Source organism: Fictibacillus aquaticus (assembly GCF_002245695.1).
Lineage (GTDB): Bacteria > Bacillota > Bacilli > Bacillales > Fictibacillaceae > Fictibacillus > Fictibacillus aquaticus.
Map to the genome: position 1 here is coordinate 1 of NZ_NOII01000011.1, position 55,749 is coordinate 55,749.

At 44.3% G+C, this 55,749-nt stretch carries 64 protein-coding genes (1 of these 64 only partly in view); 20 read left to right on the forward strand and 44 right to left on the reverse strand.

The annotated features are described in order from the left end of the window. Positions 1-324: 324 nt before the first annotated feature. Positions 325-1,191: a nucleotidyltransferase-like protein gene (locus CGZ90_RS15525; protein WP_094253436.1), complete on the reverse strand. Its 867-nt coding sequence runs from the start codon at positions 1,189-1,191 to the stop codon at positions 325-327. 122 nt (positions 1,192-1,313) lie between these two features. Between CGZ90_RS15525 and CGZ90_RS15530 the strand changes: the two genes are divergently transcribed. Beyond that, positions 1,314-1,673 (forward strand): YgzB family protein, encoded by a 360-nt coding sequence (locus CGZ90_RS15530; RefSeq protein ID WP_094253437.1) that lies wholly within the window; start codon positions 1,314-1,316, stop codon positions 1,671-1,673. 108 nt (positions 1,674-1,781) lie between these two features. Here the strand turns inward: CGZ90_RS15530 and CGZ90_RS15535 are convergent, their stop codons facing one another. From CGZ90_RS15535 to CGZ90_RS15555, 5 genes are all read right to left on the reverse strand, one after another. Further along, positions 1,782-2,309, reverse strand: a complete 528-nt coding sequence (locus CGZ90_RS15535; protein ID WP_094253438.1) for a hypothetical protein — start codon at positions 2,307-2,309, stop codon at positions 1,782-1,784. A gap of 179 nt (positions 2,310-2,488) precedes the next feature. Further along, entirely contained in the window at positions 2,489-2,926 is a 438-nt protein-coding gene (gene perR, locus CGZ90_RS15540) for a peroxide-responsive transcriptional repressor PerR (RefSeq protein ID WP_094253439.1), read from the reverse strand. A gap of 105 nt (positions 2,927-3,031) precedes the next feature. Further along, complete coding sequence (locus CGZ90_RS15545; protein ID WP_094253440.1) at positions 3,032-3,580, reverse strand: cob(I)yrinic acid a,c-diamide adenosyltransferase; 549 nt, start codon at positions 3,578-3,580, stop codon at positions 3,032-3,034. Positions 3,581-3,582: 2 nt separating this feature from the next. Next, a complete protein-coding gene (locus CGZ90_RS15550) occupies positions 3,583-4,536 on the reverse strand; it encodes a D-2-hydroxyacid dehydrogenase (RefSeq protein ID WP_094253441.1) in 954 nt (317 codons plus the stop codon). Positions 4,537-5,118: 582 nt separating this feature from the next. Continuing rightward, the gene (locus CGZ90_RS15555) at positions 5,119-6,231 is read right to left on the reverse strand and encodes an aminopeptidase (protein ID WP_094253442.1); all 1,113 of its coding nucleotides are present in this window, start codon (positions 6,229-6,231) and stop codon (positions 5,119-5,121) included. Positions 6,232-6,353: 122 nt separating this feature from the next. On the opposite strand from CGZ90_RS15555, the gene CGZ90_RS15560 reads away from it, so the two are divergent. Next, complete coding sequence (locus tag CGZ90_RS15560; protein ID WP_094253443.1) at positions 6,354-6,533, forward strand: H-type small acid-soluble spore protein; 180 nt, start codon at positions 6,354-6,356, stop codon at positions 6,531-6,533. A 43-nt stretch (positions 6,534-6,576) separates the two neighbouring features. Here CGZ90_RS15560 and bcp read toward each other — a convergent pair whose 3' ends face one another. The 5 genes from bcp to CGZ90_RS15585 all read right to left on the reverse strand — a co-directional run bounded on the left by bcp (position 6,577) and on the right by CGZ90_RS15585 (position 10,244). Beyond that, positions 6,577-7,047, reverse strand: a complete 471-nt coding sequence (gene bcp, locus CGZ90_RS15565) for a thioredoxin-dependent thiol peroxidase (protein ID WP_094253444.1) — start codon at positions 7,045-7,047, stop codon at positions 6,577-6,579. A gap of 60 nt (positions 7,048-7,107) precedes the next feature. Beyond that, positions 7,108-7,530, reverse strand: a complete 423-nt coding sequence (locus CGZ90_RS15570; RefSeq protein WP_094253445.1) for an ion channel — start codon at positions 7,528-7,530, stop codon at positions 7,108-7,110. Between the two features lie 124 nt (positions 7,531-7,654). Beyond that, complete coding sequence (locus tag CGZ90_RS15575; protein ID WP_094253446.1) at positions 7,655-8,440, reverse strand: ABC transporter permease; 786 nt, start codon at positions 8,438-8,440, stop codon at positions 7,655-7,657. Positions 8,441-8,443: 3 nt separating this feature from the next. Then, positions 8,444-9,235, reverse strand: coding sequence for an ABC transporter permease (locus tag CGZ90_RS15580; protein WP_094253447.1), 792 nt, complete (start codon positions 9,233-9,235; stop codon positions 8,444-8,446). Next, positions 9,228-10,244 (reverse strand): ABC transporter ATP-binding protein, encoded by a 1,017-nt coding sequence (locus CGZ90_RS15585; protein ID WP_094253448.1) that lies wholly within the window; start codon positions 10,242-10,244, stop codon positions 9,228-9,230. Before CGZ90_RS15585 ends, CGZ90_RS15580 begins: the two co-directional genes overlap by 8 nt. A gap of 149 nt (positions 10,245-10,393) precedes the next feature. On the opposite strand from CGZ90_RS15585, the gene CGZ90_RS15590 reads away from it, so the two are divergent. Then, positions 10,394-11,686 (forward strand): glutamate-1-semialdehyde 2,1-aminomutase, encoded by a 1,293-nt coding sequence (locus CGZ90_RS15590; protein ID WP_094253449.1) that lies wholly within the window; start codon positions 10,394-10,396, stop codon positions 11,684-11,686. A gap of 214 nt (positions 11,687-11,900) precedes the next feature. Further along, the gene (locus CGZ90_RS15595) at positions 11,901-12,977 is read left to right on the forward strand and encodes an FUSC family protein (protein WP_094253450.1); all 1,077 of its coding nucleotides are present in this window, start codon (positions 11,901-11,903) and stop codon (positions 12,975-12,977) included. 83 nt (positions 12,978-13,060) lie between these two features. On the opposite strand, the gene CGZ90_RS15600 is transcribed toward CGZ90_RS15595, so the two are convergent. The 8 genes from CGZ90_RS15600 to CGZ90_RS15635 all read right to left on the reverse strand — a co-directional run bounded on the left by CGZ90_RS15600 (position 13,061) and on the right by CGZ90_RS15635 (position 22,580). Next, positions 13,061-13,972 (reverse strand): ABC transporter permease, encoded by a 912-nt coding sequence (locus CGZ90_RS15600; RefSeq protein WP_094253451.1) that lies wholly within the window; start codon positions 13,970-13,972, stop codon positions 13,061-13,063. A gap of 12 nt (positions 13,973-13,984) precedes the next feature. Continuing rightward, entirely contained in the window at positions 13,985-14,989 is a 1,005-nt protein-coding gene (locus tag CGZ90_RS15605; protein ID WP_094253452.1) for an ABC transporter permease, read from the reverse strand. 89 nt (positions 14,990-15,078) lie between these two features. Continuing rightward, complete coding sequence (locus CGZ90_RS15610) at positions 15,079-16,659, reverse strand: ABC transporter substrate-binding protein (protein ID WP_094253453.1); 1,581 nt, start codon at positions 16,657-16,659, stop codon at positions 15,079-15,081. A gap of 61 nt (positions 16,660-16,720) precedes the next feature. Then, positions 16,721-17,689 (reverse strand): ABC transporter ATP-binding protein, encoded by a 969-nt coding sequence (locus tag CGZ90_RS15615; RefSeq protein ID WP_094253454.1) that lies wholly within the window; start codon positions 17,687-17,689, stop codon positions 16,721-16,723. Further along, on the reverse strand, positions 17,670-18,674 hold the full coding sequence (locus CGZ90_RS15620; RefSeq protein ID WP_094253455.1) for an ABC transporter ATP-binding protein: 1,005 nt from the start codon (positions 18,672-18,674) through the stop codon (positions 17,670-17,672). The genes CGZ90_RS15615 and CGZ90_RS15620 overlap by 20 nt, the downstream gene beginning before the upstream one ends. A 375-nt stretch (positions 18,675-19,049) precedes the next feature. Beyond that, complete coding sequence (locus tag CGZ90_RS15625; protein WP_094253456.1) at positions 19,050-20,792, reverse strand: ABC transporter ATP-binding protein; 1,743 nt, start codon at positions 20,790-20,792, stop codon at positions 19,050-19,052. A 503-nt stretch (positions 20,793-21,295) separates the two neighbouring features. Beyond that, the gene (ntdP, locus tag CGZ90_RS15630; RefSeq protein WP_094253457.1) at positions 21,296-21,823 is read right to left on the reverse strand and encodes a nucleoside tri-diphosphate phosphatase; all 528 of its coding nucleotides are present in this window, start codon (positions 21,821-21,823) and stop codon (positions 21,296-21,298) included. A 580-nt stretch (positions 21,824-22,403) separates the two neighbouring features. After that, complete coding sequence (locus CGZ90_RS15635) at positions 22,404-22,580, reverse strand: gamma-type small acid-soluble spore protein (protein WP_094253458.1); 177 nt, start codon at positions 22,578-22,580, stop codon at positions 22,404-22,406. Positions 22,581-22,776: 196 nt separating this feature from the next. Between CGZ90_RS15635 and CGZ90_RS15640 the strand changes: the two genes are divergently transcribed. Next, positions 22,777-23,001: a hypothetical protein gene (locus CGZ90_RS15640; RefSeq protein ID WP_094253459.1), complete on the forward strand. Its 225-nt coding sequence runs from the start codon at positions 22,777-22,779 to the stop codon at positions 22,999-23,001. Positions 23,002-23,142: 141 nt separating this feature from the next. Here CGZ90_RS15640 and CGZ90_RS15645 read toward each other — a convergent pair whose 3' ends face one another. The 3 genes from CGZ90_RS15645 to CGZ90_RS15655 are packed head-to-tail and all read right to left on the reverse strand — an operon-like array spanning position 23,143 to position 25,318. Then, on the reverse strand, positions 23,143-23,895 hold the full coding sequence (locus tag CGZ90_RS15645; protein WP_094253460.1) for an SDR family NAD(P)-dependent oxidoreductase: 753 nt from the start codon (positions 23,893-23,895) through the stop codon (positions 23,143-23,145). Continuing rightward, a complete protein-coding gene (mutY, locus tag CGZ90_RS15650) occupies positions 23,892-24,998 on the reverse strand; it encodes an A/G-specific adenine glycosylase (RefSeq protein WP_094253461.1) in 1,107 nt (368 codons plus the stop codon). Before mutY ends, CGZ90_RS15645 begins: the two co-directional genes overlap by 4 nt. After that, on the reverse strand, positions 24,995-25,318 hold the full coding sequence (locus tag CGZ90_RS15655; RefSeq protein WP_094253462.1) for an MFS transporter: 324 nt from the start codon (positions 25,316-25,318) through the stop codon (positions 24,995-24,997). Before CGZ90_RS15655 ends, mutY begins: the two co-directional genes overlap by 4 nt. 40 nt (positions 25,319-25,358) lie before the next feature. On the opposite strand from CGZ90_RS15655, the gene CGZ90_RS15660 reads away from it, so the two are divergent. Next, on the forward strand, positions 25,359-26,357 hold the full coding sequence (locus CGZ90_RS15660; protein WP_094253463.1) for a metal-dependent hydrolase: 999 nt from the start codon (positions 25,359-25,361) through the stop codon (positions 26,355-26,357). A gap of 20 nt (positions 26,358-26,377) precedes the next feature. Here the strand turns inward: CGZ90_RS15660 and CGZ90_RS15665 are convergent, their stop codons facing one another. Continuing rightward, the gene (locus CGZ90_RS15665; RefSeq protein WP_094253464.1) at positions 26,378-26,629 is read right to left on the reverse strand and encodes a YfhJ family protein; all 252 of its coding nucleotides are present in this window, start codon (positions 26,627-26,629) and stop codon (positions 26,378-26,380) included. A 100-nt stretch (positions 26,630-26,729) separates the two neighbouring features. Between CGZ90_RS15665 and sspK the strand changes: the two genes are divergently transcribed. Beyond that, the gene (gene sspK / locus CGZ90_RS15670; RefSeq protein ID WP_094253465.1) at positions 26,730-26,885 is read left to right on the forward strand and encodes a small, acid-soluble spore protein K; all 156 of its coding nucleotides are present in this window, start codon (positions 26,730-26,732) and stop codon (positions 26,883-26,885) included. Between the two features lie 38 nt (positions 26,886-26,923). Further along, positions 26,924-27,091 (forward strand): YpzG family protein, encoded by a 168-nt coding sequence (locus CGZ90_RS15675; RefSeq protein WP_094253466.1) that lies wholly within the window; start codon positions 26,924-26,926, stop codon positions 27,089-27,091. Between the two features lie 32 nt (positions 27,092-27,123). On the opposite strand, the gene CGZ90_RS15680 is transcribed toward CGZ90_RS15675, so the two are convergent. Continuing rightward, positions 27,124-27,435 carry a YfhH family protein gene (locus CGZ90_RS15680; RefSeq protein WP_094253467.1) on the reverse strand — a complete coding sequence of 104 codons (312 nt, stop codon included), beginning with the start codon at positions 27,433-27,435 and terminating at the stop codon, positions 27,124-27,126. 62 nt (positions 27,436-27,497) lie between these two features. On the opposite strand from CGZ90_RS15680, the gene CGZ90_RS15685 reads away from it, so the two are divergent. Beyond that, a complete protein-coding gene (locus CGZ90_RS15685; RefSeq protein WP_094253468.1) occupies positions 27,498-28,175 on the forward strand; it encodes an SDR family NAD(P)-dependent oxidoreductase in 678 nt (225 codons plus the stop codon). Here CGZ90_RS15685 and recX read toward each other — a convergent pair. The 3 genes from recX to CGZ90_RS15700 all read right to left on the reverse strand — a co-directional run bounded on the left by recX (position 28,172) and on the right by CGZ90_RS15700 (position 31,615). Next, positions 28,172-28,981, reverse strand: a complete 810-nt coding sequence (gene recX / locus CGZ90_RS15690; protein WP_165766881.1) for a recombination regulator RecX — start codon at positions 28,979-28,981, stop codon at positions 28,172-28,174. The genes CGZ90_RS15685 and recX overlap by 4 nt on opposite strands. A 336-nt stretch (positions 28,982-29,317) precedes the next feature. Continuing rightward, complete coding sequence (locus tag CGZ90_RS15695) at positions 29,318-29,515, reverse strand: YbdD/YjiX family protein (protein ID WP_094253470.1); 198 nt, start codon at positions 29,513-29,515, stop codon at positions 29,318-29,320. Beyond that, positions 29,516-31,615, reverse strand: coding sequence for a carbon starvation CstA family protein (locus CGZ90_RS15700; protein ID WP_379675195.1), 2,100 nt, complete (start codon positions 31,613-31,615; stop codon positions 29,516-29,518). A gap of 114 nt (positions 31,616-31,729) precedes the next feature. Here CGZ90_RS15700 and CGZ90_RS15705 point away from each other — a divergent pair, with 114 nt between their 5' ends. From CGZ90_RS15705 to CGZ90_RS15725, 5 genes are all read left to right on the forward strand, one after another. After that, positions 31,730-32,635: a TIGR01777 family oxidoreductase gene (locus tag CGZ90_RS15705; protein WP_094253471.1), complete on the forward strand. Its 906-nt coding sequence runs from the start codon at positions 31,730-31,732 to the stop codon at positions 32,633-32,635. 30 nt (positions 32,636-32,665) lie between these two features. Further along, positions 32,666-33,793, forward strand: a complete 1,128-nt coding sequence (locus CGZ90_RS15710; RefSeq protein WP_094253472.1) for an amidohydrolase — start codon at positions 32,666-32,668, stop codon at positions 33,791-33,793. A gap of 191 nt (positions 33,794-33,984) precedes the next feature. Then, complete coding sequence (locus tag CGZ90_RS15715) at positions 33,985-34,566, forward strand: GNAT family N-acetyltransferase (RefSeq protein ID WP_094253473.1); 582 nt, start codon at positions 33,985-33,987, stop codon at positions 34,564-34,566. A 550-nt stretch (positions 34,567-35,116) separates the two neighbouring features. Beyond that, positions 35,117-35,236 (forward strand): YfhE family protein, encoded by a 120-nt coding sequence (locus CGZ90_RS20510; protein ID WP_133063604.1) that lies wholly within the window; start codon positions 35,117-35,119, stop codon positions 35,234-35,236. Positions 35,237-35,356: 120 nt separating this feature from the next. Then, positions 35,357-35,530 carry a YfhD family protein gene (locus CGZ90_RS15725; RefSeq protein WP_379675194.1) on the forward strand — a complete coding sequence of 58 codons (174 nt, stop codon included), beginning with the start codon at positions 35,357-35,359 and terminating at the stop codon, positions 35,528-35,530. Positions 35,531-35,753: 223 nt separating this feature from the next. Here CGZ90_RS15725 and rlmD read toward each other — a convergent pair whose 3' ends face one another. The 4 genes from rlmD to CGZ90_RS15745 form a co-directional block, all read right to left on the reverse strand. Further along, complete coding sequence (gene rlmD / locus CGZ90_RS15730; RefSeq protein ID WP_094253476.1) at positions 35,754-37,172, reverse strand: 23S rRNA (uracil(1939)-C(5))-methyltransferase RlmD; 1,419 nt, start codon at positions 37,170-37,172, stop codon at positions 35,754-35,756. Positions 37,173-37,273: 101 nt separating this feature from the next. Further along, entirely contained in the window at positions 37,274-38,074 is an 801-nt protein-coding gene (pdaA, locus tag CGZ90_RS15735) for a delta-lactam-biosynthetic de-N-acetylase (RefSeq protein ID WP_094253477.1), read from the reverse strand. Between the two features lie 113 nt (positions 38,075-38,187). After that, a complete protein-coding gene (locus CGZ90_RS15740) occupies positions 38,188-39,732 on the reverse strand; it encodes a fumarate hydratase (protein ID WP_094253478.1) in 1,545 nt (514 codons plus the stop codon). A gap of 518 nt (positions 39,733-40,250) precedes the next feature. Continuing rightward, positions 40,251-40,439, reverse strand: a complete 189-nt coding sequence (locus tag CGZ90_RS15745) for an SE1561 family protein (protein ID WP_094253479.1) — start codon at positions 40,437-40,439, stop codon at positions 40,251-40,253. Positions 40,440-40,575: 136 nt separating this feature from the next. Between CGZ90_RS15745 and yfkAB the strand changes: the two genes are divergently transcribed. Continuing rightward, positions 40,576-41,688 (forward strand): radical SAM/CxCxxxxC motif protein YfkAB, encoded by a 1,113-nt coding sequence (gene yfkAB, locus CGZ90_RS15750; protein ID WP_094253480.1) that lies wholly within the window; start codon positions 40,576-40,578, stop codon positions 41,686-41,688. 93 nt (positions 41,689-41,781) lie between these two features. Further along, positions 41,782-42,108, forward strand: a complete 327-nt coding sequence (locus CGZ90_RS15755; protein WP_094253481.1) for a winged helix-turn-helix transcriptional regulator — start codon at positions 41,782-41,784, stop codon at positions 42,106-42,108. A 46-nt stretch (positions 42,109-42,154) separates the two neighbouring features. Here the strand turns inward: CGZ90_RS15755 and CGZ90_RS15760 are convergent, their stop codons facing one another. Beyond that, on the reverse strand, positions 42,155-42,967 hold the full coding sequence (locus tag CGZ90_RS15760) for a YfkD family protein (RefSeq protein ID WP_379675199.1): 813 nt from the start codon (positions 42,965-42,967) through the stop codon (positions 42,155-42,157). Positions 42,968-43,044: 77 nt separating this feature from the next. Continuing rightward, a complete protein-coding gene (locus CGZ90_RS15765; protein WP_094253819.1) occupies positions 43,045-43,428 on the reverse strand; it encodes an OsmC family protein in 384 nt (127 codons plus the stop codon). An 84-nt stretch (positions 43,429-43,512) separates the two neighbouring features. On the opposite strand from CGZ90_RS15765, the gene CGZ90_RS15770 reads away from it, so the two are divergent. Then, the gene (locus CGZ90_RS15770; protein ID WP_094253483.1) at positions 43,513-44,694 is read left to right on the forward strand and encodes an MFS transporter; all 1,182 of its coding nucleotides are present in this window, start codon (positions 43,513-43,515) and stop codon (positions 44,692-44,694) included. An 80-nt stretch (positions 44,695-44,774) separates the two neighbouring features. Beyond that, positions 44,775-45,224: a TlpA family protein disulfide reductase gene (locus tag CGZ90_RS15775; RefSeq protein WP_094253484.1), complete on the forward strand. Its 450-nt coding sequence runs from the start codon at positions 44,775-44,777 to the stop codon at positions 45,222-45,224. Between the two features lie 103 nt (positions 45,225-45,327). Here the strand turns inward: CGZ90_RS15775 and CGZ90_RS15780 are convergent, their stop codons facing one another. The 4 genes from CGZ90_RS15780 to CGZ90_RS15795 form a co-directional block, all read right to left on the reverse strand. Further along, on the reverse strand, positions 45,328-45,807 hold the full coding sequence (locus CGZ90_RS15780; RefSeq protein WP_094253485.1) for a VanZ family protein: 480 nt from the start codon (positions 45,805-45,807) through the stop codon (positions 45,328-45,330). 81 nt (positions 45,808-45,888) lie between these two features. Next, positions 45,889-46,491, reverse strand: a complete 603-nt coding sequence (locus tag CGZ90_RS15785) for a DedA family protein (protein WP_094253486.1) — start codon at positions 46,489-46,491, stop codon at positions 45,889-45,891. A gap of 291 nt (positions 46,492-46,782) precedes the next feature. Continuing rightward, positions 46,783-47,667: a YihY/virulence factor BrkB family protein gene (locus tag CGZ90_RS15790; protein ID WP_094253487.1), complete on the reverse strand. Its 885-nt coding sequence runs from the start codon at positions 47,665-47,667 to the stop codon at positions 46,783-46,785. Between the two features lie 3 nt (positions 47,668-47,670). After that, positions 47,671-48,159, reverse strand: coding sequence for a hypothetical protein (locus CGZ90_RS15795; RefSeq protein ID WP_094253488.1), 489 nt, complete (start codon positions 48,157-48,159; stop codon positions 47,671-47,673). A 167-nt stretch (positions 48,160-48,326) separates the two neighbouring features. On the opposite strand from CGZ90_RS15795, the gene CGZ90_RS15800 reads away from it, so the two are divergent. Further along, on the forward strand, positions 48,327-48,581 hold the full coding sequence (locus tag CGZ90_RS15800; protein ID WP_094253489.1) for a GlsB/YeaQ/YmgE family stress response membrane protein: 255 nt from the start codon (positions 48,327-48,329) through the stop codon (positions 48,579-48,581). Between the two features lie 40 nt (positions 48,582-48,621). Here the strand turns inward: CGZ90_RS15800 and CGZ90_RS15805 are convergent, their stop codons facing one another. Together CGZ90_RS15805 and CGZ90_RS15810 are read right to left on the reverse strand one after the other, a co-directional pair. Next, positions 48,622-49,050: a GNAT family N-acetyltransferase gene (locus tag CGZ90_RS15805; RefSeq protein WP_338032251.1), complete on the reverse strand. Its 429-nt coding sequence runs from the start codon at positions 49,048-49,050 to the stop codon at positions 48,622-48,624. A gap of 6 nt (positions 49,051-49,056) precedes the next feature. Next, positions 49,057-49,527, reverse strand: coding sequence for a low molecular weight protein-tyrosine-phosphatase (locus CGZ90_RS15810; RefSeq protein ID WP_094253491.1), 471 nt, complete (start codon positions 49,525-49,527; stop codon positions 49,057-49,059). Between the two features lie 89 nt (positions 49,528-49,616). Between CGZ90_RS15810 and CGZ90_RS15815 the strand changes: the two genes are divergently transcribed. Then, positions 49,617-50,381: an SIR2 family NAD-dependent protein deacylase gene (locus CGZ90_RS15815; protein WP_338032252.1), complete on the forward strand. Its 765-nt coding sequence runs from the start codon at positions 49,617-49,619 to the stop codon at positions 50,379-50,381. 486 nt (positions 50,382-50,867) lie between these two features. Here CGZ90_RS15815 and CGZ90_RS15820 read toward each other — a convergent pair whose 3' ends face one another. The 5 genes from CGZ90_RS15820 to CGZ90_RS15840 all read right to left on the reverse strand — a co-directional run. Next, a complete protein-coding gene (locus tag CGZ90_RS15820) occupies positions 50,868-51,575 on the reverse strand; it encodes an ABC transporter ATP-binding protein (protein ID WP_094253492.1) in 708 nt (235 codons plus the stop codon). Between the two features lie 15 nt (positions 51,576-51,590). Further along, positions 51,591-52,367 carry an ABC transporter ATP-binding protein gene (locus CGZ90_RS15825; protein ID WP_094253493.1) on the reverse strand — a complete coding sequence of 259 codons (777 nt, stop codon included), beginning with the start codon at positions 52,365-52,367 and terminating at the stop codon, positions 51,591-51,593. A 15-nt stretch (positions 52,368-52,382) separates the two neighbouring features. Then, positions 52,383-53,672 carry a branched-chain amino acid ABC transporter permease gene (locus CGZ90_RS15830; RefSeq protein ID WP_094253494.1) on the reverse strand — a complete coding sequence of 430 codons (1,290 nt, stop codon included), beginning with the start codon at positions 53,670-53,672 and terminating at the stop codon, positions 52,383-52,385. 9 nt (positions 53,673-53,681) lie between these two features. Beyond that, positions 53,682-54,668: a branched-chain amino acid ABC transporter permease gene (locus CGZ90_RS15835; RefSeq protein ID WP_094253495.1), complete on the reverse strand. Its 987-nt coding sequence runs from the start codon at positions 54,666-54,668 to the stop codon at positions 53,682-53,684. A 111-nt stretch (positions 54,669-54,779) separates the two neighbouring features. After that, a protein-coding gene (locus CGZ90_RS15840) for a branched-chain amino acid ABC transporter substrate-binding protein (RefSeq protein ID WP_094253496.1) crosses the window boundary here: on the reverse strand, positions 54,780-55,749 show its 3' portion. It continues 212 nt past the right edge of the window; only the last 970 of its 1,182 coding nucleotides appear in the window; its start codon lies beyond the right edge, outside the window — the gene reads right to left on this strand; the stop codon is at positions 54,780-54,782.

Genomic DNA, 55,749 nt, shown 5'->3' on the forward strand with positions numbered 1-55,749 from the left:
AGCGTTCATCCTGAGCCAGGATCAAACTCTCCAATAAAGTGTTTAATCTGTCTCTTGCTTGTTTAAAACTGACGGAATTAATTTAATTCCTTACCTATGCTTTTGTTCAGTTTTCTAAGAACTTTTTCGTGCGTCGCTCGTTTTGGCGACTTTATTAGGATAGCATCTGGTGTTTTAGATGTCAACCTGTTTTTTGTTTTTCTTGCCGGCGACACTGGCTTGCTGTTTGCTTGCTAAGTCGGTGTGTCGCAGCGACAAGAAATAATATATCACGGATGATCAAAACAGGTCAACACCTTTTTTTGAACTTTTTCTATTGTTTTTTTACCCTTGTAAAGAATAGTAACGGTGATAAAGATTCTTGCCCTTCGTTTCTTTCCGGATGGTCTTTAAAAACCCTCTGTCGATCAAGTGCTCGAGAAGAACTGTCAAGTCGATAGCATAAGCAGACGTTTCAGGATGATCCATTAACTCCTGATAAGTCCATTCTTCCTTTTCACCCATTACATTCAGCAGATGGCTTGCTCCAAGCTTTGTCTTAGAAGTAAGAGAGAACTCGGAAGCTAACAGCAGAAGTTCAATTCGCTTATCAAGGGTCTCGTTCCCTGTAACAAGTTCTTCGTACAGCTTATATATTTCAGGTTCAATCATTTTAACCTGATTCCAAACGGTTACTTCAGGATAGAACCCATGCTCCACTACGGCAAGGCGGGCCATGTGATGCAGAGCATGCATGATGTTATTGAAGGCATCAAGGTATTGGCCGGAGTGGGACAGTTCTTTGCCGTCGTAATAACGGCGCAGCAGTTTAGCAAATTCGAGTCCGATTTTTTTCGTGCGCTCCTGAATCGGGAACTCGTGCAGTCTGTCGCGGAGTCTTGTTACATACTCATTGCGGTTAAACAGCACTTTTCCGTTCAATACCCATTCTACCGCTCTGCGGTTGGAACCGAGCAGGAGCCAGTTGTTCAGCTGGTCTTCTGTAACGATGTGAAGAGCTGCTTTTTTATTGTCAAACTCATAATGTTTAATGCTCCAAGGCTTTTCTGCTTGCTGAACGATAATAAACAGCACACAGTCGAGGTTGTCGGTAGCTGGAAAAAACGGTTTTGTCTTTTCGATGAGCAGCACACCAAGTGTCCCTTCGTTGCTTGCTCTTTCCTGATATAACGGACGTAACAAATCTTCCAATGAAGTCATCTCCTATATATAGATTGCAACACTAAACCATTCAACGCGTTTTTTAAATATCCTCTTTGTTTTTCTTCTGCCTCCCTATGATATACTGTTAGTTGAAAATGGGAGGGACACGCATGATCAAATATACGAGTAAAATTAATAAAATCCGGACGTTTGCATTAAGCCTTGTTTTTATCGGAATCATCATTATGTATGCTGGGCTCTTTTTCAAGAGCAGCTTCCTGCTCATGTCTCTTTTTATGATTGTTGGTTTTCTGGCTGTGATCGGAAGCTCAGGTGTTTATTTTTGGATTGGAATGATCTCAACTCAGGCTGTGCAGGTTGTCTGCCCGAACTGTGGGATTGTCACCAAGGTTCTTGGCCGAGCAGATGCATGTATGTCTTGCAATCAGCCGCTCACGCTGGATAAGGATCTTGAAGGACTTGAGTTTGATGAAAAATACAACTCCAAAAAATATCAAAAAAAGAAATAATAAAAAACCTGTTTTATAAAGATAACAAAGTATGACTGTTCAGAACAGAGTAAATATGACACATAAAAGAGGATGACCCAGCTAAATGGGTTCATCCTCTTTTTCCTATTAATCATATTTTCGCTGTATGGAATAAACTCGCAATGGTTCTTTGCTGTTCTTTTTCTTGATCATCTTAACAGTATAAACATGGTTTCCAGACAATTCGTTGTACTGATATTGTGTAATGGTTACGAAAAGATCGCTTCCTTTTGTTATATATTTGACGGACGGGTATTTTTGTTTTCCTTTTAAGCATTTTTTGTTCCAGCAAAATCCGGTTTGAGTGAAAGACATATCGTCGTAGGCTGGCACTGCGTATAGCTGTTCACCTTTAGAATTAAGTCCTGCCTTTTTAAAATGGTACCTGAAAAACAAATGCGTAAATCCGGTTGTAAATCCTTTCTCCATCGTTGCATAAATTTGTGCTTTCGTAGATTTGCGCCCGTTGAAGAGGCTCCACTGAAGGTCGTGCGCTCTGTCAAGATAGATCTGCTCTTTCGTTTTGGCTGCCGCGTATGAATCAGCTGCTCCGAACGCTCCCCAAATGGAAAATGCCATAACCATGCTTAGGAAAAACAATAACCCTTTTTTCATTAAAATTGCCTCCGCCTTTTAGATGATTCCCGCTGTCAGCATCCCAGACATGCTGCATTGGGTTATTTACTTATTAGACGTTTAGCAATCCATTTAGGAAACAAAATTGTTTGCTCTTTTTCACATCAAAAAACGACACGTAACAGCAAATAAAAAAAGCCTCTCCAAAAGGAGATGGCTTAATGTTTTGTTTGGCAGTCTGGGCAGACGCCGTAAATTTCCATGCGATGACGTGCGATTTTAAAGCCTGTTACGGATTCAGCCAGACTTTCTACTTCATCAAGGCCTGGGTAGTGGAAATCGACGATCTTTCCGCAAAGGTCACAGATCACATGGTAGTGCTCAGTTGTGACACAGTCGAATCGGCTGGAGGCGTCTCCGTACGTCAGCTCTTTGACAAGACCGACTTCCTTAAACATGCGCAGGTTATTATATACTGTAGCCACGCTCATATTCGGGAACTTCCCTTCAAGCGCTTTATAAATCTCATCGGCTGTGGGATGAGACATGGATTGGATTAAATGTTCAAGAATCGCATGACGCTGAGGTGTGATTCGAACACCAGCGTGTTTCAGGGTATGAATCGCTTCACTAATTTTTTGTTCAGACACCGTCATGCACCTCACTTTTTTATACGAAATAATTATTACTTTATAATCGTTACAATTAGTTTAAGACTGTTATATCAGGTTTGTCAATAGAACGGTCATGCGAAACATGCTTTATTCCGTTTTTTCATGAAGAACGGGTTCGCTGATTCCCATTTTATGATTTACATATCGTGCTGCAACAAAAAGGAAATCGGAAAGCCTGTTTAAATATGATAATACAGCTGGATTGACAGATTCGACTCCTACGGCAATTCGCTCTGCTCTTCTTGCGATTGTTCTTGCAGTGTGAAGCGCACTGGCAGGTGCTGCACCTCCAGGCAAGATAAATTGCTTCAGCGGCTTTAATGAAGATTGCCACTCATCGATTGTATTCTCAAGAAATACGATATCTTTGTCTTCAAGCATCCATGAAACCTTTTTCCCTTGTGGTGTGGCAAGTTCAGCGCCGACATGGAAGAGGACAGTCTGTACTTTTTGCATAACTTCTGTAAAATCCCTGGCCCATTCCTCTTGAGGAAGAGTACTGAGTCCAAGTCCGATCATACTATTCGCCTCATCACATGTTCCGTATGCTTCTACCCGAAGGTCATTCTTCGCTACTCTTTCCCCATAAATCAGTGACGTTGTACCTTTATCTCCGGTTTTTGTATAGATCTTCATTATTAATACCCCCGTTCAAGTGGAATGATGTTAGTCAGCTTTGTACTTCCTTTTGCATATTGTTTAAGGTTATCTTCAAATAGCGCGATTGCTCTTTCTTGATATTGTGGTGTGATGCTAGATATATGAGGCGTTACTGTTACATTGTCCATCTCCCACAACGGATTATTCTCCGGCAGCGGTTCTTGTTCGAACACATCTAGAATCGCATGAGCAAACGTTTTGTTTTCCAAAGCCTGAATTAGGTCTTCTTCCACAACTGTACTACCGCGGCCGATGTTCATAAAAATAGCATCTTTATTCATTGTGATGAACAGCTCTTTTCCAATCAGCCTGAAGGTTTCAGGCGTTTTTGGCAGAACGTTTATGATAAAATCACAGCTCGCGAACAATTCAGGAAGTTCATTTGGGCTGCTGTAAATCTCGTCAAAGTAAGATCCTTTTTCACCTGAGCGGTTGTATCCGATTGTTTTCATGCTGAACGCCTTGGCCAGTCTGGCGATTTCTGTCCCGATTGCTCCTGCACCTAAGATGCCAATTGTTTTTCCGCTGATCTCAGTCATACCAACTTGGCGGTTCCAGACTTTATCCTGTTCGTTTCGGATAAGAGTCTTCGCCTGCTTTGCCGTTTGCAACAGCATATAAATCGTATACTCAGCCATTGGAACCGCATGGATACCTCTTGCGTTCGTAACAAGGATGTTCTTTTTCTTGATTGCCTCAAATGGCATTTTCTCTAAACCAGCTGAAATGACCATAATCCACTTAAGCTTCTCAGCCTTTTCAATCAGTTCATCCGTTAAGTCCTCACCATATGTAATAAGAATGTCAGCCTGATGAATGTAATTCTTTCCTTCATCCATCAGATTGGCGAAATAAAACTCCATCTCCGGAAATGTATCAACAAGCTGTTCTTTAATCGGAGTACGAAGCCGGGCTGAAGATAAAATATACACAAGAATCCGCTCCTTTCTTACAGAGAATTAACAAGGCTTTTTCTACTTGATTATTACTATTGAACTTTATTAGAAAGTTCAGCGTTACGACAGAATGGCTTCAACGCCTAATACAAAAGATTTGTTAGGAACCAATTGCTATGGCTGGCGTTCCGCTTGATCCTCTTGAATTCATCTTTGATTAAGTTGATCGGAGTGTAAGGTGCCGACTCCAGCGGGATCAGCGGGACAGGTGAGACCATTTAGGGGCGCGTAGCGGCAAATGGGCTCACTTGTCCAGCAGAAAACGGCTAGCCCCTCGAGGTCAAAAGGGCAAGTGTCCAATAAGTCAAAGACCGACTTACCGGCCCCTTTCCCTTTTGCTTGTCGGGGCTGAACGAGCGTTTCTGCTTTTCGCCACGCCCCGCGGAAAGCGTGCGCCTGAAACGCAGATCAACCTCTTCTCTGACCTCTTCAATAGCAACGAAATAAACAGCTAAAATAAAAAAAGCAGGAAGCTCTGAGCATCCCGCCAAAATTAAAAGAGTAGGTTAACCTCAGTCTATGCGGAAGAGGTCTTAGCGTGTGGTCATACGCCTATTTTCATTTTAAATTATCAGGGTTGAGGCCTTTGAGCACAGGCAGGACGAACAATCCGTCTTTTCGGATTAGCACATCATCAAAATAGAGCTCTCCGCCGCCGTATTCTGGACGCTGGATCAATACCATATCCCAGTGGACAGCTGATTTATTGCCGTTGTCTGCGTCTTCATATGCTTCACCAGGTGTGAAGTGGATGCTGCCGCAAATTTTTTCGTCGAATAGAATGTCACCCATCGGATGCATGATCATAGGATTGACACCAATGGCGAATTCCCCAACGTAACGTGACCCTTCATCAGTGTCAAAGATTGCATTCAGGCGGTCCACATCATTATCGGCTGTAGCTTCCACGATCTTTCCGTCCTTAAATGTAAGGCTAACATTATTGAATGTCGTTCCATGGTAAGGACAAGGTGTGTTATAGGTGATCTTTCCGTTTACACTGTCTTTTACCGGTGCAGTAAACACTTCTCCATCAGGGATGTTGTTCTCCCCTGCGCACGGAATGGCAGGAATTCCTTTAATCGAGAACGACAAATCAGTTCCTGGAGATACAATGCGTACCTTATCTGTTCTTTCCATTAGTTCTTTAAGCGGCTGCTGTGCTTCGGACATCGCTTTGTAATCTACGTTGCACACATCAAGAAGGAAGTCTGTGAACTTTTCGAAGCTCATTTTTGCCATCTGGGCAAATCCGCGAGTTGGATAATTAAGCAGCACCCACTGACGCTCACCGATGATGACACGCTGATACGGCTTGAATGTTTCGCCTCTCAGCTTATGCTTTTCTGATGGCACTTCAGAAAACTCAGCGTCATTTTCCTGACCGACGATTGAGATGTAGGCGTCAATATCCTTAATGCGGTATAGATCCCACTTTGTCTGTGCTTCGAGCTGCTCTCTTTCATAGCCAAGCATCAGCTCACGCGTAACTTCTTCATCAGTAAGGTTAACGTAAGGAAACGCACCTAGAGCATAAGTTTCTTTTACAAGCTCTTTAACAAGCGGCTTGGCAGCGATGCCAGCGTTGATCAGCACCTTTTGTCCTTTTTTCAGCTGAAGTGAATGGTTAAGCAATGTTTTCGCCAGAGTATTAATTCGTTGATCACGCATTATGTAAGTCCCCCTGTGATTCTTTTTCTAAAATTCCAATAATTTTATTTTAGCATGATGTTACTTATACCGCCTAATCTATTCGTCCATACTAACGAAAGAAAATGGAAAGGATGATGAACATGAACGCATCCCGCGCACAGCAAATCATTGAATCGACGAAGGAAATTGAAGTGCTCTATAACGGAACTCCTGTGTGGCTGCAGTCAGTTGATGAAACAAAGCAAACTGTTCGCGCATACACGGCAGATCAGCCCGATCAGGAGATGGATATTCCGGTCGGTGAATTGAGAGAAAGCTGATTAATGAAAAAGAATCCAGCATCATTTGCTGGATTCTTTTTCATTAGGAAAGGTTTTCTTCTATATACTGCTTCACTTCAGCTGCGTGTTCTTTCACTTTTACTTTTCGGTACTCTTTTATGAGTTTCCCTTTTTTATCGATGATAAATGTCGATCGCTCGATTCCCATATACTCTTTTCCGAAGTTTTTCTTCAGCTTCCACACCTCATATTTACTGGCCGCTTCTTGATTTTCATCAGACAGCAGCAAAAACGGCAGATCATGTTTTGCAATGAATTTATCATGCCTCGCTAAAGGATCCGGGCTGATTCCAAGAACAACTGTATCAAGGCCGCTGAAATCTTCATGCAGATCTCTGAAATCGCAGGCTTGCGTCGTGCACCCTGGCGTCATATCTTTCGGATAAAAATAAAGAACGATATTTTTCCCTTCAAACTCCGATAGTGAGAAAGTTGTTCCGTTGCTCGCCGGCAATGTGAAATCCGGGGCAGTTGTACCAATTGCTACAGTCATCTCTTTCCCTCCAGCTTTTATTATCTCTATAAGGTTAGCCAAAAGCTGAAGCAACTACAACTAATCTGCTGAAGTATTATGCTGGATGACAGACGTTAACACGAAAGCAATGGGCAGCAGATAGCCGATCAATGCTTCTACTATTGCTATAAAACGACCGATGCCAATCGGCAATATATCTCCATATCCGAGCGAAAACAATGTCGATGCACTGAAATAGACCGTTTCATGAAGTACAACCCAAAGCGATCCTTCTGAAAACCCTGCAGCACCTTCAAGAACTGGAAGTCCGAGCAGACCGGTGACTGTGAAAAGAAGACCAAAACCGATAATCACAGTCAAATAGATGACAAAGAGGACCGCAACGTAGCCGAACGGCATCAGGTGCTCTTTTAGTCCAGGATGCTTGAACAAAATAGCGATGCTGCTGCAAATGATATAAAAAGAAAGAAATCCGATGATGACCAGCAAAACCTGCCCCATCACAAATACCACCTCATTACAGCCTATGAAACTCGTCCAAAAAAAGACCGGGGTCCGGTACCATTCATCCAAACTCGCTTTATAGCGCCGCTGAATATGAATGGTACCGGACCCCGGCTAGATATTAGTTCCCTGCACCTCTGTATTTTGTTACACCTACGTTCCAGAGCCATACCGCGACTCCGAAGAAGACTGCACCGATAACAGGTGTTAGAAAGGCGTAGCCATACCACTCCGTCCTGCCTAGAAAATATGAGGACGGATAGACGCCGACAAAGGCGAACGGCAGGATCCATGTGAGGATATACTTGATCACTTTATTATAAATATCAACCGGATACCGGCCGTAGTTGCCGATGTTATACATCATAGGCATAATATCAGTCCGGCTGTCTGACCAGAACCCGATACTCGCCAAGCTGATAAAGATCCCGGCGTACACGAGAACACCCCCGAGCACGAGTACAATAAAAATGAAAGGATCATACCAGTGCAGTTCAAGCCCGAGCCGGCTTCCCGCATAAAACATGACAATCAGGCCAGTGACCGCGCCAAAAAGGGACTCCAGTTCAAGCCTTTCAAGAACGATCTGGAACAAGCTGTGAATCGGTCTTGTGAGGATACGGTCCATCTCCCCTTTTACAATATACCGGTCGGTGAAGTCCCATATATTGAAGAAAGCGCCGAATACAGCGAACGGTACAAGGAAGAAGCCATAAATGAAAATCATCTCCTCCCTGCTCCAGCCGCCAAGAAGGTTCGTATGACCAAACACGACTAGTATAAACACAAGGTTTACTGCCTGAAAGAGGAAATCCGAGAATATTTCCACCAGCATATCGGCACGGTATGAGAGTCTCGTTTTCACATATTGTCCTGCGTATTGAAAGAAAATCGATAAATATGACATCTCTTAACCTCCCTGCACGATGAGCTGGCGTTTTGCCAGGCTCCACATAAAATAGATCGGCACGAGCAGGACAAGCGACCAGGCAGCCTGTGTAATTAAGGCTTCTACCACTGCTCCGCCCTTAAAGCCTTCCGTGAAAATCATGCTCGGAATGTAGCTGATCCCTTGGAAAGGCAGATAGCCCATAATCTCCTGAGCCCATCCCGGATAAAAGCTGATTGGCAGGATCAGTCCAGAAAACAAATCAATAACCACACGCTTAGCGCGGATGAGCCCGTCATTGTTAAATAGAAAGAATGTCGCGATTCCAGCAAGCAAGTTGATTTGTGTATTGATAATAAAACTGAACACAAGAGACAGGAAGAAATAGCCCCATGTTGCGGCGCCTGCCGAAAGATCGACGGGGAACGCCAGATAAACGATGACCATCCCAGGAACCGAGAAGAACAGCAGGCGGAAGATGCCCTCGCCTAGCCCCTGCATCATTTTCATATTTAAATAGTTATAAGGCCGGATCATCTCGATCGCCACTTTGCCATCTTTGATCTCAAGAGCTATCTCGCGGTCGATATTGTTAAAGTAAAAAGCGCGAGCCATCCAGGCGACAGCAATGTACGTTGTCATCTGTGTGATGGACAAGCCCTGCACAGACTCTTTTCCGCCGTATATCGCGCTCCACAAAAAGTAATACGCTCCGATATTGATGCTGTAGATGAGGATTCCGCTGTAATAGTTCGTCCGGTAAGCCAGCATCATAAGAAACCGGATTCGGATCATCTCCAAATACTTACCCATGACGGACAGCACCTTCTTCATAAATGTTACGGATGATTTCTTCTGTCGTAATCTCAACAACCTTCATATCGATGATCTTTTTGCTCGAAGCAACTTTCCCGATCACTTCAGAAATCATATTTTCATCGTTGTCTACTCCAGCAAGCCAAATCGCTTCATTGTCTCCCTGCTCCCAGACGACGAGTGTACCCTCTGTCAGCTGCTGCAGCTCTTCCAGTTTCGCTCCTTCTGTGAAAGTAAACTGAATCTGTTTGCCTTCTCCCCAGTTCTCGCGAAGTTCTCTTAGAGCACCGTCATAGATGATTTTGCCCTCGTCGAGCATGATGACACGCTCGCACAGCGCCTCGATATCAGAAAGGTCATGTGTTGTCAGCAAGATGGTCGTGCCATACTTTTCATTGATTTTCTTTAAAAAATCTCGGATCTTGAGCTTTACAAGCACATCAAGACCGATAGTCGGCTCATCTAAAAACAGAAGCGGCGGGTTGTGGATCAGTGCGGCTGCCAGTTCGCAGCGCATTCGCTGCCCTAAAGAAAGTTTTCGGACTGGCTGATCGAGAAGATGCCTGATATCCAGTGTGTCGATGACATCCTTCATATGAGATTCGTAAAATTCATCAGGAACGTTGTACACCTTTTTCAGCAGACGGAAGGATTCCTGCACGGCAATGTCCCACCAAAGCTGTGACCGCTGGCCGAAGACTACACCGATCGAGCGCACGAATTTTTCCCGTTCTTTGTGAGGATTCATATTATTTACACGTACAGTACCTGCTGTCGGTGTGAGAATTCCGGTCAGCATTTTGATTGTTGTTGATTTCCCTGCTCCGTTTTCACCGATATAGCCAACCATCTCCCCTTTATGGATGGAAAACTCAATATCGTTTACCGCTGTTTTCAGCGTATAGTTTCTTGTAAATAAGTCACGAAATGCTCCTTTTAATCCAGATCGGCTCGAATGCGACTTAAATTCTTTCCGCAAATTCTTTACATATATAATAGGTTCCATTGTTATCCCTCCAATAATTCCACACCATAGTTTATCCCATACCTTGAGCTAAACTCAAACAACTGAGCTTGCCCGGCTGTTTCAGTCCCTCATTCCCCGCTGTTTCTGCTACAATGGGACGAGAATGAATTTGAAGGAGGACGTACAGCATGAATCGTACATCATCAGAAGCGCTTTATGAAGAAGCGCTGAAACATATAGTCGGCGGCGTGAACAGCCCTTCCCGCTCTTATAAAGCTGTTGGCGGCGGAGCACCAACATTTATGAAAAAAGCAAAAGGCGCTTATTTCTGGGACGAGGACGGCAACCAGTACATCGATTATCTGGCAGCTTATGGGCCAATAATCACCGGCCACGCACACCCGCACATTACAAAAGCGATCACCGAAGCTGCTGAAAACGGTCTTTTATACGGAACGCCGACCGCACTTGAGGTAAAGTTTGCTAAGATGCTTAAAGAAGCGATGCCAGCAATGGATAAAGTTCGTTTCGTCAACTCAGGGACAGAGGCTGTAATGACCACGATCCGTGTGGCACGCGCATATACAGGCCGCGATAAAATCATCAAGTTTGCAGGATGCTATCATGGCCACTCTGACCTTGTTCTCGTTGCCGCCGGTTCTGGACCATCAACTCTTGGGACTCCTGACTCTGCAGGCGTGCCAAAAAGCATCGCGCAGGAAGTGATCACCGTTCCTTTCAACGATATAGAAGCGTACCGATCCGCTATGGAAAAATGGGGCAGCGAGATCGCGGCTGTTCTTGTTGAGCCGATCGTTGGCAACTTCGGCATAGTTGAACCGGCAGAAGGTTTCCTTCAAGCCGTTAACGAGATCACACACTCGCATGGGGCTCTTGTTATTTATGATGAAGTGATCACTGCTTTCCGATTTATGTATGGCGGTGCTCAGGATTATTTAGATATAAAGCCTGATATGACGGCTTTGGGAAAAATTATTGGCGGCGGCTTGCCGATCGGCGCTTACGGCGGACGCATTGAAATCATGGAAAAAGTAGCTCCCCTCGGTCCTGCTTATCAGGCTGGAACGATGGCGGGCAACCCGGCTTCCATTTCTGCAGGCATCGCCTGTCTTGAAGTGCTGCAGCAAGAAGGTGTATATGAAGAGATGGACCGTCTTGGAGCGATGCTCGAAGCTGGCTTACTTGAGCAGGCTGAAAAGCACAACGCCACAGTCAGCATCAACCGCTTAAAAGGAGCGCTGACACTTTATTTCACTGACGAAAAGGTCGTCAATTACGAGCAGGCTGAGAATACGGACGGCGAAGTTTTCGGCCGCTATTTTATGGCGATGCTCGAAGAAGGCATTAACCTTGCACCTTCTAAATATGAAGCGATGTTCCTCACGACTGAACACACAGAGGAAGACGTGAAGAAAACGATTGAAGCCGCAGGACGTGCTTTTAAGAAAATTACAAACTAACAGCGTAAAGAAAGAGCGGACTCCCTGTTTAGTGGAGCCCGCTCTTTTTACTTGTATAGAAAATGGGAATACTATCTTTGAAACTAATGTGCTGCCAGTGCGTAAGATGTACTTGATAATTACTCAGAAACATTGTATAGTGTTTCAGTTATAAAATGCTTTAAGCACAATATAGCTTAAAGTAATAACTAATAGAAGGGGTTTAGTAAATCTAATGAAACTTGGCGCCCGCATGATAAAAACGGGCTTAGCGATTACTTTAGCGATTTATTTAGCACTTTTTCTTGATTTGAGCGGTCCGGTTTACGCTGCCATCGCAGCCACTTTTGCGATTCAGCCATCCATCTACCGTTCGTTCCAGACCATTCTTGAGCAAATCCAAGGTAACTTGGTAGGAGCAGCTTTTGCTATTATTTTCGTGCTTTTATTTGGCACAAATCCTTTTGTTGTCGGCTTTGTTGTTATATTGGTCATTGCCGCTAACTTAAAGTTGAAAATTGAATCTACTATTCCGCTTGCCATCGTAACGGTTATCGTTATTATGGAGAGCCAGTCAGCGAACTTCATTACATTTGCATTCGAACGCTTTATGCTTGTCATGCTCGGTGTCATATCTGCATTCATCGTCAATCTTGTCTTTATGCCGCCAAAGTACGAAGCAAAGCTATTTTATAAAATCTCTACCCATACCGATGAAATTATCAAGTGGATGCGTATGCTGACGCGCCACGCTTCAGAGCATACTGTCTTGAAAGAGGAAGTCGAGCGGCTGAAAGAAAGCAGCATTAAGATGAATCAGTTCTATCTCTTCTATAAAGAAGAGCGCACGTACTTTAAACGAAATCACTATACAAAGGGACGCAAGCTCGTTCTATACCGGCAGATGATTTCGACGACTAATAAAGCGCGTGAGCTGTTAAAGAGTTTGCACCGCCACGAGAACGAGCTTTATCTGATGCCTGAAGATCTTCAAGAGCTTGTGCAGGTGCAGCTGGACTGCCTGACAAACTATCACGAACAGATTTTGTTAAAATATACAGATAAAATCCGAGCCGATCACTGTGTAGGAATGGTCGATGAGATTTGCGAAAGCAAGCAGTCTGTCATGAATTCGTTTCTTGGCTATTACAAGCCTGATGGCGAATTGAACGACCAATGGCTCCATCTGTTCCCAGTTTTCGCTCTCATTATCGATTACAGCGACCACTTAAGCCACTTGAACCGGCTTATTGAAAGCTACAAAAATCATCATACGGATGATGAAAATATAGAACTTCTGCAAAATCAATAAAAAATTTGACTGACGCCTTTTCAAACTTTACTATCCTATAAAAAAGGGACAACTGACCGCTACAGGCCAGTTGTCCTTTTTCTTTAGTTCTTCATTCTTGGATCGAGTGCATCACGCAGCCCGTCGCCCATAAGGTTAAAGCCGAGAACGGTCAGCATGATGGCGAGGCCCGGGAACAGTACCGTCCATGGCGCATCAATAATATAGTTTCGTGAATCAGCAAGCATCTTGCCCCATTCCGGAGTTGGAGCCTGTGCCCCTAATCCTAAGAAACCTAATGCCGCCGCTTCAATGATCGCTGTTGCGACAGCAAGTGTTCCTGAAACGATGATCGGTGCAAGACTGTTTGGAAGAATATGATGCAGCAAGATACGAGAGTCTTTCATACCAATCGCTTTCGCTGCTGTAATGTATTCTTCCTCTTTTACCGAAAGCACTCGTGATCTCAGAAGACGTCCGAACGTTGGAACGTTAATGATCGCAATCGCGATAAGAGCGTTTCTCAGCGACGGTCCAAGTACAGATACAACCGCGATCGCGAGCAGGATGCTCGGGAAAGCGAGCAGGATATCAAAGATACGGGAAATGACAGCATCCACCCATCTACCGTAATAGCCGGCAATGATTCCCAGGGCAGAACCGACGATAATAGAGCCTGCCACTGATAAAGTTCCAACCCATAAGGAAATTCTTGCTCCATAGATGATACGGGTCAAAATATCACGCCCGAATTCATCAGTGCCAAACCAGTGCTCAGCTGAAGGTGCAAGGTTCTTATTTCTCAGGTTGGTAGCATCATATTCATATGGTGCTATGAGGTCAGCAAAGATGGCGAGCAAGATAAAAAACGAGACGATGGAAAGACCAACGATGGCCAGTTTGTTTTTGCGGAAGCTCCTCCATGCCTCTTTCCAGGGAGAGACCGCTTTTTCCTCTGCCGGACGCGCCATTTCTGGCGGCAAAACCGGCGGGGTGTTGTGCAATGCTTCTGCCATGTTACATCCCTCCTACTTATACTTGATTCTTGGATCAATCGCTGCATACAGCAAATCGACCAATAAGTTAATGAGTACGAAAATAAACGCAACAATTAAGATACCTGATTGAATGACCGGATAATCTCGTGATGAAATCGCTTCGTAAATGTACGTTCCAATACCCGGCCAGCCAAAGATCGTTTCGGTCAGGATCGCTCCTCCAAGGAGCAAACCGATTTGAAGACCGATTACCGTTACTACTGGAATGAGTGCGTTTTTCAAAGAATGCTTGTAAACGACCCAGAACATTTTCATCCCTTTAGCTCGCGCTGTACGGATGTAATCGGAACGCATCACTTCCAGCATAGAAGAACGGGTCATACGTGCGATGATGGCCATCGGAATCGTTCCTAGAGCAAACCCCGGAAGGATTAAATGCTTGATCACTTCGATGAATTGATCAATTCGGCCATGCATTAATGTATCGATCAAGTACAGATGCGTGATCGGATCCACAGCATCCCGGATATTATCGCGTCCGGTCGTCGGCAATAGATCCCACTGAATGGCAACGATATATTGTTCCATCAAGCCAAGCCAGAAGATCGGCATCGAAACACCGATTAGGGCAAGGACCATCGCACAATAGTCGAACCATGAATTTTGGAACCAGGCTGAGATGATTCCAGCGTTTATCCCGATCACTACGGCAATGAGCATTGCGGCAAGCGACAATTCAATCGTTGCTGCGAGATAAGGCCAGATTTCTTCAGAGATCGGAGTATTTGTTTTTAATGAAACACCGAGATCCCCTTTAAACAATCCAGAAAAATAGGACCAGAACTGTGTGTACCATGGCTGGTCGAGACCCAGCTCTTTCGTCAAAGCTGCTACTGCCCTCTCTGTCGCCTGCTGGCCAAGAATGAGCTGCGCAGGGTTCCCTGGGATCGCGCGGATCATCATAAATACGATAAAGATCATTCCAAGAAGGACGGGAACTAATGATGTTAATCTTCTAATGGTATACGCAAACATTCTCTTCACCTCTCTTAAGGCATATCGGCTTCTTCAGCCATAAAAAGAGGGAGTATGCGGAAATCCCCATACTCCCGATTGTACTGCGATTAGTCGATGGAAACGTCTACAAATGACTGAGATCCAGTCGGATGCGGTACGAATCCTTTAACTGAGCTAGCACCAACTAGCTGTGGCTTAGAGTGTACAAGAGGAACCCATGGTGCATCTTCGTGAATGATTTCCTGTGCTTTTTTGTAAAGCTCGTTACGCTCATCTTCGTTAGAAAGCTGCTGTGCTTCAATTAGAAGCTTGTGAACTTCTTCGTTCTTGTAGCGTGAATAGTTGTTTGAACCGATTGTGTCCTTGTCAAGAAGAGTGTAAAGGAAGTTGTCAGCATCTCCGTTGTCGCCCGTCCATCCAAGCATGAACGTAGGTGCTTCACCAGCCTGAACCTTCTCCAAGTATGCGCCCCACTCAAACGTTACGATTTTCGCTTCGATTCCAACTTGCTTTAGAGACGCCTGAATAGCTTCTCCGACTTTCTGGCCGTCAGGCATGTATGGACGTGCTACAGGCATAGCCCATAGATCCATCTTGAATCCTTTTTCGTAGCCAGCTGCTTTTAATAGTTCTTTTGCTTTGTCTACATTGTACTCATAGTCTTGAACTGAATCGTTGTATCCGCTGATTGAAGGAGGCATCGGGTTCTTTGCAGGCTCTGCTGTGCCAGCATAGAAGTTGTCGATGATTTCCTGCTTGTTGATCAAGTGGCTGATTGCCTGACGCACTTCTTTCTTGTCGAAAGGAGCTTTTTCTGTATTAAATCCGAAGTATCCAACGTTCATTGAAGGACGCTCGAATACTTGAAGCTTGTTGTTTTCTTTTACTTTTGCTAGATCACTAGGGTTCAATCCGTCCATAAGGTCGATCTCACCCTTTGTTACTGCGTTAAGACGAGCTGCATTATCCTTGATTACTTTGAACTTCACGCCGCCAAGCTTCGGAAGTCCTTTTTTCCAGTAGTCTTCATTCGCAACTACTTCAATCGTGTCGTTTGGCTTCCAAGATTTGAACTTGAAAGGTCCAGTTCCTACTGGCTGCTTCGCGAACTTTTCGCCATCTTTAAACGCTTTCGGGCTACCGATCGCAAATGGGCTCATCGCGATGTTCTTAAGGAATGGTGCTTGCGGGCGAGTCAATGTGAACTCAACTGTATTCTTATCAACTGCTTTAACTTCTTTAATTACGTGTCCTTCGTCACCTTCGAAACCGCCGAACATGGAAGGATAGTAAGCGTATTTCGCTTCATCCTTGCTTGAAGACCAGCGCTTGAAATTTTCAACAACTGCATCAGCATTAAAGTCTGTGCCGTCATGGAACTTAACGTCTTCTTCAAGGTAGAACGTGTACTTTAAGCCGTCATCAGAAATATCCCATTTCTTTGCAAGACCTGCTTCGATTTCTGTATTATCCTTGCCGTATTGTACAAGGTTTTCAAAGATTTGTTCTGTTACGATGAAAGATTCTCCATCAGTTACAACAGCCGGATCAAGGGCTACAGAGTCCCCGCCGCGTCCGTAAATCATTGTTTTGCCTTTCTTGCTGTCTCCGCCTTCAGATGAACATCCAGCTAGTCCAACAGAAAGAGCAAGCAAGCAAGCGAAAATCAATAATAGACTTTTCTTCATCTTCTTTCCCCCTGTTTCTCGTTTTTTGTGTGAATCGCCTTTTTGTATATGTACGAGCTCGTCACTCATATAAGTGACAGGCAACGTAGTGGCCTGGCTTAGCTTCCTGCAGTACAGGTTTTACAGTTGCGCACGTATCAAACGCCTGCGGGCACCTCGTATGGAACGGGCAGCCTTTCGGAGGATTGGACGGGCTCGGCACATCACCCTGAAGGATGACGCGATCTTTTTTATGCTCAACATCAGGAATCGGAACTGCTGATAATAGCGCCTGAGTGTAAGGGTGCATCGGCTCATCATAAAGCTCTTCACTGTCAGCGAGTTCTACAATATTGCCCAGATACATAACCCCGACACGGTCGCTGATATGGCGAACCACCCCAAGATCGTGTGCGATAAAGAGATAGGTTAAGTCAAACTCTTTCTGCAGATCCTGCAGCAGGTTCAGCACCTGAGACTGAATGGATACATCCAGTGCAGATACAGGCTCGTCCGCTATAATCAGCTTCGGATTCACCGCAAGTGCACGGGCGATGCCGATACGCTGGCGCTGGCCTCCGCTAAACTGGTGCGGATAGCGTTTAGCATGCCAGCTGTTTAGTCCCACCACTTCGAGCAGCTCTTTCACGCGACGCTTGCGCTCTGCCTTATCCTTTACGCCATGTACGATCAAAGGCTCTTCAAGAATTTTCTCGACTGTATGACGAGGGTTCAGCGAGGCAAAAGGATCTTGAAACACCATCTGCATCTCTCGCCGCATTTTGCGCATTTCACCTGTGGAAAGCTCTGTAATGTCCTGCCCTTCGAAATAAATCTTGCCGTCACTAGGCTCTAACAGCCTTAGCAGCATGCGTCCTGTTGTTGACTTGCCGCAGCCGCTCTCGCCTACGAGTCCCAGCGTCTCACCTTTATTTATGAAGAAGGATACACCGTCTACTGCCTTTACGGCACCAACCTGCTTGCCTAGCAGTCCGCCTTTTATCGGAAAGTGCTTTTTTAAATTTTCTACTTTAACCAATGGCTGTGTCATTCGCTGCAGCTCCTTTCCCATCCTCATACAGCCAGCATCTGACCTGCTGGCCATTATCGAACGATTTCAGAGCAGGCGTTTCTTCCAGACACTGAGCCATCGCATGCGCACAGCGCGGGGCAAAATGGCAGCCTTGCTGAATAGAGCCTGGCTTCGGTACATTTCCTGGAATAGAGTATAGGCGTTCCTTTTTCTCTCTCATATCCGGGACAGACTGTATCAAACCAACTGTGTATGGGTGCTTAGGATTCTGGAAGATCGTCTTCACGTCGCCCTCTTCCACAATCTTTCCGGCATACATAACTACAATGCGTTCACACATTTCAGCAACAACGCCTAAATCATGTGTGATCATCATGATGGCCGTGTCTGTTTCTTTGTTTAATTTTTTCATTAATTCAAGGATCTGAGCCTGAATCGTTACATCAAGAGCCGTAGTAGGCTCGTCCGCAATGAGCAAGGTAGGATCGCATATCATCGCCATGGCGATCATAACGCGCTGCCTCATTCCGCCAGAAAGCTGGTGCGGATATTCTTTAACCAGTTCTTCAGCACGCGGGAGGCCGACTAGCTTAAGCATCTCGACAGCTCTAGCCATCGCCTGCTTTTTGTTCCATTTCCTATGTATCCGAAGCGATTCTGTCAGCTGTTCTCCGATTGTAAAAACCGGATTCAAGCTCGTCATCGGCTCCTGAAAGATCATCGCGATTTCATTACCGCGAATTTGCCGCATTCTCTTCTCGGATGCGGAAGCAAGATTTTCCCCTTTAAAAAGGATTTCTCCTTTTACTCTGCCGTTTGGGGATGGCACAAGTCCCATGACTGACAATGACGTAACACTTTTGCCGCAGCCTGATTCGCCTACGATCCCGAGTACCTCGCCTGGGTTTACGTGAAAGTCGATTCCGCTGACAACTGGAATTTCTCCGTCATCCGTCATGAAAGAAGTATGTAATTGTTTCACTTCAATCACTGGACTGCCCATGATCTCACCCCTTTCTCATGTTGTTTGTCCCTAACTGACTAAATCTTATTGAATTATGACATTTATCTGACAATTTGACAATAAAAAAATTTCAGAAAATTAGACAAATAGAACAAAAGTAGTAGTGGAAATCTAGGGCCACCGAAGTGTCATTTTGTGTTCCGCTCTCTAAAAAATGCACATTAATAAAGGTATAAAGTCATGCGTTCGAATCCCTTAACTACAGCTGGGAAAGGGGTTTCCCCAAGTAGAACTTAATCCCTATACTCTTCACTTTTACATCTGCCCTTCAATAAAAAATGTCGAAACAAGCATCACTCTAAGCCAATAAAAAAAAGACGCCATTTCCGTAAAATCCGAAAATGACGCCTTCTTTTAGTCCAGCTGCTGGACGGTAAACAGGTCATAGTATGAACCTTTCCGCTCCATCAGCTCCTGATGCGTTCCTGATTCTGTAATGCCTCCATGCTCAACAACTACGATTTTATCCGCATGTGTGATGGTTGCAAGCCGGTGGGCTACGATAAAGGTTGTTCTGTCCTTAGCAAGCTTTTCCAGCGCTTCTTGTATAAGATGCTCACTCTCAAGGTCAAGCGCCGATGTTGCTTCATCAAGTACGAGAATTGGCGGATTTTTCAAAAAGACGCGCGCGATCGCTACACGCTGCTTCTGGCCACCCGAAAGCTTGACGCCCCGCTCCCCAATTTTGGTGTCATAACCTTCAGGGAGGCTGCTGATAAATTCGTGCGCGTTTGCTGCCTTAGCAGCAGCGATGACTTCTTCACCCGTTGCTTCAGGATTTCCCATCAGAATGTTCGCTTTTACAGATTCACTGAAAAGAATATTATCCTGCAGTACCATGCCGATTTTATCGCGAAGAGTTCTGACCTGATAGCTGCGGATATCCTTCCCATCCAGAAGGATAGAGCCCCCTGTCACATCATAAAAACGCGGAAGAAGTCCAACGAGGGAGGATTTACCTCCCCCGCTCATTCCGACTAACGCCACAGTATCGCCAGCCTCAATTTTAAGCGAAATTTGTTTCAAAACGTCTGGTTCATCTTCGTTGTACCGGAAGCTGACCTTGTCGAACGTGACCTCCCCTTTAACATGATGAAGAGGACGGGCATCTGGCTTATCGACAATGTCGTATTCCTCATCCATGAACTCAAACATGCGGTCCATGGAAGCAATGGACTGAGTTAGAGTGGTCGATGAATTCACAAGCCGCCTCAGCGGGTTATACAGCCTGTCCATATAGCCGACGAACGCTACGAGAGACCCTAGTGTGATATCCCCCTTCAGCGCTTCATATGCGGCAAATCCGATTACGAGCAGCGGAGCGATATCTGTAATCGTGTTTACAACAGAAAATGTCTTGGCGTTCCAAATGGTATGATCCATCGCCCTGTCGAGAAAATTACGATTTCGGCGGTCGAACTGCTGCTGCTCATGCTCTTCAAGGGCAAAACTTCTGATGACTGATATACCCTGAACACGCTCATGCAGATGGCCTTGTACTTCAGCCAATGCTTGTGAACGATCCTTCGTCAGCTTCCTGAGCCGTGCGTAAAAGAATTTAACTGACAAACCATAAAACGGAAGCATGGAAAGCGCGACAACTGTCAGCCATACATCCATAGAGAACATAATAGCTGCAGCAATAATAATCGTCGCCATATCCAGCCAGACGTTCATGAGGCCTGTAATAACGAAAGTCTTCGTTTGTTCCACATCATGAATGACACGCGAGATGACCTCGCCTGATTTGTTATTGGAATAAAAGCGCAGACTCAGTTTTTGAATATGATCAAAAAGCCTGTCACGAATATCATACAAAATTTTGCTGCCGACCCACTGCGCATAATATTGCCGCAAGTATTCGATTGGCGGGCGGAGTACTACAAAGACAAAAAAGGCTCCGCCCATCAAGTAATAAAGCTTCTCTTTCTTATCAGCCATGCTTAAGTCTGCCTGAATAATATCATCGACAACGACTTTTAAAATAAGCGGGGTCAGTAAAGGGATGCCGAACTTAAGCAGGCCGATCAAGATCGTCCACACAATCTGCATCTTATAAGGTTTAACAAATTCTAAATATCTTTTTATACTGTCCAATTGATGCACCGTCTTTCTATATTCCTGTTTTCGCATACTTTGTAGCTATTAAAGAACTCAGAGTAGCAGTTGACCTCCGTTTCAGGCGCACGCTTTCCGCGGGGAGGGCGGTGAGCCCTCTCGGCGCTACGCGCCATTGAGAGGTCTCACCTTCCCGCTCGTCCCGCAGGATAAGGAAAGCTTCCCAGCAAGACATCGCACGAAGAAAATGTGACCTCCATTTTCGAGGAGTCGGCACCTTACACTCCGTTCAACTTTAATCAATGATGGATTCAAGATGATCAAGCATTTGTGGTGAAAGAGTCAGCCAAAAAATGAAACAAGAATGGACACATTCTTTTAAGATAGCCTTGAAAATAATTTACATCTCGGGGGATAACTCCGTTGAGCTTTCTTTACAATACAAACTCGTTTAAAAGCAACAACCTTTTTAGAAAAGAAAGATCCTTCCATAAAGAAACAGAAAACCTGCTGATGGGTCAACAGGTTTTCTTCGTATTATATTATCTTAATTCGAGGAACCGCTCATACCATTCTTCCACAAAACCAGGCTCAAACGGGCCTTTCTTCTGGGTAATCATGGACAGCAGCTCATTCAGATTCTTTTTTAAAATCGCATCAAGTTCCGGCGGATATTTCATCATTCTATGATGCAGCTTATATTCATCTTCATCCAAGAGAATATAAGTACCATCAGGAAAAACCTTTACGTCCAAATCATAGTCGATATACTTCAGGGCCTCGTTATCCCACATGAATGGTGAGCCGAGATTGCAGTAGTAATAAATACCATCTTCCCTTAGCATGCCTATGACATTGAACCAAAGCTTCGAACTGAAATAGCAGATCGCTGGTTCGCGTGTTCTCCACTGTCTGCCGTCAGACTCTGTTACGATGATCCGGTCATTGCCGGCTACAATAATCTGAGAGCTTCCCTTTAAAATGGCCGTATCTCCCCAAGTACGGTGGAGATAGCCATTATGCTTATAGCTTTGAATGTTAATAATACTTCCGGTTGCAGGAAAACTCATATGCCGCTCCTTTCTGCCCGAGTTCCGGAAGCCAATGGGTTACCCTATTTACTTGTCCGCTCCTTCTCTTTCGTTTTTTTCTTTTTGGTAATTCACCAGCTTCTTCTTCATTCCCTCGTACTTTTTGTGTCTACCCAGCGTTCATTGCCTGAAAAGTTGTTTGGTTTTTGGTGAGTATCGAAGCTCTCCGTTAGCTTCAATCTCCGGCTCCGCTATACCTTAGCGATAGAACTGCTTTTTAAAAACCTATAGTCTCTTCTTTATTATATCGTTTTAAGAATAGTTTGGAAATGATAGTGTCCCTATACAGGCAAAAGAAAAGCGCCTTTTTTTTGCGTTCATCTCCAGAATAGTTTTCCCAACAATGTAAAAGCCCAAACGGAATGCATGTTATGTAGAGGTGTACCAGAGGATCAATTAGTTTTTTGCGGCCATTTGTATGGGGTGTCTGGGGTACGGTACTCATAAAGAAATTCCCTTTACTGTCATTATTTCTTCATTAACGGTACCGTACCCCACTTTTATAAGTTCACGCAGAAAAGCGCCCCCTTGTGTTAGGGAGCGCTTTTGCTTGCAGAGGTTACTGTTGGTTTTTGCGTTGAGCAGACTGTTGATTTTGCTGACGAACTTCTTGAGCGTTAGTCTCAGCAGCAAATTCAGTGCCATACTGACCAGCTTGACCAGCTTGAGCGTTCTGTTGACGCTGTTGCTGAGCTTTTTGTTGTTGCTGTTGGTTTTGTTGTTGTTTTTTGTCCATGTTTTTTCACCTCCACGCAAATTAATTTAACCCGCTTTAAACTCAAATATGTAACGAAAATAACTCTTTTTCGAAACAGAATTTGGTATGTTTAAAGGCTTTCAACAATGGAAATAAAGAAGGATTTGTCCTCCTGAAGATCGGGAATAAAAAGTGCTGAACAACAAAAAATAACGACGAAAGCGAGGAGAGAATTATGTACATTGGAAGAGACATGACAGAACTGAGTATGACGGCAAAGAAGGATTGGAAAGACAGCGAGCTGGCATTTTTCCATCATTCCCTTCAGCAGATGGCACCTTATTTGAACGAAGAAGGTACCTCTATCCACCGTGAAATCATTAAAGAAATAGAAGCACGCGGCGGATTGCAGCGCAGCGAAGCTGATTGGCAGCACGGAACTGAACAGCAGTATGACTGATCATTTAACTTTTGGGGTACGGTACTCATTGCTGTGAGCAACTTTATTACTCAAGAAAAACTGGAAACGTACCGTACCCCAAATCCCAAATCCATTCAGTGCATAAAAAAACCGGCTATCGCGAGATGCCGGTATCCGTTCTTAAAAGCTGTATGATTGTCCTCCGTCAACATTGAGCGTTGCTCCAGATATCCATGATGCGCGTTTTGATGCGATGAACACAACGGCATCAGCGACTTCCTCAACGGTGCCAAAACGGCCAGCTGGGATATTCTGCTCAACGAACGCTGCGATTTTCTCAGGATCTTGTTCCATTCTCTTTTTCCAGTTTCCTGTTTCATGGAGAATAGATCCTGGTGCTATACCGTTAACACGCACTCCGTGGCTGATCATTTCATCTGCGAATGATTTAGTGAAGGAGATGAGAGCGGCTTTGCTCGCGTTATACGTTGGCTTCCCTCCTGATTCTCGTCCGAAGATAGATGAAATTTGTACAATTGATCCTTCACCACGCTCTTTCATCACAGCGCCGGCTAACTGACTAAGGTGAACGGCTGAAATATAGTTCAGATGCATGGCCTGCTCAAACGTACTGATGTTTGTTTCCATAACGCTGCTGCCGTTGCTCCCTCCTGCATTGTTAACTAGAACATCAATCGTCCCGAACTGCTTAAGAAAACCTGAAAAAATTCTCTCTCTGTCTTCTTTTTCTGTAACATCACCTTGAAACGGAGTAAAGCCTTGAGCATCTGCTACTTGTTTGAGTAAATCACCGTCTCTTCCAACGATTCCGACTAAAGCACCTTCCTCTTTAAACGCCTTAGCGATAGCAAGTCCAATCCCTTTAGAACCGCCTGTTACAAGTACCTTTTTTCCGTCTAAATGCAAATTCACAGTAAGATTGCCTCCTTTGCGAGCTTGATCATTTTCTGGTGCGAGACCGGAAATGCTAATTTTTCAGCTTCTGTCAGTGGCACTGCCTTCCAGTCTTTCGAAAGCTCATCCGGTTCAGCCGTAATCACGGCTTCCCAAACATCGATCTCCCATTTCAGATGAGAAAAAACATGTTCAATATATCCGATTTTTCCTTTAAACGATATTTCCACACCCGTTTGTTCATAAACATAAGACTGCAGCTCTTCACTCCCAGCTGAATCGTTTAACAACCCTGTTTCTATATTAGGAAATTCCCATAAACTTGCGAGCAGCCCTGTAGAAGAACGTTTATGAATGAGCATCCTGCCTTGCTGATCATAAGCAATAACTGCAGACATCTTGGCTAGCTTTACCTTTGTTTTTTTCGTCTTAATTGGAAGTTCCTGCTGTCTGCCTTCTGCGAATGCCCGGCACTCCTGCTGTACGGGACATATAAGGCATGCTGGCGACCTTGGAGTGCATATGATCGCACCAAGTTCCATCAATGCCTGATTAAATGAAGAAGGATCTTCATGCGAAATAAGGCTGCGGACTGCTTGTTCGAATAACTTTCTTGTTTTGGGCTTAGCGATATCTTCTTCAATTAATAAAATCCTTGAAAGGACTCGCATAACGTTTCCGTCCACCGCAGGCTCAGGAACGCCATATGCGATGCTCAGTACAGCACCTGCTGTATAGGGCCCGACACCTCTGAGGTTGGATATTTCCTCTGGTGTATTTGGAACGATCCCTCCGTATCTTTCCTGCACCTCTTTAACAGCGGTTTGCAAATTCATAACTCGGGAATAATAACCTAAACCTTCCCACGCTTTCATAACCTGCTCAGGTTCGGCATCTGCCAGATCTTTGAGCTCAGGAAACTTTTCCATGAAGTTATTGAAGTAGGGAATAACGGTATCGACCCGAGTCTGCTGGAGCATAATTTCCGATACCCACACTCGGTAGGGATCGCTGTTTTCCCGCCACGGCAGTTTCCGGTGATTTTCCCGGTACCAGTTTAACAAGGCGTCTTGAAACGATTGTATGGGGAAATCAGTAGTGTATGTGTCTGGCTCGTTCAATCTTTTCCCTCCAAGTTTTGTTTAATAAACGCCCAGCAATGCAGCTTGGCTGCACCGCCGTCGATCATCTCGTGAAGCTTTGAATAAACTGGCACATCTTTTTGAAGCCTTGCTTCTTTTAAAGATAAATACATGCTATAGGTTTCCACCTTAAAAAACTCAACATAAAGGCTGTCTTGGTCAGCCGCTTTATACCAATGAACATCGGCAGCACCACCTGCATTAAGCTTGCTTGAAATGCTGTTCATAAGCGTTTTATACTGTTCATCAAACTCTGCTTTTATTTTATACTCCATAAAGACTGTAATTTCGTCATTCATAGTATCACTCCATTTATAAGGTAAGGAGGTGCGGTTATTTATGGATACAGGAACTCATATTGTCATGGGGATCGGACTTGGCGGTCTGGCGATGATCGATCCAGCGATTGCTGCTGACCCAATCACATCACAGGCTGTGATTGCTGGTACGCTAATCGGCTCTCAAGCCCCAGACTTCGATACGGTTTTAAAATTAAAAAACAATGCTGTTTATATAAGAAATCACCGGGGAATCACTCATTCACTCCCCGCCTTAGTGATATGGCCTTTGCTCTTGGCAGGAATCATCCACCTTTTTGTTCCAGGAGCTGACGGCATGAAACTCCTGCTTTGGACTGCTATTGCTGTTATTTTGCATGTTTTCGTGGATATTTTCAACGCATATGGTACTCAAGCATTGTACCCAGTTTCGAAAAAATGGGTTGCCCTTGGGGTGATCAGCATATTTGATCCGTTTATTTTCTTCATTCACCTGCTTGGAATTATGCTCTGGTACGGCGGGAGCGACCCTGGCAAAACTTTTGCAGCGATTTATGCGATCCTGGTTTTTTATTATATATGGAGGATAATTGCACGCAAAAAGGCTGATGCCTTAATTCGCAGAAAGATTCCAGAGGCTGTGGAGATCATTGCTTCACCCGCAATTAGATACGGTCAATACCACCTTGCCATCAAGACACCCAAACAATTTATCGTTGCGGGTCTGCAGGGCGGTGAGCTGACTGTCTGGGACGTATTCGACCGCGAACCGGTTCCGGAGAATACGATGATTGCTGCGGCAAATAAAGATAAAAATCTAGCCGCCTTCCTTTCCTTCTCACCGGTTTACCGCTGGGAAATCGAGAAAAATGAATACGGCCATGAAATTAGATATATTGATCTCCGTTACAGAAGCAAAGGACATTACCCATTCGTAGCACTCGCACAGCTCGATGAAGAACTGAACGTGATCACTTCTTATACAGGCTGGGTATACAGTGAAGACCGGCTGCGCAAGAAGCTTGATTACTCACCTTTAGATATTGTTAAAAACGAGTAGACTGATCCAGAATTTCCGGATCAGTCTTTTTTATAACGCTTAAATTTAGGGTTGTCGCTGCTGTATTCGTGCAGCCTCGGTCCATACGATTTTATCCAAGAAAGAACCATCGCCTCAGTTGCCTCTTTTCCGGAATATTCATACCCTGCACGTGCTCTGGACGATTCAAAATCCTCCCAAAGCCCTTCTACCCATGTTCGTGCTTCTTCTTTCGTAAGGCTTCTGTTTATGTTTAAAAGCACCTCGGATAATTTGTCAAAACGCTCTTCCATTTTTCTCCCTCCTGTCCCATTATTTAAGGTTTTTTCCGTCACATAAAGGCTTTCCAAGGGTTCATACTAGAACAGAACCGATTTTAAGGAGGGCTTTTATATGAGAAACAAGTCAAAGAACTTCCCAAATCGGATCTCCGTCTCTGGTGAAGCACGGGCAAAGGAAGAATTCACTTCCAAGCGCCCGGACGGCAGTATCCGCGACCATCCTCAGGAGCGGATGTTCTTGTCCAACCAGCACCGGGACGATCAGTAACTCTTACGGTTATGAATTTTATACTGGGGGTGTCACGAATGAACAAGAAACAGTTCTTTCAGCCAAACCTGTTTAACGCTAATTATTCCGACCCATTTCACTCCCCACGGGCTAATTCAAAGCACGCGTATAATCAAGTTAACGGGGAAACCCAGCAAGCACTGAATAACTATGTGCTTGAAGTTCAAACACGTAAGCGTTCATAGTGAGGAATAGGGAAGCGCAGCCGCTTCCCTATTTATGTTGTGATGAGCATAGAAGCTGGATATGCCTCAAGTTCCTGCTGGCCGTTTTTGTAGCCCCATGCAAAAACTCCGTTCATATAAACGAGCTTGAACGTGGAACCTGGGTCGCCTTCGAGTTCATACGTATTCCCGCTTTCAAATTGCTCTAGATCTACAAGATAGCTTTTGGCGAGCGAAATTTTTCTATCGTAAACAGCAAATTCGCTTACCATGCCCATCTGCTCTGCTTTTTGTGCTTTTGCTCTCAAAGCCGCTATTTCCATCTGAAGTTCATGCTCTGTCATTTCACTGAATCGTTTTTCCATTGTTTCCGACCTTTCTTTTCTATACGATATATCTATATTTTTAAAATCAGGAGTGATAAATTATGCCCTCATCAGTTATCATAACAGGCGGCGGTTCAGGCCTCGGTAAAGAGCTTGCAAAGCAATATGCTTCAACATATACCGTCTACCTTCTTGGAAGAGACCAATCAAAATTATCAGAAGCTGCTTCTTTTATTGAACAAACTGGCGGAACGGCGGAAACAGCTGTCTGCGATGTAACCGATATGAACCAGGTAGAGATGGTCATGAATGCTATTTTCACTGCAAGCAGCAGTGTACATATGCTTATCAACAACGCTGGCACAGGTGTTTTTGGCCCGTTAGAGTCTCTCTCGGAAAATGATATCCACACAATGATCGACACTAACGTAAAAGGCACCATATTCCCTGTGATGGCTGCTCTTCCCCACTTTCAAGCACAAGGCCGCGGTACAGTCATGAATATCATATCTACCGCCGGGTTACGCGGAAAAGTGAATGAGTCGGTATACTGTGCAAGTAAGTTCGCTGTTAAAGGCTTTACTGAGAGCCTTGCAAAAGAATGGGAGAAATCACAGCTCCGCGCTGTCGCCGTTTATATGGGGGGCATGGACACACCCTTTTGGGATAACTCTACACATATTAAAGATCATAGCCGATTGAAGAGTCCAGAAAAAGTGGCCGAAATGATTGTTCAGCAAGACGATGGAAAGATAAATGAAATCTTTATCGACCGCTAATGGTTTTCACGCAGCACTTGATCGATCATATGTGCCGAAAACCCTTTAGAAAAAAGCGCCCGTTTCATTCTCATTTCATACTCATAGCCTTCATACTTGCTGTATTTTCGATGTGCTTTTTCCGCCTGTTTTTTAAGTGCCTCCATCTCTTCGTTTTCATCAGGCTTTGCTGAAGCTGATGCTGCAGAGATGGCTTGATCTATAACATCTGAAGAAAACCCTTTTTGCAAAAGCTGCATCTTGAGCTTTTGCTTTTTTTCATTCAGTGAGATGTTCTTTTTTTGTGAGAGCACTTTTTCGGCAAGCTTCGTACACGTTTCAAGCTGCCGTTCATGCGTGAATTCAGCGAGAGCATGCTGCATATCACTCTCACCGACACCTTTAGTGATAAGCTCCTGCTTCACTGCACCAGGACCCTTCGATGTCGTGTTCATTCTCGTCCGGACGAGCATCCCGGCAAACTCTCTGTCATTCACGTATTTCTGCTCTTTCAGCTGTGCAATAACCTTCGTGGCCACTTCTTCATTAATCTCCGCCTTAACGAGATACTGAAAGATCTCATGAGCAGACCGCATACGAAACGAGAGGTAATGAAGAGCCCGGCTGTACGCTCTTTTCAGCTCATCGAGCGAAAGAATCTCTTCCCACTCGCTCTCACTGATCTCCATCCCTTTTTTTAGACTGTTGGAGATAAGCACATCTTCATGCACACTGAAAGCAAATTCCTCTCCTGCTCCTCTATCTATAAAAACATTGTAACGTTCCTTGCTTTTCTTCTGAGCGGAAATCCGCGTTACAACCGCCATTTTCCCACCTCTTTTCATAAATTAATTTTAGCACAAATAAGTGGCATGCCTAAACAACGCGAAATAACCAAAACCCAACCAAAAAAAATGATAAGCCTAAACCACGCAAAAAAACCAACACCATCATTTGCTTCCCCGCGTCCCGCAGTGGGGTCCGGTACCGATAACGGTTTACTATTATACCGAAGGTCATAATCTCGGTACCGGACCCCAGGTAGGCATCGAAGACCTTAATTTGCCTAAGCCAAACCAAAGCCAAGAATCAAATCTAACCAAAAAAACCCCGCATCAGCGGGGTTTTTTGGTGTGAAGTGCAACCTGCACTTTTATGGGTTATCAACATCGTGTGGCGGATGGGCCGTATTTGTCCGCCAGATATTTCTCGAAGAATTCTTTTTCGGTCGGCAGTGTCTTTTCAGGATGATGGAGCTTCAGGTGTGTGACATATGCTTCGTAATTCGGGAGGTTGGATACTCCTTTAAACACGTTGCCTATGTTTTTTAAAACGGTCTTCATGTAAAATGCAATGCTCATTTAAACTTCACCAAGCTTTGTCTGAACAAAAGGCTCTTCATATGTCGGTATGTTTTTCTTTTGTCCAAGCACTTTATACCAGATACGGGCAGCATCAATGAGAACTCCTGTGATCAAAAGCATGAACAATCCAGTAAGCACCGCGTTGAGCTGATTGTTAAAGACGATCTGTGAAGCTGCTTCCATATTCGGTATCGCAGGCGGCAGTTCGTTAGCAGCCATTTGGGCTTTAACCTGAGATGCTTTTTCAAGGAATCCTACAGCTGGAACGTTTGAGAAGATTTTTTCCCATCCAGCATAAAAGGTTACGATCATAAGCCATGTAAGCGGGACACCTGTAACCCACGCATATTTCGCTTTCCCCATCTTAATAATAACCGTAGTCGCAACGATCAGGGCGATAGCGGCGAGCATCTGGTTTACGATTCCGAAGAGCGGCCACAAAGTGTTGATACCTCCTAGCGGATCGGTTACACCGACAACAAGGAAGTAGCCCCATCCAGCAACGACGAGTCCGCTTGTTACATAAACCGCCCAAGTTGAGTCGGTTCTTCCGAGAGGTTTATAAATATGTCCGAGCAGATCTTGCAGCATAAATCGCCCTACCCTCGTTCCGGCATCAATCGTCGTTAAGATAAAGACGGCTTCAAAGAGAATAGCAAAATGGTACCAGAACGCCATTAAGCTTTTCCCGCCTATCACTTGAGAGAAGATCTGTGCCATACCGACAGCTAGTGAAGGCGCTCCACCTGTACGTGACAGGATCGATTCTTCATCAACATTCTTAGCCAGCTCATCGATTTCAGCCGCTGTAATCGCAAAGCCCCAATCCGATATGGTTTGTGCCGCAGCAGCTGTGTCCACTCCGACTGCAGCGGGCGGAGAGTTGATAGCAAAATAAAGTCCTGGTGTAAGAAGTGTTGCAGCAACCATCGCCATGATTGCAACGAACGATTCTGTGAGCATTCCGCCATAACCGACCATAGGTGCGTGTGTTTCTTTTGCGATTAGCTTTGGCGACGTTCCGGAAGATATAAGAGAGTGGAACCCGGATACGGCACCGCATGCGATTGTAATAAACAAGAACGGGAATAAATTACCCGCAAATACAGGGCCTGTCCCGTCAATAAACTTTGTTACAGCAGGCATTTGTATTTCAGGCATTACGATTAAGATTCCAAGGGCAAGCATACCGATTACCCCGACTTTTAAGAACGTGCTTAGATAGTCACGCGGAGCAAGCAGCATCCATACAGGCAGAACAGATGCTAAAAATCCGTATCCGATCAGCAAGTATGCCAGAGTTTTGCCTTCATAAGTGAAATAAGGTGCAAGTGTAGCTGAATCAGCCACCCATTGGCCGCTGATAAGAGCGAATAATAGAAGTGCAAAACCGATTATCGATGCTTCCCCTACCCTTCCTGGCCGCAGATAGCGCATATAAAAGCCCATGAAAAGAGCGATAGGAATAGTCATCGCAATCGTATATGTACCCCAAGGGCTTGATTTTAGAGCGTTAACCACTACAACAGCAAGAACGGCAATAAGAATGATCATAATCGCGAACACACCGACTAGAGCCAGGTATCCGCCAACAGGGCCGATCTCTTCCTTTGCAATCTGCCCGATTGATTTACCTTTACGGCGCATGGAGATAAGAAGGATAACATAATCCTGTACCGCACCTGCAAGTACAGCACCAACAATCAGCCAGAGTGTTCCTGGCAAATACCCCATCTGTGCTGCAAGCGTTGGTCCAACAAGGGGACCTGCTCCTGCGATGGCTGCGAAATGGTGCCCGTACAGCACCCATTTGTTAGTCGGCACATAATCCTTTCCATCAGCATATCGTTCAGCAGGTGTCGCGTTTTCTTTATTCAGTTTAAAGATTTTGTCTGCTATAAAGCGTGCATAAAATCTGTACGCCACTGCATATGTACAAAGTGATGCAACGATGAACCAGATCGCGCTGATTTTCTCATCACGCTGCAGAGCAATTACTGATAATGCGATCCCCCCTGCAAGTGCGATTCCAATCCATAATAACGCTTTCAAAAAAGGATTGGACTTTTTTGCTTGTGTTTTTCTTTGCAGTTCCAAAACGGCACCCCCACTTTTTGTTTGGTATAATAATAGCTAAGACGATTATAGCAAATATTCTTAATATTAAAATAAATATTTTTGTGCATAACTATCCATAACAAAGGAGCTCTTATGAAAAACTTATTAATCACTGGAGGCACTGGGTTCATCGGCCGCCACTTGACTGAAATACTGGTCAAAGACGGCTGGCATGTTTATATTCTGACTCGTTCTGCCGATAAAAAACGCGGAAGTGATAGCATTACATTCGTAAATTGGCTAAATGCTGATGCAGCCCCCGAAAAACAGCTTCCGGATATTCATGCAGTCGTGAACCTAGCTGGGGAATCTATCAATGGCAGATGGACAAAAGGCAAAAAAAAGGCAATCCTTGAAAGCCGTATGACAGTAACAAAAGAACTAATATCACTTGCAGAAAAAATGAGGCTAAAGCCTGAGGTATGGGTGAACGCATCAGCAGTCGGTTTTTATGGCACTTCTCAGACTGATTCGTTTACAGAAAGGTCTCCTGGCAGAGACGAAGATTTTCTCGCCCATGTGACAGCATTGTGGGAAGGAGAAGCTACAAAAGCAGCGCAGTTAGGCATACGCCTAGTTATTACGCGTTTTGGGGTAGTGCTGGGCAGGGACGGAGGCGCTCTTAAGCAAATGACGGCGCCTTATTATTATTACGCAGGAGGCCGAGTGGGTTCCGGTAATCAGTGGCTCTCGTGGATACATGTTGAGGATGTGGCAAGGCTGCTAAAATTTGTCATAGAGAACAATGATATTGAAGGTCCGGTTAACGCGACCTCCCCTCATCCTGTGACAATGGATGAATTCGGTAAAGAAACAGCTCGTGTATTGAACAAACCTCACTGGCTTCCCGCTCCAGCAATTGCTTTGAAACTGCTGCTAGGCGAGATGAGCATGCTTGTCTTGAAAGGACAGCACGTTATTCCTGAACAAGCAATCGATCACGGTTTCTCTTTCACCTATCAAAGGCTTCCAGAAGCATTGCGTGATTTACTTCAATAAAAACTAGAGAATGTATAGCAGGTGATAAATATGAAAACATTGCTCAAAGGTGCAAAAGTATACCCCATTACATCAGCCATAATGGAATTCGGCGACGTGTTAATACAAGATGGCAAAATTGCCGGCGTTTCTGCAAGTATTGAACCTTCCGATGATATGACAGTCATTGACTGTAAAGGATTGCATCTTCTGCCTGGACTGATCGATGTACATACCCATCTTGGCTTATATGATGAGGGTACAGGCTGGGCCGGAAACGACGCAAACGAGACCTTTGAAGTCCTTACCCCGCACATCCGTGCCATCGATGGCTGCCATCCGCTTGATTCCGCGTTTCGAGACGCGGTGAAATATGGCATCACGACGGCTCATATTATGCCAGGAAGCGCGAATGTCATTGGCGGAACGACCTCTGTCATAAAGACACATGGCATGGATATTCGCAAAATGCTTATTAAAGAAACAGCAGGCTTGAAAATTGCACTTGGGGAGAATCCAAAAAGAATCCACTCCGGCTCTAGCAACAATTCGATAACAAGGATGGGAATCATGGGTATGCTCCGTGAAGCGTTTTATCAGGCTAGGAGCCACCCTAGTCAGAACGATCTGCGTGTTGCACCGATCGTTTCTGCTTTGAGGAGGGAAATTCCTGTCCGTATACATGCTCATAGAGCAGACGATATTTTATCTGCCGTCCGTTTTGCTGAAGAGTTCAACCTCGACTTCCGCATCGAGCATTGTACCGAAGGACACCTTGTGGCTGAAGTGCTTGCCCCCCTTAACCTCCAGGTAAGTGTAGGTCCTACGATTACGAGAAAATCAAAAATCGAGTTGAAAAACAAAACGTGGGAAACATGCAGGATACTATCTGAGAATAATGTTGAGATTTCCATAACAACAGACCATCCATACACTCCGATTCAGTACCTTAATGTGTGTGCGGCTCTTGCTGTCCGAGAAGGCCTGGATGAAGTAAAAGCCCTTGAAGCCATTACTATAAATCCTGCTAAAAACCTTGGTGTAGCGGACCGTATTGGCAGTATTGAAATAGGCAAAGATGCGGATTTTTCGATATGGAACGACCATCCTTTTCATTTTTCGTCAAAACCCGTCATGACCTTCATAAATGGAGAAATAATTTACAAAAAATCTACATAAAAAACTATTTGCTTTTTCATAAAAATGTTTTATGATACAGAAGGAGTTATTAATTAAATACACTTGCATGGGAAGGCAATTGGTGCGCCACCAGCTTTAGGCTGGTCCTAGTGGGTTCGATTCCCACCCCGAATTAATTTTTATTCTTAATTCGAGGGTGGGGATTTTTCTGCCCTCCGGGAGGGATTAAATTGTTAAAAAAGCGTGATTTACACGACAGTCATGTTCTTTTCAATTTAATGGTGCACCCTGAAGTCTTCCCTTTTGTACGCCAAAAAGCGAATTCCATCGAAGAATTCATGTTTTTGACGAAACAGACGATAGAGGAAGAAGATCAGGGAACATTGATTTCTAGAACCATTCTCGATGAATGGCAAAACCCAATCGGCACCATTAACCTGTTTGATGTCCAGGACGGCTACGGCTTCCTTGGCACCTGGATCGGAAAGCCATACTTTGGCAAAGGATATAATAATCCGGCTAAAGAAGAATTTTTTTCTGAGCTGTTTTATGAAAAGGACATCCACACCATCTTTATGCGCATCCGAAAATCTAATCTTCGCTCTCAAAAAGCGGCTGAAAAGATTCCTTACGTTACTCTTGCTAATGAAGTGCGAAAAGATATTTACGATCAGCTGAATAAAGAAGAAGATATTTACAACCTTTATCAAATTGAAAAAGACAACTATATCATGCATCAGCTTCGTCTTCAGCACCAGCAGCAGGCCCAGCCTCTTATCTGTGCGGTTGAAGAGCAGCTGAAAGAAGCATGACAGATAAAAAAGTGCGGATAATCCGCACTTTTTTTGTTTTATCAAAAGAACTCAGTGAAGAGGTTGATCTCCGTTTCAGGCGCACGCTTTCCGCGGGGCGTGGCGAAAAGCAGAAACGGCTCGTTCAGCCCCGACAAGCAAAAGGGAAAGGGGCCGGTAAGTCGATCTTTGACTTATTGGACACTTGCCCTTTTGACCTCGAGGGGCTAGCCGTTTTCTGCTGGACAGGTGAGCCCCTTTGCCGCTACGCGCCCTAAAGGGTCTCAGCTTCCCGCTCGTCCCGCAGGAGTCGGCACCTTACACTCCGATCAACTTTGTCAATGATGGATTCAGGATGATCAAGTGAATGTGAAAAATGTGCTAGCCAGCTATTGAACCTAAATCCGAAGCATTTCTCATGAAGCTGTCAAAGAAAATTGTATCTTAATGCGTAATTTGTAAATACTCGAGTTTAACAAATCAACCTCAACTTTCCATCATTCTCTTAGCACTTCATGAACCTTTGTAGGACAAACTAAAGTCATCTTAAAAGAAGGAGGACTTCGTTAAAATGAAAAGCGACCGACGTAAAGCAACTGAACGTCAAGACGGGTTGTCCAAAACTCAGGAAGTGACTTACGCTTCAGAGATTAAACAGGCGAAAGCGGCTGAAAAACAGCCAAAACGCTAACAAAAAATTCCTGTGTAAGCTGTCGATTTTCTGCACATTATATAGTTAGAGGGACATCCCCTCTAGTTAAGACTTAAGATTCACGTTCACCATTACAAATGCTTTTAAGGAGGCTTGCGTGTGGAAAAACGTAATCGAAAGTCCCAACAAAATGCTCAAGCTCGTGCTTCACAAGCTAACTCATCTCTTGGCGTAGACGTCGAATACTCCAGAGAATTAGCTGATCAAGATGATCTCGAAGCACAAGCAAGAGCGCAGGCAGCAGACAGCCGCCAGAAAAAAGCGCGCCGTTAATGCCAAAATAGACCCGCTCATATTGAGCGGGTCTATTTTATTGAAATAAGAAATTAAAGCCTGTTGATAAAGTTATCAACAGGCTGTGTATATTGTGAATAGTTTTCGAACGGAATCTTAAACTTTACAAAAACATTACGAAAATGACACGATTCAACAAATTACACTGTGGATAACCATGTGGATAGTGTGTATATGTCAGAATATTTCAATGAAAAAGATATTATCCTTTCCAAATAAGAGTACAAACTGTTTCAATATGTGCTGTCTGCGGGAACATATCCACAGGCGTTATCTCCTCTACTTCAAATCCGCCACTCATCAACATGTGGACATCTTTCGCAAGCGTGGATGGGTTGCATGAAACATAGACCATACGCTTTGGCTTAATTTTAAGAACGGTTTGCAGGAATGACTCATCACAGCCTGTCCTTGGAGGGTCTACCACAACGACGTCCGGTTTCCACCCTTCTTTTAGCCACTTCGGCAGCCATTTCTCTGCTTTTCCAGTTTCATAAACCGTATGTTTAAACCCATGTTTAGCTGCATTTTCTCTCGCGTTTGCTATTGACTCTTCAATAACGTCCATACCTCGCACTTCTTTTGCAAAAGGTGCAAGCCATAAACCGATCGTTCCAGATCCGCAATAAGCATCCACTATTTTTTCTGAACCTGTAAGCTTTGCTTGTTTTTTTACTTCGTCATATAAAACAACCGTCTGTTTCGGATTAAGCTGAAAAAATGCGCGTGCAGAAAGTTCAAAGGAAAGATCGCCAAGTTTTTCAGCTATGGTCTCGCTGCCGCCTAAATGAATCGTTTTTTCCCCAAAGATAAGAGACGTTTTTTTGTCGTTCACGTTTTGGACAATTGAAGTGACCATCGGAAGCCGTTTTTTCATTTCTGATAAAAACAAATCTTTTTTAGGCAGGTTTTCACCAGATGTTACAAGCGTTAACTGCAGCCCTTCTGTCTCAAAAGAAGTTCTGACAACGATCGTCCTAACGGCAGCACGCTTCGCTTTATCAGGGTGTATTGGAATATTCAAGTCTTTTAGGATTCGCTTAACTTCATTCGTAACTTTTGTAGTATCCGGATGCTGAACAAGGCAGTCATCAATATCAATCAGTTCATGAGAATTACTGCTGTAAAGTCCAGCAATGATTCGTCCATCTTTTCTTCCAGCCTGAAAACTGCTCTTATTACGGTAATCCCATGGGTGCGCCATTCCAAGCGTGTCTTTTAAAGGCAGACGGGATGCAGGAATCTTGGTGTACCGCTCAAATGCCTGCCGAACAATATCTTGCTTTTCCCGCAGCTGTGCCGGATATGATAAATGCTGCAGCTGGCACCCGCCGCACTCCTCATATATCGGGCAAGGCGGTGTGACCCGGTCTTTTGATGGCTTTCGCAGCTTTTTCACTTTTGCTTCTGCACGGTTCGGGAACACCTTTGTAATTTCCGCAGTAATCTCTTCTCCTGGCAATGCTCCTGGAACAAAGACGACTGTCTTTTTGAAAAAACCTACTCCCTCTCCGTTGATACCAAGCCTTTTAATGGTTAAAGGGATCGTCTGTCCTTCATGAAGAACAGGGTTGATAGTGCTTTTATTTTTATTATTAAAAGAAGGCTTTTGATTCGCCATTTTCTTCACTTCTTCCGTACTCTTTAATATGTGCTTTCCCTATTGTAGTCGAAAAAAGGGCATCATCAAACAAAAAAGTGCTCCCGTTGCTAAAGGAACACTTAAGGTGCAATAAAAATAGCCGGTGTCAGCTGGGCAGCTTTCAAATCATCAAGACTTTTGAAAGTATAGCCGCGTTTTTTTAAATCGTCGATTACTTTACCAAGAGCATCACTGTTGTCTTTGGAAACCGTATGAAGGAGCAATATGGAACCAGGGTGAATCTGCTTCATGATTTGATTATAAGAATATTGCCAGCCACGCTGCCTGTTTGTATCCCAATCTGGAAATGCCAGTGACCAGAAAACGTGTGTATACCCTTCATCCTTAGCGATTGATATTGTCCGTTCTGAAAACACACCTTTTGGCGGCCTTACGTAGATCATGTGAGATTTTCCCGTAATCTCTTTATACCGGCTTTTCACTTTCTGCAGTTCGGTCTTAATGCGTTCATCACTCACCGACGTCATTTCAGGGTGATGATATGTGTGGTTGCCGACAATATGCCCTTCTTCTGCCATCCGTTTCACTAGCTCAGGATGTGTTTTCATGAATTGGCCTGTAACAAAAAAAGCAGCCGGTACTTTTTTCGATTTAAGTACATTCAGGACGTTATCAGTAAATCCATTTTCGTAGCCGTTATCAAATGTAAGATAGATCTCTTTTTTGGACGTATCACCAATAAAAACCGTGCCGTATTTGTTCAGCAGGGAATAAAATTTCTTATCAGTCACAGGCGGCTGTTCGCCGCCTCTCTTTTCGAAATACCATTCATGGCGCTCGTTTGATAAGGCAAAAGCTTTCTGAGGAAGGAAAAGTACACCGATTATTATAATTACTGCCCATATCGCTTTATTTTTCATGAGTATCACTTTCCTCCTTTTCTCATAGCGTTTGAAAAAAGGAGGAAGTTAATGCTTGTTACTTTTTAACAGCTGAAACAAAAAAAAAACCGGCCTCAGCCGGTTATTTGGTCTTATTTGAAAACTGGATCTTTAAATTGAGCAAGTTTTTCAAGTGAGGACTTGTCTACATCTTCATGAAGACTGTTGCCGTGTGCATCCATTGTAACGACAGCCGTAAATCCGTTAACACGGATGTGCCACATCGCTTCTGGCACGCCAAACTCCATTAGGTCAACACCTTCAACTTTTTCCATACACTCTGCATAATACTGTGCAGCTCCGCCAATCGCGTTCAAGTATACACCGCCGTGCTCCTGGAGTGCTTTCAATGTTTTTGGACCCATTCCGCCTTTACCGATAACAGCACGGATACCAAATTTCTTCATAATATCGCCCTGATACGGTTCTTCACGGATGCTTGTTGTCGGTCCAGCCGCTTTCACAACCCAGTTTCCTTCCCCGTCTTTCGCCATAACAGGTCCGCAGTGATAAATGATCTGTCCGTTCAAGTCAATCGGTGCATCGTTGTCCATCAAGTGCTTATGAATAGCATCACGGCCAGTGTGCATCATGCCGTTAATGGTTACTACATCACCGACCTTTAAGGCACGCACCTGTTCTTCTGTGATCGGCGCTTGCAGCGTGACTACGTTGTTTTCTGCTGATGCTTCAACAGTAGCCGCTGCCTCTTCCGCTCCTTTAGAGAAATCTGTATCCTCGCCTTCTTGATAAAGCCATTCTGTGATTTCACCTGTCTGAGGGTTAATTTTCACACCAAGGCGGCGATAAGCCCAGCAGTTATACGCAACAGATACGAAAAAGCTTGCCGGAATACGATTGATCACGCCTACTTTACAGCCAAGCAATGTCGTTTCGCCGCCAAAGCCCATAGTCCCGATGCCTAGCTTGTTGGCGTTTTCCATCACATACTCTTCCAGCTTGCGAAGGTTCTCGTTCGGGTTTACATCATCTACTGAACGGAACAGCATCTCTTTTGCAAGCTCATAGCCAGATGTGCGGTCCCCGCCGATCCCAACACCGATAAACCCTGCACTGCAGCCCTGTCCTTGTGCTTGATAAACTGAGTGCATGATGCATTTGCGGATGCCGTCAAGATCACGTCCAGCACGTCCAAGACCTTCTAATTCTGCCGGCAGGCTGTATTGGATGTTTTTATTTTCGCAGCCTCCGCCTTTTAAAATAAGGCGTGCGTCAATATAGTCTTCTTCCCACTGTTCAAACTTGATAACTGGTGTCCCGTCACCAAGGTTATCTCCGCTATTTTCACCTGTTATGGAATCCACTGAATTCGGTCGCAGCTTCGTGTCTCTCGTTGAATCAGCGATCGCCTGCCGGATCGCCTTTTTCATTTCGATCTGGTTTGCTCCCACCGGCACTTTAATTTTAAAAGTAGGAAGTCCTGTATCCTGGCAGATCGGCGATACATTCTCGTCAGCTTTCAAGATGTTTCCCGCTATCGTTTCAAGCGACATAGCCGCTCTCGTACCCGCATTCTCCTTCAGCTTTGCCGCCTGAATCGCGCGGCGGACATCCTTAGGAAGCTTTGTGGAAGTTTCCACAATCAACTTATACATGCTCTCCTGGAAGTTCTGCATTTTACATATCCCCTTTTATACGTTGAAAGCGATATCAACATTCAATATACTGCCATTATAAAGAAAAATAACATTTAACGAAAGACATCACACTTCATAATACTTTGTTCATTCTTCTATATGACATAGAGGCTTTAAAGAAGCGCACAGCAGCCCCATGTATAACAAGCAAACTGTCATTAAAAAAATGGTTTTATCATCAGTTGATTTTGAAAACAGTTCTTTCTAATCTAACTGCCTGAAATTTGCTCGGTTCGCAGAATTTGAGCGCTTGTACTCCTCACAGTAACTTCCTTGATTAAGTTGATTGGAGTGGAAGGTGCCGACTCCAGCGGGATGAGTGAGAAGGTGAGACCTTCCAATGGCGCGTGCGACGGAAGGGCTCACCGCTCACCCCGCGGAAAGCGTGCACCTGAAACGGAAATCAACAGCTTCTTCGATTTCTTTCATTACAGGATATATAGATAAAGCAAAAAACAAAAATCCGCCGCCCTCAAAATGAAGGACAGCGGATTGTATTAACTTTCCCAGTTATACCGGAACTGTTTGCATTTTTCCTCAAGATCATCAAGCATGCTGATGATGCGGTCGATTTCTTCCACGCCTGCTGTTTCAGCATCTATAGAATCAAGCGTCTGGAGAAGAAGATCCATTCGATTTTTTATATATTGCTTTTGTGTAGTCTTATCATCGATAGAGTTGCCCACGAACACCTCTCCTTTCCTGTCATGTATACTGTAACAATGGGAAAGGCTTTTGCCAACCCAATCTTTTGATTTTAAAGGTTTTGCGGTATGATAAGCATTGATTTATTAATAGCTGTACGAACAAAGGAGTCAAATCATGAATGTGTTACAGAAGATTTCACCGACTTATGATCCTTGGGAAGCTTATATGGATATCGAGGAACATGGCCGGCTGACTTTATCCAATATAGAAGTTACTACAACAAATCTTTGCAATATGAGGTGTGCTCACTGTGCAGTCGGATATACACTGCAGACAAAGGATCCTGATGCACTGCCGCTCGAGCTTCTAATCAGCCGCCTTGACGAAGTGCCCCATCTGCGGTCGTTCAGTATCACTGGCGGTGAACCGATGCTGTCGATGAAATCTGTCGATCAGTATGTGGTTCCACTCATTAAGTATGCCCATGAACGCGGAGCGAGAACACAGATCAATTCTAACCTGACGCTTGATTTAGCGCGATATGAGAAAATCGTTCCTTACCTTGATGTGCTGCACATTTCACACAATTGGGGTACTGAGGACGAATTCGCTGAAACAGGATTCGCTGTTATGGAACGTAAGCCTACATTTGAACAGCGGACGAATTATTTTGACCGGATGGTTGAAAACGCCCGCGCATTGACGTCACGCGGTGTGATTGTTTCTGCAGAGACGATGCTGAACAGCCGAACTCTTCCTCATTTAGAGAAGATACATAAACACGTTCTCGAAATGGGCTGCCAGCGCCATGAAATTCACCCTATGTACCCTAGCGATTTCGCTAGCGCTCTTGGTGTGCTCTCGCTCGAAGACACCCGCAAAGCGATACAAACGCTTCTTGATATCCGAGACGAGGATACATGGATGCTTTTCGGCACCCTGCCTTTTTACCCATGTTCTGAAAATGATGAAGACCTTGCTCTGTTAAAACGACTATACAGCGCCAAAAATGTGACAGTCAGAAATGACCCAGACGGGCGCTCCCGCTTGAACATTAATATTTTCGACGGGCAGATCATCGTCACTGACTTTGGCGATACCCCAGCTCTTGGAAACATTAAGGATACATCCTTGCCTGCAGCCTTTCAAAACTGGCTGAGCACTCAAACAGCGGGTTCCCTTAACTGCCACTGTCCAGCAGTCAAATGTCTCGGACCGAACCTGCTTGTTAAGGACATGTACTATAATAAGCGTGACTTTTCTGTATTGTCATCTAACATCAAATAAGGCTGTACACTTTACAAAAGTAAGTCTTGCGTTTAGAATTATAGGTAATAATAGCTATGGAGTCGAACTCCAACAAGCATGAGGTGATGCATGATGGACTACAATACAATGTGTCCCAAGTATGAAGTGACAATTGATATTATAGGGAAAAAATGGACAGGATTGATCATCCGTGTTTTATTAGGCGGCGCAAAACGGTTCAAGGACATAAAGAAGCAGATTCCGGAAATGAGCGACAGAATGCTGACTGAACGTATGAAAGAGCTCGAAACAGTGGGCATTGTCGTCAGACACGTCTATCCTGAAACACCGGTGCGGATTGAATATGAACTGACAGAAAAAGGCCAATCCTTAAAAACAGTAATCAGCTCCATTCAAGAGTGGAGCGAACAGTGGATCGGCGACTGCCAAGTAAAGTAACAAAAGGATGAACCCCACATAACAGGGGTTCATCCTTTTTGCTGTATTACCGCTCTGTATTAAACCTGAAGGATAGGTGGTCCTGAACAGGGATCCAGGCTCCAATACCTTGCTGCGTTACGTTCTGTACTTCAATTTTTCGCTTTCCGCCTTTTAAGACGATGTAAACTTCACCATAAGCTACCCTGCCGCGTTCGTTTACTGCCGGCACGTAGCTGTACAGCAATCCTACTTGTTTTGGGGCAATGCTATAAGGAAAATTCTTCTTTGTCGCTGCACCGATATTTGTCTGGAAAGCAAGCGGAAGCTTTGTTTTTTCAGCAGCTGCTATGATCATCATCTTTTGGACAGCTTCTTCATTCGGAATATGAGCAGTCAATCCGCCAGAAATCCTTTTATGTGCTGCCTGATTAAACGTTAGAGTAGCATTTGTCTTGCCTCCCCGGTTATCGAGTCTGTTCAAGTTCGCCTGCTGGTGTTCCCAGTTCACTGTTGTTTCAGTGGATTGATAGGATAAAGGATATTGTCCTAAAAAGATTCGGGCTTTGTACCAAAAGGCAATTTTCGAAGCATTTATGCTCGATTCATTCAGCAAGCGGATCAGTTCTGGATTCGTGATTCGTACGTTTGATGTTTTCAGCATATCTTTTGCCATTTTACTTGGCTCAAGATAAGGTATGTCCTGTGCGGAGTTCGGATAAGTATTTTCTTTCGAGATATTCACGACTGAGCTGGGAACTTTAAATCCCGTTTCTTGCTTTGCCTCAATTTTTTGCTCTTTCTTAGCTTTTTCAGCGGCAAGCGCGTGTCCCGGTATCAATAGTAACGTTATCATGACTAAAATGATAATTTTCTTCATCATTATCCTCCTTTCTTGTATTTATTTTTTTCTGCTAGATAAAATTTATCCCGCAGAACAGGAGGATAATATTGGTTTCACCCGATAAGTTCGAAGCTTTCCGTTATCTTGATGCTTCCTTTAACAGATTGCACCATCGAGCAATTCTTTTCTGTAACAGCCAAAGCCTTTGCCAGCTTTTCTTCTGTAAGCACGCTGCTTTTTACAGTAAAATGCAAATGAATATGCTCGACACGGTTTGCTTCCTTTTCGTTTCGTGTGACTTCTGCTTTAATTTTTATGTCGTCATATGATATGCGCATCTTGCTGAGAACCTGGCGCAATACTCCGCCGCTGCAGACTGCAACAGAGGAAACAAGCAGCTGGTAAGGGCGGTATCCGAAATCTTCATTTCCCGAAATATGCAGTTCTCCATATTCCACTTTAGTTGTAAACCCATTTTCCTTCATGGTAAATTCCATCAAATCATCTCCTAACATTTCTTTCTCCTGCATAATCCGTGTACAATAGCAGTGAATATATTGTTTACATCTGAGGAGTCTGACATGATTTTATCAAAATATAAGTTCTCTGTATTGATTAGCATCGTATTTATTTCAGGTTTCGCTCAGGGCATGCTTCTGCCTATTATTGCGGTCCTGCTTGAAACAAAAGGGACGTCTTCCGCGATGAACGGCCTCAACGCGACTGCATTGTATGCGGGAATACTATTGGCTTCCCCTTTTATTGAAAAACCGCTGCGGAAATTCGGATATAAGCCGCTAATCCTTATAGGTCTGGTGGCAGTAGCATCCTCTTTCCTGCTGTTTCCCGTCTGGAAGGTGTTTTGGTTCTGGTTCATACTCCGGCTTGTTATAGGCATAGGCGACCATATGCTGCACTTTTCCACTCAGACATGGATTACATCAAACAGCCCAGAAAAAAACCGCGGACGGAATATTTCGCTCTATGGCATCGCTTTTGGATCAGGCTTTGGCATCGGGCCACTTATGACAAAACTTCTTGAATACAATGAAGACCTTCCGTTCATAGCGGCTGGTTTGCTTTGTTTAATATCCTTCTTGGTGATGAATACGATCAGCAACGACTATCCTGAGCTTGCAGGCTCTCGGGAAGCAGCATTTTCTGCGAAAGAAAGATACAGCAAAGTTTTGAAAATGGCATGGCCGGCTCTGCTTCCGCCATTTGGCTATGGCTTTTTAGAAGCAACCCTTCACGGCACATTTCCTGTATTCGCGCTAAGAAGCGGCCTTTCTCTTGACTGGGTGGCTATCTTGCTGCCTTCATTCGTAATCGGCAGCCTTGTTTTCCAGCTTCCGCTTGGGACGATGAGTGACAAATACGGCAGAAAACCAATCCTGCTGATCTGTCTTGCAGGAGGTTTTATTTCATTTCTGCTTACAAATTATGCTCAAGAGCATTTGTGGCTTTACTTGGCACTTTTCGTAGCAGCTGGAATGTTTGTTGGATCCCTATTCTCGCTGGGGATCGCGTATATGAGCGATATACTGCCTAAGCATCTGCTTCCTGTAGGCAATATTCTTGCAGGCATCACCTTTTCTCTAGGCAGCATGGCTGGCCCTGTAATCGGGGGTATTTCTATCAGCTGGCTGGGCAAACAAGCATTTGCGTTGCCTATCTGCAGTATGCTGTTCTTTCTTTTTATTGCGATTGTAATGAATAAAAGTACAGCGATTTCAGAGCATAAGGGTAGGAAGGCCAGCTAAAAGCATACCATTTTCATTTTTCTCAACTTTGATTTATACTATTGATTAGATAATAATTATTATTAACAGGAGTGGATATCATGCGTTTACGCGACGAAATGCCTGAATTTAAAGGCGCTGCGGAATGGATTAATGGAGAAGTTACAAAAAGCGATTTAGTTGGAGATAAACCGACACTTATTCATTTTTGGTCTGTCAGCTGCGGACTGTGCAAAGAAGCGATGCCGAACATCAACCAGTTCCGCGATGATTATAAAGATGAACTGAATGTTGTAGCCGTTCATATGCCTCGCTCCGAAAGCGATTTGGACATCGAAGCAGTAAAAGCAACAGCGCTAGAGCACGACATCACACAGCCAATTTTTGTAGACAACGAACACACTTTAACAGATGCTTTTGAAAACCAGTACGTACCTGCGTACTACGTATTTGACGCTGAAGGCAAGCTTCGCCACTTCCAAGCTGGCGGAGACGGCATGAAAATGCTCACAAAACGCGTTAACCGCGTCCTCGGCAAAGAAACGAAGTAATTTTTGGGGTACGGTACCCCAAAAGGACAAAACCGCTATAGTGTCCGTACTAAGTGGACATATAAGAAAAACCTGAACAGATTTAAAATCTGTTCAGGTTTTTTTATTTCTTGCGTGAAAAATTGCGCTCAATAATCCGGAAAAAAAGTGCGCATATTTTAAAGATCAAAAGTCCGATCATTGTACCGATTCCGTTAAGAAGGATATCATCAATATCAAATATACGCTGTGCATATTGATATTGAAGCACTTCAATAATCCCGCTCGTCCCAAAGCCGATTAAAAACATCGCTCTCCAAGATGAAAGCTTGCGGCTGATAAGAGGGAGCAAAAATCCTAATGGAAAGAAAAGCATCACATTTCCGATTATATTTTTAAATATAAGCATATAATCTCTGCTATCCCACATCAATCTGATACTGTCGAACAATACAAGATTCAACGATTTCCCATAAGCATAATGATTATAAGTGAATAACGTCGCATAAATGAGTCCAGAAAGATAACAAAGGAACAGCAGGAGCCCTATCCATCTCCAAAAAATCCTCACTGCTTTTTTCTGTTTTACTGTTTTGCTGCTCATCTTTCATTCCCCTTTTATGCTCTTGTTCTTAAAGTGTACCATGCAGTGCAGGAGAGTGTATGAATAATTTGGCCAGTCTTTTCAGCCATTTCTTAATTTTCGGCTCTTTTGATATTTAAACAAAAAGAACAGTGCCAGCACAACGATGATGACAGCCGCCACAGGGAGCATATACTCCTTCACCATTGGTCCAGCTTCTTTCCATTTTGGACCGAATTTCTCTCCTAGATATACATAAAAAGCTGTAATCGGAAACATCGCTAAAAATGTATAAACAGAAAAAATCCATACATTCATTTTTGCCATTCCGCATGGCACACTGATGGTTGTCCTGACTCCAGGCAGGAATCGCCCGAAGAAGGCAACCCCCGCTCCATATTTATGAAAAAAATCATCTGCTGCATTAATTTCTTTTTCACGAATAAATACGTATTTTCCATACTTTTCAAGAAACGGTCTGCCGCCAAACCTTCCTAATGCATAAAGAGTAAGCGGTCCAAAAGTGCCCCCAAGCGTTCCGGCAAACACAGTTCCCCAAAAGTTTAAGTCTCCTTCATACACCCAGTAACCTGCAAGCGGCAGTACAAGCTCTGCAGGTACAAATTCAAAGGTCAATGCCAATACGATACCTATATAGCCAAACTGCTTCAAGTATTCAACGAACGATAATATCAACGATTCCATGGACTTCCCCTCCTTCGTATTATTGCCTAGGTAGCTGGCGGGTTTCTCCATGACCGCAATCATTATAGCAGGAATTAAAATCAGGGACAAATTAAGCTGTACGTTTTTTCGCAGCATTAATTGTACATAATTAAAAAAACCCGCCATGAGCGGGTTTGATTTTTAGTGGAAATTATTCTTTTTGTTCTGACTGCCGCTCGTTTTATGCTGGCTGTCATTTTTGTTATTTTTATTGTTGTGCGTTTGTTTCTTTGTCATGGCTTGTTCATCCTCCTTTAGTAAAGGATGTTATTAAGATTCCCTGAACCGCTCAGATAATAAGCCCCTTTTCTTGGCATAGCTGACTTTATATTTATGAAGAGTGGCATTTAAGACCCCACCGCTCAAAATGACAATTCCTGTTAGGTAAAACCAGAGCATCAGAATAATAATTGCACCAAGGCTGCCATATGTTGCCGAGTAGTTGCCAAAATGGTCAACATAAAAAGCGAAGCCGAGCGAAACAAGCTGCCATAACATCGTGGCGACTATTGCCCCGTACCACACTTCAGTAAATTTAAGCTTTTTACAAGGGCCCATATAATACAATACAGAAAAAACACCTGCAATTACGAAGAAACTGATCAGCCATCTGACTAAGCCCCAAATCTGAAGAAAAGCCGCATCCAGCCCTAGATATGAGAAAGCCACATTTCCTATCGCTTTTCCGAAGACAGGAAGAATCAGGGCCACAGCTATAGCAAAAATCAATCCAAACGTTAAAAATACGGAAAGGAGTCTTGTGATCCAAAATTTGCGGCATTCCTCTACACCGTAAGCTTCGTTAAGAGCGTGAATAACCGCATTTATTCCGTTAGAAGCTGACCAAAGTGTAGCAATAATACCAAATGAGAGGAGACCACCTTTACCGCCTTCAACAACTGCGATAAGATTTTCCTCAATAATATCCAATGAGTCTCGAGGAACATAATGTTCAAGCAAGTCCAATGCCTCGGCGGGAGTAATGAAAAAGCCGCCCAGTGTGATCATAAATATTAGAAATGGAAACAGCGAAAGCAAAAAGTAGTAAGCAAGCTGGGCAGCAAGGTCGGTAACTTCCCCTTTTTTAAAGCCGTGAAAAAATTCTATCGCGAACGCTTTAGGGGAAAGTGAACCTAAAATTCGAAACAATTTCAATGGCTAAATCCCCTGAGAATGGCCGGGAAGTGTTTCTTTGCGTTCCGCTGGTGGCATTGCGGACGTTGTTGTTGTTCCTGATGCAATCTGATGACCTGCTTCTCCTGCTTTATGCCCAATTTCTTTTAGTTCCATGCCTGCTTCTTTAATCTCCATTCCTGTATCCTTTAGATTTTGCACAGCTTCCATTCCTGACTGTTTGATTTTTTCAATATGCGCCGATGCTGATTTTAGATCTTCCATCAGCTCCTTGCCTGAAGCGGCTGCGATCTGGATTCGCTCTTTCAGCATTAATGTTGTTTCTTTCGGATTTGATCTTACTTCATTAACAATAACGGCAGATCTTCTTCCCATTTGTCTGAATTGATGCATTACCGTGTTTCTTGTTTCGCGGTCCAGCATAGCGAGTGCTGCTCCCGCAAGTGCACCTGCCATAATACCTTTCCATAGAAGAGATTGATCCTGCTGATAATTAACATAATTTGGCTGCATAATAAAATCGCTCCTTTTCTTATTTATTTCTATTTAATCTTCCCCGCAAGGCTTATGTAACAAACATTTTGTAAAGGTTGTTTATAAATAAATATCATTGGGTAACTTATGAGTACAGCCGAATAACACACAAAAAAAATTTAAAATCAAAAAAGGAGGAATCCAAAATGGGTTTTCTATGGGCACTTATTATCGGAGGTATTATTGGTTGGTTAGCAGGGTTACTTACAGGTCGTGACGTACCGGGCGGAATCATTGGCAACATTATTGCAGGTTTCGTTGGTGCTTGGCTTGGAGGATTAATCCTTGGTGACTTTGGTCCAGATGTAGCAGGATTTGCTATCATTCCAGCTATCATTGGAGCAATCGTCGTAGTGCTTATCGTGAGCGCGATCATGCGTGGTATGAGAAAACGAGCATAAATTAGCATAAAAGGAGCCCCGATGAGGGCTCCTTTTTTTGTTATAAATTTTTCTTGAATACGTAAGAAACTCTTTCATATCCCGCTTTTTCTTCATAAAAGCGATGTGCATCTGATCTTTCGAAATTAGAACTTAAAGCCACACAGCTGCACCCGTTCTGAACTGCAAACGATTCGATAAAGGAAAGCAGTTCATACCCGTATCCTTTCGACCGGGCTTCGGTGTCCGTTACGAAATCGTAAACCCATACGTGCTTTCCGTAATATAAGTTTGTCAGTACGGCTATTCCTGCTGCTGCCTTTATTTCTTCACCATCCAGACAAACGAACAGTGTGTATCCTTCTTCCCTCATTTGCGATACAAGCTCCACAAACAAATCTTCGGTCAGATGCGTTCTAAGCTGATTCACGACTGGAAAAGCTTCACGAAACTCGTGTTCCTCATTAAGCTGCCTTATTTCTCCCATCATAGCCTCCTAAAGCGACTCGCGGCGTACTATTTCATTCAGCAGATTCTCGCATCCTTCAGTCACAAGATCATATACCTCATTAAAGTTTCCAGTAAAGTAGGGGTCCGGTACATCTTCATATTCACTTCTTGGCACAAAATCGAGCAATCGTGCAATATGTCCCGTCTTTCTTTGGCTGGCCATGCGGTGCATGTTTCCGATATTTTCTGCATCCATACCGATTAAATAATCAAAATCTGTTAAATCAGTCTGCTTTAGCTGTCTTGCTTTCTGGCCAGAATACGAAATATTTCTCTCGCTTAAGATTCCCCGCGTTCCTTCATGCGGAGGCTCTCCTACATGCCAGTTACCTGTTCCAGCAGAATCAACTCTAATTTTATGTGACAGCCCGCGGTCCTCCACAAGCTTGCGGAACACCGCTTCAGCCATCGGTGAACGGCATATATTCCCTAAACAAACGAAAAGGACTTTTATCATAAAAACAAATCCTCCTTAATACGGTTACTAAAAGTATACCTCTTATAAGAAGAAAAATTAAGAGAGCTTATCTTTTAAGAGACTATGTTATGATGAAAAAAAAAGAACAGGGAGTGTGGGAAATGGAAGAAAAAATCCTTGAGCTTGCAAGCTGGATCCGCAATTCCAAGCGAACTGTACTGCTTACAGGAGCTGGCATGTCAACCGAGAGCGGCATTCCTGATTTCAGGTCTCAGACAGGTCTTTGGGCTAAGTACGACCCAGCGTACGTTTCATCCACTGATGCTCTTCGCGATCATTATGATTTATTCCGTGACTTTTACACGCTGCGCATAGACGATGTGACGAACTTTATCCCGCATGAAGGATATCATATTCTGACGAAAATGCAATCTGCCGGAATGATAACCTCCATTGCCACACAAAATGTGGACGGATTTCACGCTTTATCAGGTTCACAGGATGTATTAGAGCTGCATGGCTCGCTTCGGACTGTTTCTTGTCATGATTGTGGAAATAATGCTACTCATCAGGATTTTACCGATAAAAAAACTTGCCAGCATTGCAGCGGCAAACTGCGTCCAGATATCGTGCTGTTCGGGGAGATGCTGCCTCAGGATGTATGGCAGAAAGCAATGAGCCACATTGAGAAATCAGACTTAGTGATTGTGATCGGAACAAGTCTGCAGGTCTATCCCGTTAACCAGCTTCCCTCATTAACAAGAGGAAAAACTGTTCTCATTAACAGGGAAGATGCCAATCATACACATTTATTTGACCTTACTATACATGGCAGCGCAAGAGAAGTTCTGTTGAAGCTTTCAAGTGTGCTTTTTGAAGAAAGCAAGGCATAATTAGAACACAAGGAAGCAGTTGATCTCCGTTTCAGGCACACGCTTTCCGCGGGGCGTGGCGAAAAGCAGAAACGGCTCGTTCAGCCACGACAAGCAAAAGGGAAAGGGGCCGGTAAGTCGCTCTTTGACTTATTGGACACTTGCCCTTTTGACCTCGAGTGGCTAGCCGTTTTCTGCTGGACAGGTGAGCCACTTGCCGCTACGCGCCATTGAGTGTCTCACCTGACCGCTTGTCCCGCTGGAGTCGGCGCCTTACACTCCGATCAACTTTATCAATGAAGGATTCACGATGATTAAGCGAATGTGATGGATATGTCAGTCACAGCAATTGAACCTAAACGAAACATTCCTCACAATTTAGCGTTGTAGCTTAATTAATACTTCAGTGGTAACTCCGCAGAATTTTTTTAGAAATCAAACTGGTCAAAGGCAACAGTCTTTTAGAAAGAAAAAAAGACCGGATATGGTCTTTTTTCATGGATTGAATTATGCCAAATACGCTTCCCTCACTTGCTCGTTCGTGATTAGGTCCGATCCTTGTCCGCTCATGACGATCTCGCCAGTCTGTATCACGTAACCCCGGTGTGCCACCTGAAGGGCCTGAAACGCATTCTGTTCTACTAAAAGAATAGTCATCCCTTCCTTGTTGAGTTCTGTTATGATGTCGAAAATTTGTTCCACGATAACCGGCGCAAGGCCCATGGAAGGTTCATCAAGCAGGAGCAGATCTGGCTTGCTCATGAGTGCTCGCCCGATTGCGAGCATCTGCTGTTCGCCGCCGCTCATCGTTCCTCCTTTTTGTGATAAGCGTTCCTTTACTCTAGGAAAATAGTGAAACACTTTTTCCATACGATCTTGAATAGCTTTTTTGTCTTTGACCGCGAAAGCACCCATCTCCAGGTTTTCTTTTACCGTCAGTCTCGGAAAAATCCTACGCCCTTCTGGAACATGAGCGATGCCTGTCTTTGCCGTAACGTGCGCTGGCTGGCTGGAAATGTTTTTGCCGTTAAACAGAACGCTGCCAGACTTGGGCTGCACCTGTCCGCAGATTGTTTTCAGCGCAGTTGATTTTCCTGCTCCATTCGAGCCTATTAAAGTAACAATCTCCCCTTTTTCGACTTTAAGAGAGATGCCCTTTAAGGCATGAATGCCGCCATAATATGTTTGTATGTCCTTCAATTCAAGAATGCTCATGCGACTCTCCTCCTTTTATGCCCCTGTTACCGCGCTCTTACCCAAGTAAGCCTCAATAACATTTACATTATTGCGGATTTCTTCAGGCTTCCCTTCCGCAATCTTGACACCGTGATCCAGAACGAAAATCTGTTCCGAGATCTCCATAACGAGCTTCATATCATGCTCAATCAGGACGATCGTCAAGTTCAGCTCTTCTCGCATCCGATGAATAAATTCCGTCAGTTCTCTCGTTTCACGCGGGTTCATTCCGGCTGCAGGCTCGTCCAGCAGCAGCAGTTTCGGTTTCGTCGCAAGCGCTCTGGCGATCTCCAATCTGCGCTGTGCACCATAAGGAAGATTCTTCGCTTCTTCATTCAAAAGGCTGCCGAGGCCAACATATTCCAGCCACTCATAAGCCTCTTCCTTTGCTCTCTTTTCTTCGCGCCGGACAGACGGCGTCTGCAACAAAGTACCGAATATTCCGCCCTTTAAATGATTGTGAAGACCGACCATCACATTTTCAAGAACAGTAATATTAGAAAAAAGACGGATGTTCTGAAATGTTCGAGCGATGCCATGCCTTGAAATTTCATGAGGCTTTAACCCGACTAGCGAGGTAGAACCAAGCTGAACGTTTCCGTTATCAGGCTGATAAACTCCTGTCACGAGGTTAAAAAAAGTAGTCTTCCCTGCACCGTTCGGCCCGATAACCGCAGTGATGGACTCTTTTTGGACGGTGATGTCAACACCGTTAACCGCTGTGAGGCCGCCGAATTTTTTTGTTAAATTGCTGACTGCTAATATAGACATCCGAATGCCCTCCTCTTAAGCCTGCATAGCTCGGTCTTCCGGGACGGAAGACTTTTTTCCCGTCTGCTTTGCCGCATGCGCTTTTAACTCTTCTTCATTAAATACTGGGTTTTTTGCAGGAATTAGTCCCTGCGGACGATAAATGGCAAACAGTATGAGAATCGCACCGAAAATAAATCGCTGCATTTTAGATGGTGACAACGCTTCGGGAAAGCTAATGGCCCCTTCCATACTCATCTGGTTCAGCCAGTTCGTCACTTCCGTCAGCACCTGCAGGTTAAGGATCGTGACGACCGCCGCACCAAGGATAACTCCAGGCACACTGCCCATCCCGCCAAGGATAACCATAACTAGAATTGTGATCGACTCTAGCAAAGTAAAGCTTGTAGGATCAACAAATGCCTGCTTGGCAGCGAACACAACTCCCATCATTCCAGAGAACGATGCACCGATAGCAAATGCCAGCAGCTTTGTTTTTACAAGGTGAATGCCCATCGACTGTGCTGCAATTTCGTTTTCACGCACCGCTTTCCACGACCGGCCAATTCTTGAATACTCAAAGTTTCTTACCGCGAACATTACAACTACAAGTATCCCAAGAACGATATAGTAAAACTGGCTTGGATACGTAAACTGCATGCCGAAAAGCTCAGGCGGTGTAACAGATGAAATGCCCATCGCGCCGTTCGTAAAATTGATCGGCTTATCCAGGTTGTTGTAAACGATACGGATGATTTCTCCAAATCCGAGCGTAACTATTGCGAGATAGTCGCCTTTTACCCGAAGAACCGGTATACCGAGCAAAACTCCGCAAAGTGCTGCAGCAAAGCATCCGACTAGGATAAAGAGCCAAAAGCTTTCGCCGGATAGCGGGTATTCCCCGAAAGGCATAAAGTTTGATGCCTGTCCTGTAGCAAATATGCCGTACGTATAAGCTCCTATCGCGAAGAAGGCAACAAATCCAAGATCAAGAAGACCGGCTAGCCCGACTACAATGTTCAGTCCGAGCGCCATGGCCACATAAATTCCGACGAGAGTGGCAACTTCCATATAAGACTGATAGGACGGTCCGCTGCTTGCCGCCCATGGCAGCACGCCGACCAGCACAACTCCTGCCAGCAGCCATTTGAGCCGATTCGAAAGCTGTGTGTAATAAAGAAGCAATAAAGAAAATAAGAGCAGCAAGAACGCAACAACCGATTTCTGTGACAGGTACAATGCCAGCGAGGTGATCAGCACATACACTCCGATCAGCACACCTTGAGCGATTTTATTGCCAGATAAGAATGATTTTAGCTTTTCCATGACGTTCACCTACACTTTCTCGGTAACTGCTTTTCCAAACAGTCCTTCTGGCTTGAAAATCAAAACGATGATCAGTATTCCGAAAGCAAATACATCTTTGTATTCAGCAGTGAAGACACCGCCTGTGAGCTTTTGTAAATTGGCTGAGGCGAACATTTCTAGAACACCCAGCAGCAATCCGCCGAACATAGCTCCCCGGATGTTGCCGATCCCGCCAAGCACCGCAGCGGTAAATGCTTTTAAACCAAGAATAAATCCTATGTATGGATTGATCGTTCCATACTGCATCGCAAACAAAACCCCAGTGGCTCCTCCAAGTGCTGAACCGATAAAGAACGTCAGTGAAATAACTTTATTGACGTTAATGCCCATAAGTGCAGCTGTATCTCTGTCCTGCGCAACAGAACGCATCGCCATACCCCACTTAGACTTGTTAACGAAGAAGTCCAGACCGATCATCATCAATATCGCTGAAACGAGCAGGATGACAGATGACGTTTTTAAAATCGCATCGTTAAAATGGCTCCAGATCGATGAAAAATCAAGTCCGATCTTCGAGTCGAACAATTGAGGTCCTGTAACGATATAATTGCCCCTCTTCCATTCTGTGATGAAGCGGACAATATCCTGAAGCAGGAACGAAACACCGATTGCTGAAATCAGCGTGATAAGTTTTGGCGCTTTTCTTAATGGCCGGTATGCCACCCTCTCTATGCCCATCCCGAGGACACCTGTAACAAGTGATGTCACAACAAGCACGATAAGCAAAGCAAGTATCGCAGGCATGACCGCAAGCCAGCCCGCTCCTGACATAAAGAACAAGACGGCGACTCCAACGAAAGCTCCTGTCATGAAAATTTCGCCGTGAGCAAAGTTTATCAGTTCCAAAATTCCGTAGACCATCGTGTAGCCGAGCGCGATGACCGCATAGATGGCACCGAGCGTCAGGCCATCGACAAGCACCTGGGGCAGTGTTTGCAAAATCTCACTAATCATGTCACTTCCTACCTTTCAATGGATGCTTAAATTTCCCTCTGAAACTTCCTTTAAAAAAACAAGAGGGAGTTGGCCTTTGGGGTCACTCCCTCTTTTTGCTGGCACTTCATTTTATTTGCTGATTTCTCCTTCTTGCTTGCCTGGGTATTTAGCTTCTTCAAACTTGTAAATGTAAACCTTCGCAAACTTGTTGTCGCCCTTGTCGTCAAAGCCAACCTTTGTTACAACACCTTGGAAATCCTGAATTTTGCGGATGTGCTCTGCAACAACCTTGCGCTCAGGAAGCTTATCATCGTTCGCCTTGATAGCTGCCTCAAGACCTTGAAGCACAACGCTCATAGAGTCATAGCCGTAAGCCGAATAAGACTCGATCGTTTTGTTGAACTTATCTTTGTATTTTGAAGCAAACTTTTGCCCTTCTGGCGTCTTGTTCGCATCAGCTGCTACTGAAGTGTAGTAAACATTCTTTACAGCGTCGCCAGCTATTTCAACAAGAGTGGAGGAATCAAGACCATCTCCGCCCATGAATGGCACGTCGATACCCTTCTCGCGAGCCTGCTTGATTAAAAGAGCTCCTTCAGTGTAAAGTCCGCCGAAGAATACAAGATCAGGTTTCTTTGCAACAACCTGGTTCAGAACACCATTGAAGTCAGTTTCTCCGACCGTGATCCCTTCGTATCCAAGAATCTCAGCTCCGCCTTCTTCCGCAGCTTTTTTGAACGCGTCAGCTAAGCCTTGTCCATATGCAGTTTTATCTTGTACGAGGAAGATTTTCTTCGCACCGATTGTTTTAATAGCAAAGTCCGCCCCTGCAGGTCCTTGGAAGTCATCACGTGCAACGATGCGGTTGACCGTTTTTAAACCGCGGTCTGTAACATCTGTCGCCGTGTTGGCTGGTGACACCATCGGCACATTATACTTTTCATATACTTCAGAAGACGGGATAGATACTCCAGAATTCAAGTGTCCCACGACCGCCATTACTGCCGTATCCGCACCAAGCTGGTTAGCGTTGGATACCCCTTTTTTCGGGTCAGCCTGATCATCATATGGAACGAGCTGGAGCTTGAAGCCCATCTTT

What these genes read in the sequence shown, in the direction of transcription:
- CGZ90_RS15530 (WP_094253437.1), top strand. Translation starts at nt 1,314, where the DNA reads ATGATCAAATATACGAGTAAAATTAATAAAATCCGGACGTTTGCATTA.
- CGZ90_RS15535 (WP_094253438.1), bottom strand. Translation starts at nt 2,309, where the DNA reads ATGAAAAAAGGGTTATTGTTTTTCCTAAGCATGGTTATGGCATTTTCC.
- perR (WP_094253439.1), bottom strand. Translation starts at nt 2,926, where the DNA reads ATGACGGTGTCTGAACAAAAAATTAGTGAAGCGATTCATACCCTGAAA.
- CGZ90_RS15545 (WP_094253440.1), bottom strand. Translation starts at nt 3,580, where the DNA reads ATGAAGATCTATACAAAAACCGGAGATAAAGGTACAACGTCACTGATT.
- CGZ90_RS15555 (WP_094253442.1), bottom strand. Translation starts at nt 6,231, where the DNA reads ATGCGTGATCAACGAATTAATACTCTGGCGAAAACATTGCTTAACCAT.
- CGZ90_RS15560 (WP_094253443.1), top strand. Translation starts at nt 6,354, where the DNA reads ATGAACGCATCCCGCGCACAGCAAATCATTGAATCGACGAAGGAAATT.
- bcp (WP_094253444.1), bottom strand. Translation starts at nt 7,047, where the DNA reads ATGACTGTAGCAATTGGTACAACTGCCCCGGATTTCACATTGCCGGCG.
- CGZ90_RS15570 (WP_094253445.1), bottom strand. Translation starts at nt 7,530, where the DNA reads ATGGGGCAGGTTTTGCTGGTCATCATCGGATTTCTTTCTTTTTATATC.
- CGZ90_RS15575 (WP_094253446.1), bottom strand. Translation starts at nt 8,440, where the DNA reads ATGTCATATTTATCGATTTTCTTTCAATACGCAGGACAATATGTGAAA.
- CGZ90_RS15580 (WP_094253447.1), bottom strand. Translation starts at nt 9,235, where the DNA reads ATGGGTAAGTATTTGGAGATGATCCGAATCCGGTTTCTTATGATGCTG.
- CGZ90_RS15585 (WP_094253448.1), bottom strand. Translation starts at nt 10,244, where the DNA reads ATGGAACCTATTATATATGTAAAGAATTTGCGGAAAGAATTTAAGTCG.
- CGZ90_RS15590 (WP_094253449.1), top strand. Translation starts at nt 10,394, where the DNA reads ATGAATCGTACATCATCAGAAGCGCTTTATGAAGAAGCGCTGAAACAT.
- CGZ90_RS15595 (WP_094253450.1), top strand. Translation starts at nt 11,901, where the DNA reads ATGAAACTTGGCGCCCGCATGATAAAAACGGGCTTAGCGATTACTTTA.
- CGZ90_RS15600 (WP_094253451.1), bottom strand. Translation starts at nt 13,972, where the DNA reads ATGGCAGAAGCATTGCACAACACCCCGCCGGTTTTGCCGCCAGAAATG.
- CGZ90_RS15605 (WP_094253452.1), bottom strand. Translation starts at nt 14,989, where the DNA reads ATGTTTGCGTATACCATTAGAAGATTAACATCATTAGTTCCCGTCCTT.
- CGZ90_RS15610 (WP_094253453.1), bottom strand. Translation starts at nt 16,659, where the DNA reads ATGAAGAAAAGTCTATTATTGATTTTCGCTTGCTTGCTTGCTCTTTCT.
- CGZ90_RS15615 (WP_094253454.1), bottom strand. Translation starts at nt 17,689, where the DNA reads ATGACACAGCCATTGGTTAAAGTAGAAAATTTAAAAAAGCACTTTCCG.
- CGZ90_RS15620 (WP_094253455.1), bottom strand. Translation starts at nt 18,674, where the DNA reads ATGGGCAGTCCAGTGATTGAAGTGAAACAATTACATACTTCTTTCATG.
- ntdP (WP_094253457.1), bottom strand. Translation starts at nt 21,823, where the DNA reads ATGAGTTTTCCTGCAACCGGAAGTATTATTAACATTCAAAGCTATAAG.
- CGZ90_RS15635 (WP_094253458.1), bottom strand. Translation starts at nt 22,580, where the DNA reads ATGGACAAAAAACAACAACAAAACCAACAGCAACAACAAAAAGCTCAG.
- CGZ90_RS15640 (WP_094253459.1), top strand. Translation starts at nt 22,777, where the DNA reads ATGTACATTGGAAGAGACATGACAGAACTGAGTATGACGGCAAAGAAG.
- CGZ90_RS15655 (WP_094253462.1), bottom strand. Translation starts at nt 25,318, where the DNA reads ATGAATGACGAAATTACAGTCTTTATGGAGTATAAAATAAAAGCAGAG.
- CGZ90_RS15660 (WP_094253463.1), top strand. Translation starts at nt 25,359, where the DNA reads ATGGATACAGGAACTCATATTGTCATGGGGATCGGACTTGGCGGTCTG.
- CGZ90_RS15665 (WP_094253464.1), bottom strand. Translation starts at nt 26,629, where the DNA reads ATGGAAGAGCGTTTTGACAAATTATCCGAGGTGCTTTTAAACATAAAC.
- sspK (WP_094253465.1), top strand. Translation starts at nt 26,730, where the DNA reads ATGAGAAACAAGTCAAAGAACTTCCCAAATCGGATCTCCGTCTCTGGT.
- CGZ90_RS15675 (WP_094253466.1), top strand. Translation starts at nt 26,924, where the DNA reads ATGAACAAGAAACAGTTCTTTCAGCCAAACCTGTTTAACGCTAATTAT.
- CGZ90_RS15680 (WP_094253467.1), bottom strand. Translation starts at nt 27,435, where the DNA reads ATGGAAAAACGATTCAGTGAAATGACAGAGCATGAACTTCAGATGGAA.
- CGZ90_RS15685 (WP_094253468.1), top strand. Translation starts at nt 27,498, where the DNA reads ATGCCCTCATCAGTTATCATAACAGGCGGCGGTTCAGGCCTCGGTAAA.
- recX (WP_165766881.1), bottom strand. Translation starts at nt 28,981, where the DNA reads ATGGCGGTTGTAACGCGGATTTCCGCTCAGAAGAAAAGCAAGGAACGT.
- CGZ90_RS15695 (WP_094253470.1), bottom strand. Translation starts at nt 29,515, where the DNA reads ATGAGCATTGCATTTTACATGAAGACCGTTTTAAAAAACATAGGCAAC.
- CGZ90_RS15705 (WP_094253471.1), top strand. Translation starts at nt 31,730, where the DNA reads ATGAAAAACTTATTAATCACTGGAGGCACTGGGTTCATCGGCCGCCAC.
- CGZ90_RS15710 (WP_094253472.1), top strand. Translation starts at nt 32,666, where the DNA reads ATGAAAACATTGCTCAAAGGTGCAAAAGTATACCCCATTACATCAGCC.
- CGZ90_RS20510 (WP_133063604.1), top strand. Translation starts at nt 35,117, where the DNA reads ATGAAAAGCGACCGACGTAAAGCAACTGAACGTCAAGACGGGTTGTCC.
- rlmD (WP_094253476.1), bottom strand. Translation starts at nt 37,172, where the DNA reads ATGGCGAATCAAAAGCCTTCTTTTAATAATAAAAATAAAAGCACTATC.
- pdaA (WP_094253477.1), bottom strand. Translation starts at nt 38,074, where the DNA reads ATGAAAAATAAAGCGATATGGGCAGTAATTATAATAATCGGTGTACTT.
- CGZ90_RS15740 (WP_094253478.1), bottom strand. Translation starts at nt 39,732, where the DNA reads ATGCAGAACTTCCAGGAGAGCATGTATAAGTTGATTGTGGAAACTTCC.
- yfkAB (WP_094253480.1), top strand. Translation starts at nt 40,576, where the DNA reads ATGAATGTGTTACAGAAGATTTCACCGACTTATGATCCTTGGGAAGCT.
- CGZ90_RS15755 (WP_094253481.1), top strand. Translation starts at nt 41,782, where the DNA reads ATGGACTACAATACAATGTGTCCCAAGTATGAAGTGACAATTGATATT.
- CGZ90_RS15760 (WP_379675199.1), bottom strand. Translation starts at nt 42,967, where the DNA reads ATGAAGAAAATTATCATTTTAGTCATGATAACGTTACTATTGATACCG.
- CGZ90_RS15765 (WP_094253819.1), bottom strand. Translation starts at nt 43,428, where the DNA reads ATGGAATTTACCATGAAGGAAAATGGGTTTACAACTAAAGTGGAATAT.
- CGZ90_RS15770 (WP_094253483.1), top strand. Translation starts at nt 43,513, where the DNA reads ATGATTTTATCAAAATATAAGTTCTCTGTATTGATTAGCATCGTATTT.
- CGZ90_RS15775 (WP_094253484.1), top strand. Translation starts at nt 44,775, where the DNA reads ATGCGTTTACGCGACGAAATGCCTGAATTTAAAGGCGCTGCGGAATGG.
- CGZ90_RS15780 (WP_094253485.1), bottom strand. Translation starts at nt 45,807, where the DNA reads ATGAGCAGCAAAACAGTAAAACAGAAAAAAGCAGTGAGGATTTTTTGG.
- CGZ90_RS15785 (WP_094253486.1), bottom strand. Translation starts at nt 46,491, where the DNA reads ATGGAATCGTTGATATTATCGTTCGTTGAATACTTGAAGCAGTTTGGC.
- CGZ90_RS15795 (WP_094253488.1), bottom strand. Translation starts at nt 48,159, where the DNA reads ATGCAGCCAAATTATGTTAATTATCAGCAGGATCAATCTCTTCTATGG.
- CGZ90_RS15800 (WP_094253489.1), top strand. Translation starts at nt 48,327, where the DNA reads ATGGGTTTTCTATGGGCACTTATTATCGGAGGTATTATTGGTTGGTTA.
- CGZ90_RS15805 (WP_338032251.1), bottom strand. Translation starts at nt 49,050, where the DNA reads ATGATGGGAGAAATAAGGCAGCTTAATGAGGAACACGAGTTTCGTGAA.
- CGZ90_RS15810 (WP_094253491.1), bottom strand. Translation starts at nt 49,527, where the DNA reads ATGATAAAAGTCCTTTTCGTTTGTTTAGGGAATATATGCCGTTCACCG.
- CGZ90_RS15815 (WP_338032252.1), top strand. Translation starts at nt 49,617, where the DNA reads ATGATGAAAAAAAAAGAACAGGGAGTGTGGGAAATGGAAGAAAAAATC.
- CGZ90_RS15820 (WP_094253492.1), bottom strand. Translation starts at nt 51,575, where the DNA reads ATGAGCATTCTTGAATTGAAGGACATACAAACATATTATGGCGGCATT.
- CGZ90_RS15825 (WP_094253493.1), bottom strand. Translation starts at nt 52,367, where the DNA reads ATGTCTATATTAGCAGTCAGCAATTTAACAAAAAAATTCGGCGGCCTC.
- CGZ90_RS15830 (WP_094253494.1), bottom strand. Translation starts at nt 53,672, where the DNA reads ATGGAAAAGCTAAAATCATTCTTATCTGGCAATAAAATCGCTCAAGGT.
- CGZ90_RS15835 (WP_094253495.1), bottom strand. Translation starts at nt 54,668, where the DNA reads ATGATTAGTGAGATTTTGCAAACACTGCCCCAGGTGCTTGTCGATGGC.